Annotated in this window: 42 protein-coding genes, 1 tRNA gene, 6 rRNA genes, 1 other RNA gene, 1 pseudogene and 1 other annotated feature (1 of these 52 running past the window's edge); of the genes and pseudogenes, 47 read left to right on the forward strand and 4 right to left on the reverse strand. The window is 41.6% G+C overall.

Annotated elements, in window-relative coordinates; all coding sequences use genetic code 11:
• The 11 genes from dnaA (at position 1) to I858_RS00055 (ending at position 17,428) form a co-directional block, all read left to right on the forward strand.
• Positions 1-1,344: a chromosomal replication initiator protein DnaA gene (gene dnaA / locus I858_RS00005; protein WP_049693544.1), complete on the forward strand. Its 1,344-nt coding sequence runs from the start codon at positions 1-3 to the stop codon at positions 1,342-1,344.
• A 173-nt stretch (positions 1,345-1,517) separates the two neighbouring features.
• A complete protein-coding gene (dnaN, locus tag I858_RS00010) occupies positions 1,518-2,654 on the forward strand; it encodes a DNA polymerase III subunit beta (RefSeq protein ID WP_049693543.1) in 1,137 nt (378 codons plus the stop codon).
• 106 nt (positions 2,655-2,760) lie between these two features.
• Entirely contained in the window at positions 2,761-3,000 is a 240-nt protein-coding gene (gene yaaA, locus I858_RS00015; protein ID WP_049693542.1) for a S4 domain-containing protein YaaA, read from the forward strand.
• Positions 2,990-4,102, forward strand: a complete 1,113-nt coding sequence (recF, locus tag I858_RS00020; protein ID WP_049693541.1) for a DNA replication/repair protein RecF — start codon at positions 2,990-2,992, stop codon at positions 4,100-4,102. Before yaaA ends, recF begins: the two co-directional genes overlap by 11 nt.
• Positions 4,103-4,173: 71 nt before the next feature.
• A complete protein-coding gene (gyrB, locus tag I858_RS00025; protein WP_204249454.1) occupies positions 4,174-6,096 on the forward strand; it encodes a DNA topoisomerase (ATP-hydrolyzing) subunit B in 1,923 nt (640 codons plus the stop codon).
• A gap of 30 nt (positions 6,097-6,126) precedes the next feature.
• Positions 6,127-8,703 carry a DNA gyrase subunit A gene (gyrA, locus tag I858_RS00030; RefSeq protein ID WP_049693539.1) on the forward strand — a complete coding sequence of 859 codons (2,577 nt, stop codon included), beginning with the start codon at positions 6,127-6,129 and terminating at the stop codon, positions 8,701-8,703.
• Positions 8,704-9,353: 650 nt separating this feature from the next.
• Positions 9,354-10,902: ribosomal RNA gene (locus I858_RS00035) — 16S ribosomal RNA — on the forward strand.
• A gap of 209 nt (positions 10,903-11,111) precedes the next feature.
• Positions 11,112-14,043: ribosomal RNA gene (locus I858_RS00040) — 23S ribosomal RNA — on the forward strand.
• A gap of 81 nt (positions 14,044-14,124) precedes the next feature.
• Positions 14,125-14,240 (forward strand): 5S ribosomal RNA (gene rrf / locus I858_RS00045).
• Together the 16S, 23S and 5S rRNA genes form the textbook arrangement of a ribosomal RNA operon.
• Before the next feature lie 254 nt (positions 14,241-14,494).
• Positions 14,495-15,958, forward strand: coding sequence for an IMP dehydrogenase (gene guaB / locus I858_RS00050; RefSeq protein ID WP_049695138.1), 1,464 nt, complete (start codon positions 14,495-14,497; stop codon positions 15,956-15,958).
• Positions 15,959-16,090: 132 nt separating this feature from the next.
• Positions 16,091-17,428 (forward strand): serine hydrolase, encoded by a 1,338-nt coding sequence (locus I858_RS00055; RefSeq protein WP_420812636.1) that lies wholly within the window; start codon positions 16,091-16,093, stop codon positions 17,426-17,428.
• Here I858_RS00055 and pdxR read toward each other — a convergent pair.
• The gene (gene pdxR / locus I858_RS00060) at positions 17,425-18,819 is read right to left on the reverse strand and encodes a MocR-like pyridoxine biosynthesis transcription factor PdxR (protein ID WP_049695136.1); all 1,395 of its coding nucleotides are present in this window, start codon (positions 18,817-18,819) and stop codon (positions 17,425-17,427) included. The genes I858_RS00055 and pdxR overlap by 4 nt on opposite strands.
• 321 nt (positions 18,820-19,140) lie before the next feature.
• Positions 19,141-19,347: a binding site (T-box leader), on the forward strand.
• 61 nt (positions 19,348-19,408) lie between these two features.
• Between pdxR and serS the strand changes: the two genes are divergently transcribed.
• Together serS and I858_RS00070 are read left to right on the forward strand one after the other, a co-directional pair.
• Positions 19,409-20,683 carry a serine--tRNA ligase gene (gene serS, locus I858_RS00065; protein ID WP_049695135.1) on the forward strand — a complete coding sequence of 425 codons (1,275 nt, stop codon included), beginning with the start codon at positions 19,409-19,411 and terminating at the stop codon, positions 20,681-20,683.
• Between the two features lie 93 nt (positions 20,684-20,776).
• Positions 20,777-21,655: an alpha/beta fold hydrolase gene (locus I858_RS00070; protein WP_049695134.1), complete on the forward strand. Its 879-nt coding sequence runs from the start codon at positions 20,777-20,779 to the stop codon at positions 21,653-21,655.
• On the opposite strand, the gene tadA is transcribed toward I858_RS00070, so the two are convergent.
• On the reverse strand, positions 21,650-22,141 hold the full coding sequence (gene tadA, locus I858_RS00075) for a tRNA adenosine(34) deaminase TadA (RefSeq protein WP_157886459.1): 492 nt from the start codon (positions 22,139-22,141) through the stop codon (positions 21,650-21,652). The genes I858_RS00070 and tadA overlap by 6 nt on opposite strands.
• Positions 22,142-22,264: 123 nt before the next feature.
• On the opposite strand from tadA, the gene I858_RS00080 reads away from it, so the two are divergent.
• The 3 genes from I858_RS00080 to I858_RS00090 all read left to right on the forward strand — a co-directional run bounded on the left by I858_RS00080 (position 22,265) and on the right by I858_RS00090 (position 24,524).
• Complete coding sequence (locus tag I858_RS00080; protein WP_049695133.1) at positions 22,265-23,125, forward strand: YitT family protein; 861 nt, start codon at positions 22,265-22,267, stop codon at positions 23,123-23,125.
• A 95-nt stretch (positions 23,126-23,220) separates the two neighbouring features.
• Positions 23,221-23,859, forward strand: coding sequence for a deoxynucleoside kinase (locus tag I858_RS00085; protein WP_049695132.1), 639 nt, complete (start codon positions 23,221-23,223; stop codon positions 23,857-23,859).
• Complete coding sequence (locus I858_RS00090; RefSeq protein WP_049695131.1) at positions 23,856-24,524, forward strand: deoxynucleoside kinase; 669 nt, start codon at positions 23,856-23,858, stop codon at positions 24,522-24,524. Before I858_RS00085 ends, I858_RS00090 begins: the two co-directional genes overlap by 4 nt.
• Before the next feature lie 70 nt (positions 24,525-24,594).
• Here the strand turns inward: I858_RS00090 and I858_RS00095 are convergent.
• Positions 24,595-24,687: transfer RNA gene (locus I858_RS00095), tRNA-Ser, on the reverse strand.
• 239 nt (positions 24,688-24,926) lie between these two features.
• Between I858_RS00095 and ffs the strand changes: the two genes are divergently transcribed.
• The 16 genes from ffs to rsmI all read left to right on the forward strand — a co-directional run bounded on the left by ffs (position 24,927) and on the right by rsmI (position 40,762).
• Positions 24,927-25,192, forward strand: an RNA gene (ffs, locus tag I858_RS00100) — signal recognition particle sRNA large type.
• 163 nt (positions 25,193-25,355) lie between these two features.
• Complete coding sequence (dnaX, locus tag I858_RS00105) at positions 25,356-27,089, forward strand: DNA polymerase III subunit gamma/tau (RefSeq protein WP_049695130.1); 1,734 nt, start codon at positions 25,356-25,358, stop codon at positions 27,087-27,089.
• A 27-nt stretch (positions 27,090-27,116) separates the two neighbouring features.
• Positions 27,117-27,437 carry a YbaB/EbfC family nucleoid-associated protein gene (locus I858_RS00110; protein ID WP_049695129.1) on the forward strand — a complete coding sequence of 107 codons (321 nt, stop codon included), beginning with the start codon at positions 27,117-27,119 and terminating at the stop codon, positions 27,435-27,437.
• 12 nt (positions 27,438-27,449) lie between these two features.
• Positions 27,450-28,046 (forward strand): recombination mediator RecR, encoded by a 597-nt coding sequence (recR, locus tag I858_RS00115; protein WP_049695128.1) that lies wholly within the window; start codon positions 27,450-27,452, stop codon positions 28,044-28,046.
• Positions 28,047-28,568: 522 nt separating this feature from the next.
• Positions 28,569-30,118: ribosomal RNA gene (locus tag I858_RS00120) — 16S ribosomal RNA — on the forward strand.
• A gap of 209 nt (positions 30,119-30,327) precedes the next feature.
• Positions 30,328-33,258: ribosomal RNA gene (locus I858_RS00125) — 23S ribosomal RNA — on the forward strand.
• An 81-nt stretch (positions 33,259-33,339) separates the two neighbouring features.
• Positions 33,340-33,455: ribosomal RNA gene (rrf, locus tag I858_RS00130) — 5S ribosomal RNA — on the forward strand.
• 142 nt (positions 33,456-33,597) lie between these two features.
• Positions 33,598-35,040, forward strand: a complete 1,443-nt coding sequence (locus I858_RS00135; RefSeq protein WP_049695088.1) for an aminotransferase class I/II-fold pyridoxal phosphate-dependent enzyme — start codon at positions 33,598-33,600, stop codon at positions 35,038-35,040.
• 385 nt (positions 35,041-35,425) lie between these two features.
• On the forward strand, positions 35,426-36,076 hold the full coding sequence (tmk, locus tag I858_RS00140) for a dTMP kinase (RefSeq protein ID WP_049695089.1): 651 nt from the start codon (positions 35,426-35,428) through the stop codon (positions 36,074-36,076).
• 116 nt (positions 36,077-36,192) lie between these two features.
• Positions 36,193-36,522, forward strand: coding sequence for a cyclic-di-AMP receptor (locus tag I858_RS00145; protein WP_008498586.1), 330 nt, complete (start codon positions 36,193-36,195; stop codon positions 36,520-36,522).
• A gap of 116 nt (positions 36,523-36,638) precedes the next feature.
• Entirely contained in the window at positions 36,639-37,631 is a 993-nt protein-coding gene (holB, locus tag I858_RS00150) for a DNA polymerase III subunit delta' (protein ID WP_049695090.1), read from the forward strand.
• A gap of 3 nt (positions 37,632-37,634) precedes the next feature.
• On the forward strand, positions 37,635-38,447 hold the full coding sequence (locus I858_RS00155; RefSeq protein ID WP_049695091.1) for a PSP1 domain-containing protein: 813 nt from the start codon (positions 37,635-37,637) through the stop codon (positions 38,445-38,447).
• Positions 38,448-38,457: 10 nt separating this feature from the next.
• Positions 38,458-38,817, forward strand: coding sequence for a DNA replication initiation control protein YabA (gene yabA / locus I858_RS00160; RefSeq protein WP_006830743.1), 360 nt, complete (start codon positions 38,458-38,460; stop codon positions 38,815-38,817).
• 85 nt (positions 38,818-38,902) lie between these two features.
• Positions 38,903-39,640 (forward strand): tRNA1(Val) (adenine(37)-N6)-methyltransferase, encoded by a 738-nt coding sequence (locus I858_RS00165; protein WP_049695092.1) that lies wholly within the window; start codon positions 38,903-38,905, stop codon positions 39,638-39,640.
• Positions 39,627-39,896, forward strand: a complete 270-nt coding sequence (locus tag I858_RS00170; RefSeq protein WP_049695093.1) for a GIY-YIG nuclease family protein — start codon at positions 39,627-39,629, stop codon at positions 39,894-39,896. The genes I858_RS00165 and I858_RS00170 overlap by 14 nt, the downstream gene beginning before the upstream one ends.
• Positions 39,893-40,762 (forward strand): 16S rRNA (cytidine(1402)-2'-O)-methyltransferase, encoded by an 870-nt coding sequence (gene rsmI, locus I858_RS00175; protein ID WP_049695094.1) that lies wholly within the window; start codon positions 39,893-39,895, stop codon positions 40,760-40,762. Before I858_RS00170 ends, rsmI begins: the two co-directional genes overlap by 4 nt.
• Positions 40,763-40,987: 225 nt before the next feature.
• Here rsmI and I858_RS00180 read toward each other — a convergent pair whose 3' ends face one another.
• The gene (locus I858_RS00180) at positions 40,988-41,266 is read right to left on the reverse strand and encodes a transition state genes transcriptional regulator AbrB (protein WP_049695095.1); all 279 of its coding nucleotides are present in this window, start codon (positions 41,264-41,266) and stop codon (positions 40,988-40,990) included.
• A 328-nt stretch (positions 41,267-41,594) separates the two neighbouring features.
• On the opposite strand from I858_RS00180, the gene metG reads away from it, so the two are divergent.
• The 15 genes and pseudogenes from metG to mfd form a co-directional block, all read left to right on the forward strand.
• On the forward strand, positions 41,595-43,553 hold the full coding sequence (gene metG / locus I858_RS00185; RefSeq protein ID WP_049695096.1) for a methionine--tRNA ligase: 1,959 nt from the start codon (positions 41,595-41,597) through the stop codon (positions 43,551-43,553).
• A 201-nt stretch (positions 43,554-43,754) separates the two neighbouring features.
• A complete protein-coding gene (locus I858_RS00190; protein WP_049695097.1) occupies positions 43,755-44,531 on the forward strand; it encodes a TatD family hydrolase in 777 nt (258 codons plus the stop codon).
• Positions 44,532-44,607: 76 nt separating this feature from the next.
• Positions 44,608-45,984 carry a G5 and 3D domain-containing protein gene (locus I858_RS17450; RefSeq protein WP_049695098.1) on the forward strand — a complete coding sequence of 459 codons (1,377 nt, stop codon included), beginning with the start codon at positions 44,608-44,610 and terminating at the stop codon, positions 45,982-45,984.
• Positions 45,985-46,097: 113 nt separating this feature from the next.
• On the forward strand, positions 46,098-46,655 hold the full coding sequence (gene rnmV / locus I858_RS00200) for a ribonuclease M5 (RefSeq protein WP_049695099.1): 558 nt from the start codon (positions 46,098-46,100) through the stop codon (positions 46,653-46,655).
• A complete protein-coding gene (gene rsmA / locus I858_RS00205) occupies positions 46,655-47,533 on the forward strand; it encodes a 16S rRNA (adenine(1518)-N(6)/adenine(1519)-N(6))-dimethyltransferase RsmA (protein WP_049695100.1) in 879 nt (292 codons plus the stop codon). The genes rnmV and rsmA overlap by 1 nt, the downstream gene beginning before the upstream one ends.
• A 163-nt stretch (positions 47,534-47,696) precedes the next feature.
• A complete protein-coding gene (gene veg, locus I858_RS00210; RefSeq protein ID WP_006830753.1) occupies positions 47,697-47,960 on the forward strand; it encodes a biofilm formation stimulator Veg in 264 nt (87 codons plus the stop codon).
• Positions 47,961-48,108: 148 nt separating this feature from the next.
• Entirely contained in the window at positions 48,109-48,972 is an 864-nt protein-coding gene (gene ispE, locus I858_RS00215; RefSeq protein WP_049695101.1) for a 4-(cytidine 5'-diphospho)-2-C-methyl-D-erythritol kinase, read from the forward strand.
• A gap of 57 nt (positions 48,973-49,029) precedes the next feature.
• On the forward strand, positions 49,030-49,857 hold the full coding sequence (purR, locus tag I858_RS00220) for a pur operon repressor (protein WP_049695102.1): 828 nt from the start codon (positions 49,030-49,032) through the stop codon (positions 49,855-49,857).
• Positions 49,858-50,235 (forward strand): RidA family protein, encoded by a 378-nt coding sequence (locus I858_RS00225; RefSeq protein WP_049695103.1) that lies wholly within the window; start codon positions 49,858-49,860, stop codon positions 50,233-50,235.
• A 192-nt stretch (positions 50,236-50,427) separates the two neighbouring features.
• Entirely contained in the window at positions 50,428-50,712 is a 285-nt protein-coding gene (spoVG, locus tag I858_RS00230) for a septation regulator SpoVG (RefSeq protein WP_049695104.1), read from the forward strand.
• A 242-nt stretch (positions 50,713-50,954) separates the two neighbouring features.
• Entirely contained in the window at positions 50,955-52,328 is a 1,374-nt protein-coding gene (gene glmU, locus I858_RS00235; RefSeq protein WP_049695105.1) for a bifunctional UDP-N-acetylglucosamine diphosphorylase/glucosamine-1-phosphate N-acetyltransferase GlmU, read from the forward strand.
• A 15-nt stretch (positions 52,329-52,343) separates the two neighbouring features.
• The gene (locus tag I858_RS00240; RefSeq protein ID WP_049695106.1) at positions 52,344-53,306 is read left to right on the forward strand and encodes a ribose-phosphate diphosphokinase; all 963 of its coding nucleotides are present in this window, start codon (positions 52,344-52,346) and stop codon (positions 53,304-53,306) included.
• A 111-nt stretch (positions 53,307-53,417) separates the two neighbouring features.
• On the forward strand, positions 53,418-54,065 hold the full coding sequence (locus I858_RS00245; RefSeq protein ID WP_049695107.1) for a 50S ribosomal protein L25/general stress protein Ctc: 648 nt from the start codon (positions 53,418-53,420) through the stop codon (positions 54,063-54,065).
• A gap of 152 nt (positions 54,066-54,217) precedes the next feature.
• On the forward strand, positions 54,218-54,781 hold the full coding sequence (gene pth / locus I858_RS00250; protein ID WP_049695108.1) for an aminoacyl-tRNA hydrolase: 564 nt from the start codon (positions 54,218-54,220) through the stop codon (positions 54,779-54,781).
• Between the two features lie 68 nt (positions 54,782-54,849).
• A pseudogene (gene mfd, locus I858_RS00255) lies at positions 54,850-57,671 on the forward strand (transcription-repair coupling factor) (it continues 711 nt past the right edge of the window).

A 57,671-nucleotide genomic window follows, 5' to 3' on the forward strand; every position in this document is an offset into this window, starting at 1 on the left:
TTGGAACACTTAGACGAATTATGGTCAAGTGTCTTAGCCCAAGTTGAAACCAAAATCTCCAAACCGAGTTTTGAAACGTGGTTAAAATCGACAAAACTTTTATCCTATCAAGATGATACGGTCACCATTTCAGCACCTAATTCGTTTGCTCGTGATTGGTTGGAAAACCATTACGTGCACTTGATTACAGGAATTCTATCAGATTCTACTGGTGATGATATGATGATTAGATTTGTCGTGCCTAAAGATCAGGATATGGATGATTTTCAACTCCCTGCGCCGCGTATCAAACCGGGACAAGACCAGCAGCACGAGTTTTTGCCTGGCATGCTGAACCCAAAATACACTTTTGATACATTTGTAATTGGTTCAGGAAATCGCTTTGCACATGCTGCTTCTTTAGCAGTGGCTGAAGCACCAGCAAAAGCATACAATCCGCTGTTTATCTATGGGGGAGTAGGACTTGGCAAGACGCATTTAATGCATGCAATTGGACATTATGTCCTAGAACACAATCCAAACGCGAAAGTCGTTTATTTATCTTCGGAAAAATTTACGAACGAATTTATTAATTCAATTCGGGACAACAAAACAGGTGAATTCCGCGACAAATATAGAAGTGTCGACATTCTTTTGATTGATGATATTCAATTTTTGGCGGGTAAAGAACAAACACAAGAAGAATTTTTCCATACGTTCAATACGCTTCACGAAGAGTCTAAACAAATCATCATATCAAGTGATCGACCACCAAAAGAAATTCCAACATTAGAAGATCGTCTTCGCTCCCGCTTTGAATGGGGCTTAATCACAGATATTACACCACCTGATTTGGAGACACGGATCGCTATCTTGCGTAAAAAAGCAAAAGCAGACGGACTTGATATTCCAAATGACGTGATGACGTATATTGCGAATTCGATCGATTCGAATATTCGTGAGCTTGAGGGAGCTTTGATTCGTGTGGTCGCTTATTCTTCTTTGATCAACCGTGACATGAGTGCCGAATTAGCTGCTGAAGCGTTAAAAGACATTATGCCGAATTCAAAACCGAAAATCATTACAATTTTGGACATTCAAAATGCTGTTGGTGAACAATTCAACGTCAAATTAGAAGATTTCAAAACAAAGCGTCGTACAAAAGATATTGCCTATCCTCGACAAGTTGCAATGTATTTGTCACGTCAAATGACTGATTTTTCTTTGCCTAAAATTGGAGAAGAATTCGGAGGACGTGACCATACTACAGTCATTCACGCTCACGATAAAATTTCTAAACTGTTAAAAGACAATCAACAACTTCAGCAAGACGTCAAAGACATCAAAAGTGCACTTGGCAAGTAAGTGTACTTGTGGATAAACGCACAAATCATCAAGTAAGTTATGCACAACTTGTCTACATGTGGATAAACTGCTTTGATTGATTTTTTAAGGCTTATCCACATATTCACAGGCCCTACTACTACTATTACTTTAAAAGCCCTAAAGTAAAATATATATATAAGCGAGGTTCGAGAATGAAATTCGAGATAAAACGTGAAAGATTAGTTGAAGGATTAAACGATGTAATGAAAGCAGTAAGTTCAAAAACAACCATTCCAATCTTAACGGGAATTAAAATGGATGTGACTTTAGATGGAATGAGGTTAACAGGTAGTGATTCTGACATCACTATCCAAACATTTATTCCAACAGAAGAAAACGGTGAACAAATCATTCAAGTTACTAATGGAGGAAGTATTGTTCTTCAAGCAAAAGTGTTTGGTGAAATCATCCGTAAGTTACCAACAAATGATGTTGAAATTGAAATTACAGGAAATTTTCAAACGCATATTCGTTCTGGGAAATCCGAGTTCCATTTAATCGGCTTAGATGCAGTGGATTACCCTCAATTACCTGATATTCAAGATGATCGTTTGTTTACAATTCCTGCAGATTTACTAAAAACGATTAACCGTGAAACCGTTTTTGCTGTGTCTAGCTCAGAAACACGTCCTGTATTAACGGGAGTTCACTGGGAAGTAAAAGATGGAGAACTTGTTTGCGTGGCAACAGATAGCCACCGTCTTGCTCGTCGTAAAACGAAACTCGAAACATTGCCAGAAGGGGAATATAGCGTAGTAATTCCAGGGAAAAGTTTAACAGAGCTCAATAAAATTCTTGATGACACGTCTGAAGCTGTTGAAATTGTCATGACTAATCAGCAAGTATTGTTCAAATCAAAACACATTCTTTTCTTTTCTCGTCTATTAGAAGGCAATTATCCAGATACAAGTCGACTGATTCCTGCCGAATACAAAACGACGGTAACTGTTAACGGTCGTTCACTGTTACAAGCAATTGATCGTGCATCTTTGTTAGCTAGAGAAGAACGAAACAACGTTGTCCGCTTTTCTGCAAAAGAAGGCAGTGATGTAGAAGTTTCTTCGAATTCACCTGAAGTTGGAAAAGTAGAAGAGCAACTTCAAGCGCAAAGTATTGAAGGAGAAGAATTGAAAATTTCTTTTAGTGCTAAATTTATGATGGACGCATTAAAAGCTATTGATGGACAAGATGTCGTGATTCAATTCACCGGAGCTATGCGTCCATTTATCTTAAAATCAGCTTTAGACGATTCAATTTTGCAGCTGATTCTTCCTGTCCGAACATATTAAAAATAAAACATACCCTCAGGATAGCCTTATAGGCTATCCTTTTTACTTTTTAGCTAAAATAGGGTAAAATAGAGGGATAGACTATGAATCGAAGGATGAGTGCATTTTGAAAGAAATTGGGATTGAGACAGAATATATAACACTTGGTCAATTGTTAAAAATGACAGATACAATAAATTCAGGTGGAATGGCTAAATGGTTCCTAAGTGAACATGATGTTTTTGTAAACGGTGAAGCTGAAAATCGTAGAGGACGTAAATTGCGTCCAACAGATCTTGTAAATATTCCAGAGTTTGGAGAGTTTCGTATCGTGACGGCTGAAGGCATGAGCTTCGATGCGGATTGACCGCCTAGAGCTTGTCAATTATCGAAACTATGAATCACTAGAACTGGATTTTTCTCCAGAAATTAACGTTTTTATCGGAGAAAATGCACAAGGTAAGACAAATATCATGGAATCTCTTTATGTTTTGTCTATGGCAAAATCACACCGTACTTCCAATGATAAGGAAATGATACGCTGGAATGCCGAATATGGTAAAATTAAAGCTGACGTTTACCGTAAATACGGAAAACTTCCTCTTGAAATTACGCTGTCGAAAAAAGGTAAGAAAGCAAAAGTTAATCATTTGGAACAACGCAGATTGAGTGATTATGTTGGTCAATTAAATGTTGTAATGTTTGCACCTGAAGATCTGCATCTTGTCAAAGGAAGTCCACAAGTACGTAGACGTTTTATCGACATGGAAATCGGACAAATTTCTCCAGTTTATTTGCATGATTTAGTGAATTACCAAAAACTCCTTAAACAAAGAAATCATATATTGAAACAACATTATGGTAAACAATCAATTAATGACGTTATGTTTGATGTTTATACAGAACAATTTATCGATGCGGCTGTGAAAATTATCCGTAAGCGTTATCAGTTTATGGAGCTTTTGCAGAAATGGGCTGAACCCATCCACCATGGTATTTCCCGGGGGCTGGAACAACTTCAAATCCGCTATCAACCAATCAGTGGTTTAAAGCCTGAATGGACGCCTGTAGAAATGGCGTCTTTTTTAGAGCAAAAACTGATTGAAGTTCGCAAAAGAGAAATCGAGCGAGGTGTCACTCTTGTAGGGCCTCACCGCGATGAACTTCAATTTTTTGTAAACGGCTACGATGTTCAAACTTATGGTTCACAAGGACAACAACGAACTACTGCCTTGTCGTTAAAGTTAGCCGAAATTGAATTGATCAAGCAAGAAGTCGGTGAAGCTCCCGTGTTGTTGCTCGATGATGTGCTTTCAGAACTAGACGATTATAGACAATCACATTTATTAAATACGATTAAAGGCTCTGTTCAGACATTTGTTACGACGACGAGTGTTGAAGGGATCCAACACGAGACAATTCAAAATGCACGGCTTTTCGAAGTTTTCAATGGCACTGTAGTTAACTAAAAAAGGTAAAATGAGTTGCGACTAACTAGCGTTATGAAATGCGTAAGAAAGAGCGGGTGAATGGAATGGCTATGGAAGAAAAAGGTTTACAAGAAGCATATGAAGCGAGTCAAATTCAAGTGTTAGAAGGATTGGAAGCTGTTCGTAAAAGACCAGGAATGTATATCGGGTCTACAGGTGCAAGAGGTTTACACCATTTAGTTTGGGAAATTGTTGATAATAGTATAGATGAAGCATTAGCGGGTCATTGCACGGAAATTCAAGTAACTATTGAACAAGACAATTGGATTCGTGTAGAAGATAATGGGCGTGGGATTCCTGTTGGTATGCAAGAAAAAATGGGACGTCCAGCAGTTGAAGTTATTATGACGGTATTGCATGCAGGTGGCAAATTCGGCGGCGGCGGCTATAAAGTATCGGGTGGACTTCACGGAGTGGGAGCTTCTGTTGTTAACGCTTTATCTGAAACGACTGAAGTCTATGTTAATCGTGACGAAAAAAAGCATTACATCAAATTTGAGCGTGGTGCAGTGGTTGAAGAACTAAAAGTGATTGGAGATTCAAGTCATACGGGGACAACAATTCGTTTCAAAGCAGATACAGAGATTTTCACTGAAACAACGGTGTATGAATTTGATCTTTTAGATCACCGCTTACGTGAACTTGCTTATTTAAACCGTGGATTGAAAATCATTGCGAGAGACGAACGCGAAGGACAAGAAAAAGAAAAGATTTATCATTTCGAAGGTGGGATTAAATCCTACGTTGAACATTTAAATAAATCAAAAGATCCACTTCATGAAGAAGCTATTTTTGTAGAAGCTGAAAGAGAAGGTATTACCGTTGAAGTAGCAATGCAATACAATGCGGGCTATGCAGCAAATATTTTTTCTTTTGCGAATAATATTAATACACATGAAGGTGGAACGCATGAATCTGGGTTTAAAACAGCTTTAACGCGTGTAGTTAATGATTATGCTCGCAAGAAAAGTATGTTAAAAGATCAGGATCTTAATTTGACTGGAGACGATGTGCGAGAAGGGTTGACTGCGATTATCTCTATTAAACACCCCGATCCACAATTTGAAGGGCAAACCAAAACAAAACTCGGTAATACGGAAGTTAGTACTATCGTCAATAATTTGTTTTCGGGTGGATTTGAACGATTCTTATTAGAAAATCCTGTGGTGTCGAAAAAAATCGTTGAAAAAGGAATTATGGCTTCTCATGCACGAATGGCTGCTAAAAAAGCACGTGAATTTACACGTCGAAAATCAGTTTTAGAAGTATCAAGTCTGCCGGGTAAACTAGCAGATTGTTCTTCACGCGATCCAAAAGTTAGTGAAATCTATATCGTTGAAGGTGACTCAGCTGGTGGATCAGCAAAATCTGGTCGTGATCGTCACTTCCAAGCGATTTTACCGTTGCGTGGAAAAATCTTAAATGTTGAAAAAGCCAGACTGGATCGAATTCTTACAAATGAGGAGATTCGCAACATTATTACAGCACTGGGTACCGGTATCGGCGAGGAATTTAATCTTGAAAAAGCCCGTTACCATAAAGTCGTTATTATGACGGATGCAGATGTTGATGGCGCGCACATTCGTACACTTCTACTAACGTTCTTTTTCCGTTACATGCGTCCATTGCTTGAAGCTGGTTATATTTATATTGCCCAGCCACCATTGTTCCAAATCAAACAAAGCAAACATGTAGAATATGTCTATACAGATGAACAATTACAAACGGCGCTTGCAAGTCTATCTCCAACACCGAAACCAAATATTCAGCGGTATAAAGGACTTGGAGAAATGAACGCAACACAGTTATGGGATACAACAATGGATCCGGATGTTCGAACATTGTTGCAAGTCACATTAAATGACGCGATAGTAGCAGACGAAACCTTCCATATTTTAATGGGTGACGATGTGGAACCACGCCGTAACTTTATCGAAGAAAACGCGAAATACGTTAAAAACTTGGACGTTTAAAGGATATAGAGTTGAGAGGAGGCTGCGGATATGGCTGAACGGCCGAGCAGTGGTGTTGAAGAAATAAATATAAGTACGGAAATGCGAACTTCATTTTTAGATTATGCGATGAGCGTTATTGTGTCCCGTGCCTTACCTGATGTACGTGATGGATTAAAGCCTGTCCATCGCCGTATTCTTTACGCAATGCATGATTTAGGAATTACTGCAGACAAAGGATATAAAAAATCAGCGCGTATCGTTGGAGATGTGATTGGTAAATACCATCCTCACGGTGACTCAGCAGTTTATGAAACTATGGTTCGCATGGCGCAGGATTTCAGCTATCGTTATATGCTTGTAGATGGACACGGAAACTTTGGGTCAGTCGATGGCGATTCAGCTGCAGCTATGCGTTATACAGAATCCAAAATGTCTAAAATTTCTATGGAGTTATTGCGTGATTTAAATAAAAACACAGTGGATTACCGTGATAACTACGATGGCCAAGAAAAAGAACCGATTGTATTACCAAGTCGCTTTCCGAATCTTTTAGTTAACGGTACTTCAGGGATTGCTGTTGGTATGGCTACTAACATTCCACCTCATCATTTAGGTGAAACAATTGATGCGGTTTTGGCGTTAGCTGATAATCCTGCAATCACGACTGAAGAGTTAATGGAATATGTTGAAGGTCCTGATTTTCCAACCGGTGGTATTATTCTCGGCCGCAGTGGGATTCGGCGTGCTTATGAAACAGGTAAAGGTTCTGTGTTGATTCGTTCAGTTGTTGATATTGAAACAAAAGCGAATGGCAAAGAAGTTATCATTGTTAATGAAATTCCTTTCCAAGTTAACAAAGCGCGATTGATTGAAAAAATCGCAGAACTTGTACGCGATAAAAAAATTGACGGAATTACAGATTTACGAGATGAGTCTGATCGTAACGGCATGCGCATCGTGATCGAAGTTCGTCGAGATGCCAGTGCAAGTGTTCTTTTGAATAATTTATATAAACAGACAGCTATGCAAACAAGTTTTGGTATTAATATGTTGGCGCTTGTAGATGGTCATCCAAAAGTTTTGAGCTTAAAAGAAATTCTTTTTCATTACTTAGAACATCAAAAAGTAGTCATTCGTCGTCGTACGCAATTTGAATTGACGAAAGCAGAAGACCGCGCGCATATTCTAGAAGGACTGCGCATTGCACTAGACCATATTGATGCGATTATTGCGTTGATTCGTGGTTCTCAAACTGCAGAACAAGCACGCAATGGCTTAATGACTGATTTTAATTTAACGGAACGCCAATCTCAAGCGATTTTGGATATGCGTTTGCAACGTTTAACTGGATTAGAACGAGATAAAATCGAAGAAGAATACCAAGCATTGGTGAAACTAATCGATGAATTGAGGGACATTCTGGCAAACGAATACCGCATTATTGAAATTATTAAAGAAGAAATGCTAGAAATTAAAGAACGCTTTAACGATAAGCGTAGAACGGAAATCACAACCGGTGGAGCAGAAATGTTTGAAGATGAAGATTTGATTCCAGTGGAAGCTACTGTGTTAACACTGACTCATAACGGCTACATCAAACGTTTACCAGCGAACACATACCGCAGCCAAAAACGTGGTGGACGTGGCGTCCAAGGAATGGGCACAAACGAAGACGATTTTGTTGAACATTTATTGTACACGTCTACGCATGATACAATCTTGTTTTTTACAAACAAAGGAAAAGTGTACCGTAAAAAAGGCTATCAAATTCCTGAGTACGGCCGGACTGCTAAAGGCTTACCTTTGGTTAACCTTTTAGAAATCAGCAAAGAAGAGAAAGTCACAGCTGTTATTCGTGTCGAAGAATTTAAAGAAGATTCGTTCTTCTTTTTCACGACACGTGAAGGTGTCAGCAAACGAACACCTGTTACCAATTATGCCAATATCCGTCAAAACGGCTTGATTGCGATCAGTCTTCGCGAAGAAGATGAATTGATTTCTGTGAAATTAACAGATGGCACAAAAGAGATGGTTATTGGTACACGAAATGGTGCGTTAATTCGATTCCCTGAAACGGATATTCGTAGCATGGGTCGAACAGCTACTGGCGTTCGAGGCATTCGTTTACGTGAAGGCGATGCGGTAGTCGGTATGGAGATTTTAGATCCGAACGACAATGTCTTGGTCATCACTGAGAAAGGATACGGCAAACAGACAAAAGAATCTGAGTACCGTGTTCAATCTCGTGGGGGTATGGGCATCAAAACTTGCCAAATTACAGATAAAAATGGACCACTTGTTGCAGTACGAACTGTTAATGGGACAGAAGATATTATGCTAATCACTGTGAATGGCGTCTTGATCCGGATGGATGTTGAAGATATCTCAACTACAGGCAGAAGCACACAAGGCGTTCGCTTGATCCGACTGGGCGACGATGAAATTGTAGCAACCGTAGCTAAAGTTAAAAAAGATGTTGATCTACCTGAAGATCTTGAAGAAATCGCAGGGGAAGATGCATTAATTGATGAAAGTGCTCAAGCAGATGTCTACGAAGCTGATGAGATTGTGGCAGATGAAAAAATTGATTCTGTAGAAGAAACTCCAGAAGACGACGAAGAATAACACATAAGTGTAGTGCCCACTGATTTAAATCAGTGGGCTTTTTTTTATGAAAAAGAAACGAAAGCTTCTATAAGAAAGTTATTTGATAAACGACTTTGACCTTAGACAGCGTGAAAAATAACTTCAAGCTAAAAGCTAAATCAGGTATGTTGAACCAACCACAATTGAACTGATGGAGAAGAGCGAGGAAGCAAGTGGGTGTTACGCAGCAAGATGAGCGACCACAAGTCTGCCTGATTAATATTCACAAAGATGGTTTGTATGCTTTATTCGTATAGAAGAATCTCTTCGTAAGTAAGTCATTGTGAAATAGAAATTAAGGGAGTAAAACAGTGTATTTAAGAAAATAAAAGTTTTTTCGCAATAACTGTTGACTCTTATATAACCACATGGTATATTAATTGAGTCGCCAATGAGCGCGTCAAAAAATGAAAACAACTTGAACCTTGAAAACTGAACAGCAAAACGTCAACGAAAGACGTCACGAGCACCTCGGTGCGAGCACGGCTTTTGCGCAGGTTGCCTTTGGCAATCAGAGCAAAGTTGTTTTTCATCTCGGTGGGCGTGACGGAAATTTACTGATCAGCATTTTGTAGATCAAGCCATCTTCGGATGGTGCCAGCAACAACTAGAGCAGTCAAATGTTCTCTATAATGGAGAGTTTGATCCTGGCTCAGGACGAACGCTGGCGGCGTGCCTAATACATGCAAGTCGAGCGGAACCATTGGAGCTTGCTCCTTTGGTTTAGCGGCGGACGGGTGAGTAACACGTGGGCAACCTGCCCTGCAGATCGGGATAACTCCGGGAAACCGGTGCTAATACCGAATAGTTTGCGGCCTCTCCTGAGGCTGCACGGAAAGACGGTCTCGGCTGTCACTGCAGGATGGGCCCGCGGCGCATTAGCTAGTTGGTGGGGTAATGGCCTACCAAGGCAACGATGCGTAGCCGACCTGAGAGGGTGATCGGCCACACTGGGACTGAGACACGGCCCAGACTCCTACGGGAGGCAGCAGTAGGGAATCTTCCGCAATGGACGAAAGTCTGACGGAGCAACGCCGCGTGAGTGACGAAGGTTTTCGGATCGTAAAACTCTGTTGTGAGGGAAGAACAAGTGCCAAGTAACTACTGGCACCTTGACGGTACCTCACCAGAAAGCCACGGCTAACTACGTGCCAGCAGCCGCGGTAATACGTAGGTGGCAAGCGTTGTCCGGAATTATTGGGCGTAAAGCGCGCGCAGGCGGTTCTTTAAGTCTGATGTGAAAGCCCACGGCTCAACCGTGGAGGGTCATTGGAAACTGGAGAACTTGAGTACAGAAGAGGAAAGTGGAATTCCATGTGTAGCGGTGAAATGCGTAGAGATGTGGAGGAACACCAGTGGCGAAGGCGACTTTCTGGTCTGTAACTGACGCTGAGGCGCGAAAGCGTGGGGAGCAAACAGGATTAGATACCCTGGTAGTCCACGCCGTAAACGATGAGTGCTAAGTGTTAGGGGGTTTCCGCCCTTAGTGCTGCAGCTAACGCATTAAGCACTCCGCCTGGGGAGTACGGCCGCAAGGCTGAAACTCAAAGGAATTGACGGGGGCCCGCACAAGCGGTGGAGCATGTGGTTTAATTCGAAGCAACGCGAAGAACCTTACCAGGTCTTGACATCCCACTGCTCGGTGTAGAGATACACTTTTCCCTTCGGGGACAGTGGTGACAGGTGGTGCATGGTTGTCGTCAGCTCGTGTCGTGAGATGTTGGGTTAAGTCCCGCAACGAGCGCAACCCTTGATCTTAGTTGCCAGCATTCAGTTGGGCACTCTAAGGTGACTGCCGGTGACAAACCGGAGGAAGGTGGGGATGACGTCAAATCATCATGCCCCTTATGACCTGGGCTACACACGTGCTACAATGGACGGTACAAAGGGTTGCCAACCCGCGAGGGGGAGCTAATCCCAGAAAACCGTTCTCAGTTCGGATTGTAGGCTGCAACTCGCCTGCATGAAGCCGGAATCGCTAGTAATCGTGGATCAGCATGCCACGGTGAATACGTTCCCGGGCCTTGTACACACCGCCCGTCACACCACGAGAGTTTGTAACACCCGAAGTCGGTGAGGTAACCCTTGTGGAGCCAGCCGCCGAAGGTGGGACGGATGATTGGGGTGAAGTCGTAACAAGGTAGCCGTATCGGAAGGTGCGGCTGGATCACCTCCTTTCTAAGGATAAATTCGGAACCGGGCGCCTTAGGCGCTCCGGGGTTGACGTTTTGCGTTCAGTTTTGAAGGTTCATCTTCAGGCGGCAACGCCTTTTTTTGTGACTTTCAGACTTGTTCTTTGAAAACTGGATAAAACGACATTGAAACAAATGAAACATGGATTCAAAGTACGCGTGGCACATGTTGCCACAACTTTTTAATTAACCAGTGGTTAAGTTAGAAAGGGCGCACGGTGGATGCCTTGGCACTAGGAGCCGAAGAAGGACGGCACTAACACCGATATGCTTCGGGGAGCTGTAAGTGAGCGATGATCCGGAGATTTCCGAATGGGGGAACCCCCTGTCTTTAATGGGACAGGATCCATGTGTGAATCTATAGCACATGAGAAGGCAGACCCAGGGAACTGAAACATCTAAGTACCTGGAGGAAGAGAAAGCAAATGCGATTCCCTGAGTAGCGGCGAGCGAAACGGGATCAGCCCAAACCAAGAGGCTTGCCTCTTGGGGTTGTAGGACACTCTATACGGAGTTACAAAAGGAAGGATTAGGCGAAGCGACCTGGAACGGTCCGCCACAGCGGGTAACAGCCCCGTAGCCGAAAACCCTTCCCCTCCAGAGTGGATCCTGAGTACGGCGGAACACGTGAAATTCCGTCGGAATCTGGGAGGACCATCTCCCAAGGCTAAATACTTCCTAGTGACCGATAGTGAACCAGTACCGTGAGGGAAAGGTGAAAAGCACCCCGGAAGGGGAGTGAAATAGATCCTGAAACCGTGTGCCTACAAGTAGTCAAAGCCCGTTAATGGGTGATGGCGTGCCTTTTGTAGAATGAACCGGCGAGTTACGATTACATGCAAGGTTAAGCTGAGAAGGCGGAGCCGCAGCGAAAGCGAGTCTGAATAGGGCGATAGAGTATGTAGTTGTAGACCCGAAACCAGGTGATCTACCCATGTCCAGGGTGAAGGTAAGGTAACACTTACTGGAGGCCCGAACCCACGCACGTTGAAAAGTGCGGGGATGAGGTGTGGGTAGCGGAGAAATTCCAATCGAACCTGGAGATAGCTGGTTCTCTCCGAAATAGCTTTAGGGCTAGCCTCAAGATAGAGAATCCTGGAGGTAGAGCACTGTTTGGACTAGGGGCCCATCCCGGGTTACCGAATTCAGACAAACTCCGAATGCCAGTGATTTATGCTTGGGAGTCAGACTGCGAGTGATAAGATCCGTAGTCAAGAGGGAAACAGCCCAGACCACCAGCTAAGGTCCCCAAATATCCGTTAAGTGGAAAAGGATGTGGCGTTGCTTAGACAACCAGGATGTTGGCTTAGAAGCAGCCATCATTTAAAGAGTGCGTAATAGCTCACTGGTCGAGTGACACTGCGCCGAAAATGTACCGGGGCTAAACGGATTACCGAAGCTGTGGATGGATCTCTTCGGAGATCCGTGGTAGGAGAGCGTTCTAAGGGCGTTGAAGTCAGACCGGAAGGACTGGTGGAGCGCTTAGAAGTGAGAATGCCGGTATGAGTAACGAAAGACGGGTGAGAATCCCGTCCACCGAATGCCTAAGGTTTCCTGAGGAAGGCTCGTCCGCTCAGGGTTAGTCGGGACCTAAGTCGAGGCCGATAGGCGTAGACGATGGACAACAGGTTGATATTCCTGTACCACCTCCCCGCCGTTTGAGCAATGGGGGGACGCAGAAGGATAAGGAGAGCGTGCCGTTGGTTGTGCACGTCCAAGCAGTGAGGCGTGGAATGAGGCAAATCCCATTCCTGATACGTTGAGCTGTGATGGCAAGAGGTTTACCTCAGAGTCCCTGATTTCACACTGCCAAGAAAAGCCTCTAGCGAGGCGGGAGGTGCCCGTACCGCAAACCGACACAGGTAGGCGAGAAGAGAATTCTAAGGTGAGCGAGTGAACTCTCGTTAAGGAACTCGGCAAAATGACCCCGTAACTTCGGGAGAAGGGGTGCTCTGGTAGGGTGAATAGCCCGAGAGAGCCGCAGTGAATAGGCCCAGGCGACTGTTTAGCAAAAACACAGGTCTCTGCAAAACCGTAAGGTGACGTATAGGGGCTGACGCCTGCCCGGTGCTGGAAGGTTAAGAGGAGTGCTTAGCGCAAGCGAAGGTGCGAATTGAAGCCCCAGTAAACGGCGGCCGTAACTATAACGGTCCTAAGGTAGCGAAATTCCTTGTCGGGTAAGTTCCGACCCGCACGAAAGGCGTAACGATCTGGGCACTGTCTCAACGAGAGACTCGGTGAAATTATAGTACCTGTGAAGATGCAGGTTACCCGCGACAGGACGGAAAGACCCCGTGGAGCTTTACTGTAGCCTGATATTGAATTTTGGTGCAACTTGTACAGAATAGGTAGGAGCCTTAGATTCCGGAGCGCCAGCTTCGGCGGAGGCGTCAGTGGGATACTACCCTGGTTGTATTGAAATTCTAACCCACAAGCCTGATCGGCTTGGGAGACAGTGTCAGGCGGGCAGTTTGACTGGGGCGGTCGCCTCCTAAAGAGTAACGGAGGCGCCCAAAGGTTCCCTCAGAATGGTTGGAAATCATTCGCAGAGTGTAAAGGCAGAAGGGAGCTTGACTGCGAGACGTACATGTCGAGCAGGGTCGAAAGACGGGCTTAGTGATCCGGTGGTTCCGCATGGAAGGGCCATCGCTCAACGGATAAAAGCTACCCCGGGGATAACAGGCTTATCTCCCCCAAGAGTCCACATCGACGGGGAGGTTTGGCACCTCGATGTCGGCTCATCGCATCCTGGGGCTGTAGTCGGTCCCAAGGGTTGGGCTGTTCGCCCATTAAAGCGGTACGCGAGCTGGGTTCAGAACGTCGTGAGACAGTTCGGTCCCTATCCGTCGCGGGCGCAGGAAATTTGAGAGGAGCTGTCCTTAGTACGAGAGGACCGGGATGGACACACCGCTGGTGTACCAGTTGTTCTGCCAAGGGCATCGCTGGGTAGCTATGTGTGGCCGGGATAAGTGCTGAAAGCATCTAAGCACGAAGCCCCCCTCAAGATGAGATTTCCCATTGCGCAAGCAAGTAAGATCCCTCAAAGACGATGAGGTAGATAGGTTCGAGGTGGAAGCGTGGCGACACGTGCAGCTGACGAATACTAATCGATCGAGGACTTAACCAACAAACTGTACGCGAATCATGCACGATTTGTTTCATCTGTCGTTTATCCAGTTTTGAGTGAACAAGCACTCAATTAAAATAGTCCAGTGATGATGGCAAAGAGGCCACACCCGTTCCCATCTCGAACACGGCAGTTAAGCTCTTTTGCGCCGATGGTAGTTGGGGGTTTCCCCCTGTGAGAGTAGGACGTCGCTGGGCAACAATGACCACACACAAAAAGTCGTTACCGATTCCGGTAACGGCTTTTTTGTGTTTAGAGTAACTTAAATAATTTTTAGTTATCTTTGGAATTTTAATGAAATTTTTAAAGGGTACTAGCTAATTTCAATAGATAGTTCTTAAATGAATGATTATTCTAAATACTTTTACTTTTAGTAGTTTCTTGACACACTATATCGTCGCTGATAACCTTAACAATAATATTTAAAAGGAAGCAGGAGGCGCGTTCACTTATGTGGGAATCGAAATTTGTAAAAGAAGGCTTAACGTTTGATGATGTATTACTCGTACCAGCTCATTCAGAGGTTTTACCGAAAGACATCGATCTGTCAGTTGAATTAACTCCAACACTTAAGTTGAAAATCCCAATCATCAGTGCAGGCATGGATACAGTGACAGAAGGTAAGATGGCTATTGCTATGGCTCGTCAAGGCGGACTTGGAGTCATTCATAAAAATATGAGCATTGAAGAACAAGCGGAACAAGTCGTTACGGTAAAGCGTTCAGAAAATGGTGTTATCACAGATCCTTTCTTTTTAACTCCTGAACACCAAGTATATGACGCTGAGCATTTAATGGGGAAATACCGAATTTCTGGCGTTCCAATTGTAAACAATGAAAGTGACCTTAAACTCGTTGGAATTATTACAAACCGCGATTTGCGCTTTATTCAAGATTATTCTTTAATGATTAATGATGTCATGACAAAAGATAAATTAGTCACTGCTCCTATTGGAACAACTTTAGAAGATGCTGAAAAGATTTTGCAGCAATACAAAATTGAGAAATTACCAATTGTTGATAGTAACGGTTGCTTGAAAGGATTAATCACTATTAAAGATATTGAAAAAGTGATCGAATTCCCGAATGCTGCAAAAGATAACCATGGTCGTTTACTAGTAGGTGCTGCTGTAGGCGTTACTTCCGATACAATGAAGCGCGTTGAACAATTAGTTAAAGCTTCTGTAGACGTCATTGTATTAGATACAGCTCACGGTCATTCGCAAGGCGTCTTAGGAATGGTAAAGCAAATTCGTATGACTTATCCTGAGTTAGCAATTATTGCTGGAAATGTAGCTACTGCTGGAGGCACAAAGGCATTAATTGAAGCGGGTGCTGACGTAGTAAAAGTGGGAATTGGGCCCGGTTCTATTTGTACAACTCGTGTAGTAGCGGGCGTTGGTGTTCCTCAAATTACAGCTGTTTACGACTGTGCAACAGAAGCGCGCAAACATGGCAAAGTAGTAATTGCTGATGGTGGAATTAAGTATTCTGGCGACATCATTAAAGCATTGGCAGCTGGTGGTCATGTCGTTATGCTAGGTAGTTTGTTGGCCGGTACGACGGAAAGCCCGGGAGACACAGAAATTTTCCAAGGTCGCCGTTTTAAAACATACCGTGGAATGGGATCTATTGCTTCGATGGAAAAAGGTTCGAAAGACCGTTATTTCCAAGACGATGCGAAAAAACTAGTCCCCGAAGGTATTGAAGGACGCATGCCATACAAAGGACCTCTTTCCGATACGATTCATCAATTACTTGGTGGTATTCGTGCAGGAATGGGCTATTGTGGAACAAAAGACTTACAAGTTTTGCGTGAAGAAGCACAATTTATTCGTATGACGGGTGCTGGTTTGCGTGAAAGTCATCCACACGATGTACAAATCACGAAAGAATCTCCAAACTATTCACTTTAATCTATTTCAAAGCACCGTCTCCCTCATTTCAATTGATGGAAACGGTGCTTTTTTTACGTTTTTGTTATCGAGTCTATAAAATATGCTAAACTAGCAAGTGAAATCTTATTGACGGAGGTATTTAAATACGTGATAAATTTAATAAGTAAAAGATTATTGGTAGCAGTACTAGTTATCTTTACAATCATCTCGATTGTTCCAAAGCAAGTAAAAGCAGAAGAGTCATTAAACGTAATGGCAGAAGCTGCGATTTTAGTAGATGCTACAAGTGGTAAAATTCTCTATGAAAAAAATGCAGGAAAACCTCTCGGAGTTGCCAGTATGACTAAAATGATGACAGAGTATTTATTGCTTGAAGCTATTGCAAAAGAACAAGTAACATGGGATCAACAGTATAAAGTGACAGATTATGCATACCAAATTTCTCAAGATATGCGATTAAGCAACGTTCCATTTCGTGAAGAGGAATCTTATACTATTAAAGAAATGTATGAGGCTATGGCAATATTCTCCGCAAATGCAGCAACCATTGGTATTGCAGAGACCTTAGCGGACACAGAAGCCGAATTTGTCGAGTTAATGAACGAAAAAGCAAAAGAAATGGGCTTAGAAGACACAATATTTGTCAATTCAACGGGTCTTAGCAATTCTAGCTTAATGGGCATGCATCCAAAAGGAACAAAAGAGTCAGATGAAAATATCATGCCAGCACGTTCAGTTGCAAAATTAACAAAGATTTTATTGGATGATTATCCAGAAGTACTAGACACAACAAAAATTCCAGTTAAACTGTTTCGTGAAGGAACGGTAGATGAGACTCGGATGGAAAATTGGAATTCGATGCTTCCTGGGCTGATTTACGAATATGAAGGTATGGATGGATTAAAAACAGGAAGCACAGATTTTGCGGGTTATTCGTTCGCAGGAACTGCAAAACGTCAAGAAACGCGTTTAATCGCTGTAGTGATGGGTGCAGTGGATGATCGTGGAAAAGGCTCTTATAAAGCACGTTTTGATGCGACACGTGATTTATTTGACTATGGTTTTGGCAAGTTTACTGTGGAAGAAGTCGTTCCTGCAGGTCATCAAATTAAAGGACAAGAAACGTTGAACGTTGAAAAAGGCGTCGAAAAAGAAGTAGCAATTGCTACGAAAGAACCACTAACGATGATGATTCGAACAGCCGATAAAGATCAATATCAACTCGAGATAATACTAGACAATAAACTCGTTAAAAACGACAGTTTAGAAGCAACAGTTGATAAAGATTTAGTAGTTGGAGCAGTAGAGTTAACAAAAGCAGATGGCACAGACTATGGGTATTTAAGTGGCTATAAAAAACAAATAAAAGTAGTCACAACCGAATCGATAGAACGTGCAAGTTGGTTTTCTTTAACGTTGCATAGCGCTGAAGAATTTATGTCTGCTCTTTGGAACGATACAAGTACTTTTGTAAAAGAGTTATTTTAATAAATGTCCCAACAAGCCATCAACTCGGTAATTCCTGAATGAATGTCTTCTTCTGACAAGCCCCCGAATCCAAGAACGATTTTTGGTGGTGTATCAGCTCTTTTATGAACATCATAAGATTGCAGTCCAGTTACACGAATCCCAACTTGTTTAGCTCGTTCTACAAGCTCTTGTTCACTCAATAGAGTTTGAATGGTTAAGACAATGTGCATCCCTGCTTGTTCGCCAGAAACTACAACTGCCGGGGCATATAATGTGAGAGAAGCACTGAGTTGTTTAATTTTCTTTTGATAAAGCTTACGCATACGATTTAAGTGACGTGCAAAATGACCCTCTTTCATAAATTTAGCGACCATGTGTTGATCGTGTCTGGGTACGGATGAAGAGTAATGACGAAACGTTTGCTGATATGCGCGTAAGAGTCGTTTAGGTAATACCATATAAGCAAGACGTAAAGAAGGCATAAGTGATTTAGAAAAAGTACTAATATAAATAACACGATCGCTTAAATCCATACTTTGTAAAGCCGGAATCGGACGGCTCGAATAACGAAATTCACTGTCGTAATCATCTTCAATGATGTAACGCTCAGGTCTTGCTGCAGCCCAGTTAAGTAATTGTGCTCGTTTTGTGGCGCTCAACACAGAACCAGACGGAAATTGATGAGAAGGTGTTACATACGCCACATCTACGATAGATGCTTCTAACTGACTAACATTTAATCCATCTGAATCTAACTCGATGGGAATGGCTTGGCGATCATGATGACTGAAGATACTATGAGTTAACGCATAGCCAGGATTTTCATAGCCGTAAACAAGCTCCTTATGAAGCAACCGGATTAATAAAGGCAATAATTGCTCTGTACCAGATCCAATCACAATTTGATCAGCCTCGCAAACTACACCGCGCGATTGATACAAATAACGAGCAATCTCTTGGCGTAACACGTCATCGCCTTGAGGATGACCGGACAATAATAACTCATGGTTGGAATCATCTAAAATATCCCGTGTTAGTTTGCGCCATGTTAGAAATGGAAAAGAATGCGTATCAATGCTGCTAGAGTTAAAATCAATTTTGTACGATATCGGTTCTTCCACTAGAGGCTCGTCATGCGGAATGTCCAAATACGCGAGTTCTTCAACGGGTTGAGCATAAAATCCTTTACGTGGTCGTGATTCAATAAACCCTTCAGCCACTAGTTGCGCGTAAGCTAACTCGACAGTTGTTTGGCTAATTTGCAGATAATCTGCTAATTTTCGCTTACTTGGCAATTTTGTATCAACAAGTATTTTGCCTTCAATTATGGCTCTTTTTATTTCCTGATAAAGTTGTTTGTATAGTGGAATGACTGACTTTTTTTGAAGTTGAAACATAAGCATGTCCATTTTTTTCCTCCAGTTAACTTTGTTAAAGTAGATAAATGTAATTCTTTTTATATGGTCAATGTTATTATACTGAACTTATCAATGAATAGGACACTTATTAAAATGAACCAACACGGGTCAGACTCTTCCTTTCAAAGAAACTAAAGGCTCTAGCCATCCAACAAACGATCGTTTAATAGATGGCTACGACTAGGAAGAATTAGCAAGAGCATTGACTGAAGATCTTCGAATTACGGCATATGTTTTGAGTATAATCAGTGATAAGTCAGACCTACTCTTGCCAAAAACATCAACTTATAGTAAAGTATGATTAATTTAACAGACGAAACGTTGATGGGAAGTAGTAAAACGAGTGTTTTTCTAAAGAGAGCCGGTGGTTGGTGTGAATCGGTGAAAAACACGTTTGAATCCACCCCGGAGTTGCATGGCGAAAAAAGCCATTGCCGGTTTTAATGCCGTTATGTGATGAAGAGGATTGGCTTTTGCCGATCAATCAGGGTGGCAACGCGGGTAGCTCTCGTCCCTTTACCAAGGGATGGGGGCTATTTTTGTTGTCTTTTTTTAACTAAAATTTTGAGGAGGAAACAGGATGTTGGATATTCGTTTTGTACGTGCCAATTTTGAAGAAGTAAAAATAAAGCTCGGAAAGCGTGGAGAAGATATTTCCGTGCTTGATGATTTTGAAGGATTGGATTTAAAGCGCCGCGAACTAATTACGCAAACTGAAAAGTTAAAAGCAGAACGCAACGAAGCATCTCAACATATCGCAACGATGAAACGTGCGAAAGAAAATGCAGACAGAGCCATTGCCAAAATGCGTGAAGTTGGTGATCAAATCAAAGTGATGGATGATGAGTTAAAAAAGGTAGAAGAAGACTTGAACTACATCATGATGCGTTTGCCAAACATTCCGCATGATAGCGTTCCTTACGGTGATTCTGAAGATGACAACGAAGAAATTCGCACATGGGGTGACAAGCCAGTGTTTGAGTTCGAAGTAAAGCCACATTGGGATTTAGGAACTGATTTGAACATCATTGATTTTGAGCGTGCTGCTAAAGTAACAGGAAGTCGTTTTGTCTTTTACCGAGGACTGGGTGCACGTCTAGAACGCGCCTTGATCAACTTTATGATGGACCTGCACCAAGAAGAGCATGGCTATGAAGAAATGTTGCCACCTTACTTGGTCAACCGTGAAAGCTTAACAGGTACAGGTCAATTGCCGAAATTTGAAGAAGATGCATTTTTAATCGAAAAAGAGGATTATTTTCTCATTCCAACTTCTGAAGTGCCGGTAACTAACTTTTACCGAGATGAGATTTTAACTGCCGAAATGTTGCCGCAGGCCTTTGCTTCTTATAGCGCGAATTTCCGCTCTGAAGCTGGTTCTGCAGGTCGTGACACACGGGGATTAATTAGACAGCATCAATTCAATAAAGTCGAACTCGTGCGCTTTGTAAAGCCCGAGAATTCTTATGATGAATTAGAAAAATTAACAGGACATGCGGAAAAAGTGCTTCAACTTTTAAGACTGCCATATCGCGTATTGAAAATGTGTACAGCAGATCTTGGCTTTACGGCAGCTAAGAAATACGATATTGAAGTATGGATTCCAAGCCAACAGACATACCGAGAAATTTCTTCTTGCAGTAATTTTGAAGATTTCCAAGCAAGACGTGCAAATATTAAATTCCGTCGGGAAACAACAGGTAAGCCTGAATTTGTTCACACATTGAATGGTAGCGGATTAGCGATTGGTCGTACTGTTGCAGCTTTACTAGAAAACTATCAGCAAACAGACGGATCTATTCACATTCCGGAAGTGTTGCAGCCTTATATGGGTGGTAAAAAAGTAATTAAATAATTGAGAAGCTCAAAAGTAAGTTGCTTTTGAGCTTTTTGTTTGGCAAAAAGGGTAAAGGAGAAATAGCGAGTCAGCGTGAAAGGAGTCAGCGACATGGAAAATGTGAGCTTTCAGTTTGTCGAAACGAATGGCATCAGGCTTCATCTAGCTGCAGCTGGTCCAGAAGATGGACCTTTAGTAATTTTATTGCATGGCTTTCCAGAGTTTTGGTTTGGTTGGAAAAATCAACTGCAATTTTTATCAGAAAAGGGGTACCGAGTAGTTGCTCCTGACCAGCGTGGGTATAATTTGAGTGATAAGCCAATAGGAATCGATAACTACATGATGGATTCTTTGCGCGATGACGTCATTGGCATCATTGAGCATTTTCAAAAAAAGTCAGCTATCATCATTGGACATGATTGGGGTGGTGCAGTAGCTTGGCATTTAGCGGCCACGCGTCCCGAATATGTAGAAAAATTGATTGTTTTGAACATCCCACATCCACAAGCTATGCTAAAGGTACTCAAAAAAAATCCATTACAATGGATGAAGAGTGCTTATATTGCTTTTTTCCAGTTACCTCATCTACCTGAAAAAGCTCTAAGCATGGGTGGATTTAAAGCTATGCAAAAAGGGCTTGAGCAGTCTAGCAAGCCGAATACTTTTTCGGAAAACGAAATCAAACAATACAAAGTGGCATGGTCACAATCAGACGCATTAACAGCAATGCTGAATTGGTACCGCGCAATTCGAAGAGGTAGCTCTAAGCAAGTACCTAGTACGAAGATTAGCGTGCCTGTCCGAATGATTTGGGGACTGAGCGATCAATTTCTGTCACCTATGCTAGCAAAAGAAAGCATGGCTTTTTGTGAAGAAGTGAATTTAGTATTTGTTGAAGAAGCGACACATTGGATTCAACATGAGCAACCTGATATTGTCCATCACTTGATCGATCAATTTATTAACGAACAAAAACGGAAAACCCTATAACTGGGCTTTCCGCTTTTGTTTTTTCACTTCTCGAAGATGTTTAAAAAACTGCTTGAGCAACTGTCCACATTCTTCAGCTAGCACATTTTCCGTTACTTGGCATTGGTGATTAAATCGTTCATCGTTTAACAAGCGATAAAGTGAATCCACACTGCCTGCCTTGGCATCACGTGCACCATAAACCACATGAGGAATACGTGATTGCAAAATAGCGCCTGCGCACATTGGACACGGCTCTAACGTAACATACATTTTCGTGTCTTCTAATCGCCAATTGCCAAGATAAAGACAAGCTTGTTGGATGGCTAGTAGTTCAGCATGTGTAACGGCATTTTGCGTTGTTTCACGTAAATTATGTGCTCGCGCAATCACTTTATCTTTGTGAACGATAACAGCACCGATGGGTACTTCTCCTTTTGCTCCTGCTTTATGGGCTTCGTCAATCGCCATATTCATATAATAATGATCTTTTTCCATTCCGTTCATGATGCATCGCTCCTTAAATCTAGTGTAGCATTTTCAATCCATTAAAAGAGTCATGCAGACAAAAATTACAGAACAGCGTAAACTAAAGAAACAGGCTATTAAATAGTGAGGAGTGATCAAAAAATGAAACAACATAAAAAAGAAAAACCTCTTCATTTTACTCTGCGATTTGTCTTTATTTTTATAGGAGCTACGTTGGCCGCAGCGGCCATTGAATTGTTTTTAGTTCCAAACTCGATTATTGATGGTGGCATTATTGGAGTCTCTTTAATACTGAACTATTTAACAGTTATTCCTTTTGGTGTCTTGATGGTTGTCATCAATTTACCGTTTCTTTATTTTGGGTACAAGCATATCGGCCGCAATTTTTTTGTTTCTTCTATTTTTGCGATTGTCACATTAGCGGTCATGGCCATTCCAATGCACAAATTTGAACCGTTTGTGAGAGATCCACTTCTTGCTACAATATTCGGTGGATTGCTTCTCGGTATGGGTGTTGGACTTGTTATTCGTAATGGGGGAGCACTTGATGGAACCGAGATTCTTGGGATTTTATTAACAAAAAAATTACCGTTCTCCATTGGTGAGTTTGTCATGTTCTTTAATGTGTTCATCTTTGGATGGGCTGCGTTCGTTCTTGGGATGGAGCAGGCGATGTATTCGGTTTTGACGTATTATATTGCTTCTAAGACGATCGATGTAGTGATACAAGGTCTTGAAGATACGAAAGCTGTATTAATCATTTCAGAAGACTACGAAGAAATTGGCTCGGCTATTAATGACCGTCTGGGTCGAAGCTTTACTAAGTTACATGGTCAAGGAGGTTATTTGAATACATCAAAAGATGTTATTTATGTAGTAGTCACCCGCCTGGAACTAACAAAGCTTAAACAAATTGTTACAGATGTTGATCCAAAAGCCTTCCTAACAATAATGGATACCCAGGAAGTTCATGGCGCGACTTTTAAAAAACCAATTCATTGATAAATCAGCTGTTTTTTCACTCTACTTTTAGCCCGAGTGGTGTGTTAAAATAAATGGCATTGTATTTTACTTGAATCGAAAAAGGAGGACTTCGCATGCCGGTGCCATTTATCACGGTAGAAGGTCCGATTGGCGTAGGTAAGACTTCGCTCACCAAAGCGCTCGCTGATCAAAATCAATTTCAGTTGTTAAAAGAAATTGTTGACGAAAACCCATTTTTAAATAAGTTCTACGAAGATATAGAAGAGTGGAGCTTCCAGACAGAGATGTTCTTTTTATGCAATCGCTATAAACAATTATCGGATATCCAGAAGAAGTTTATCTCGAAAAAAGAACCGGTTGTAGCAGATTATCATATTTTCAAAAACCTCATTTTTGCGAAGCGAACATTGCCAGAAGCTGAGTATACCAAATACGAAGCTATCTATAACATTCTGACGGTAGATATGCCAAAACCAAACATGGTAATTTACCTACATGCCAGTTTAGACACATTGATGAAACGAATTAAATTGCGTGGGCGAGAGTTTGAGCAACTGATTACGCCAGAATACATGGAACAACTCTCAGCCGATTATCATGAGTTTATCGAACGTTTTGAACGCCAACATCCAGAAATTCCGGTATTACGTTTTAATGGAGATGAAATCGATTTTGTTCAAAATGATGGCGATTTGCAATTGATTTTAGACAAAGTAGAAGGCACTTTACAGAAAAGGAGCTTGACTTTATGAATTTACGCGAAAAATACGGCATTCCACCGAATGCGGTAATTACAATAGCCGGTACGGTTGGTGTGGGGAAATCAACGATGACAAAAGCATTAGCAGATGCTTTGCAATTCCGGACGTCGTTTGAAAATGTCGATACCAATCCCTATCTAGATTTATTTTATGAGGATTTTGAGAAATGGAGCTTTCATTTGCAAATCTATTTTCTTGCGGAACGCTTTAAAGAACAAAAGCGAATGTTTGAATACGGTGGCGGTTTTATTCAAGATCGTTCGATTTATGAAGATACCGGTATTTTCGCGAAAATGCATTGGGATAAAGGCACAATGAACAACGTAGATTACGAAACATACACGAATTTGTTTGAAGCCATGGTCATGACGCCTTATTTCCCACATCCAGATTTATTGATTTACTTGGAAGGATCGATTGAGGATATCCTTTCGCGCATTCAAGAACGTGGACGGGCAATGGAGCAACAAACACCAGTAGATTACTGGTTGGAGATGCATCAGCGTTATGAAAGTTGGATCAATTCTTTTAATGGATGTCCCGTATTACGTTTAAACATTAATGATTATGACCTTATGACAAATCCAGAGTGCTCTGAACAAATTGTCGAACGTATCGGTGGTTTTATGCAACAAACTTCTATTCTCCGTAAATAAGAAAATCCAGAAAGCGTAAGCTTTCTGGATTGGATTGCTATATCAAAGTTATAAATTAGTTGGATTAAAATGGAGGAGGAAGAGGGATTCGAACCCCCGCGGGATTTGACTCCCCTGTCGGTTTTCAAGACCGATCCCTTCAGCCAAACTTGGGTATTCCTCCGTATCGGACAAGAATTAATTTATCATGGATGAACAATAGCTGTCAACAGTTTTTCATCTTTTTTAAAATTTACTACTAAAAAAGTTCAACACAAAACGTATTAGTCAGTCTAGTCAATAAAAATCTGTTTTCTTACGTGTTACAACAAGCCTCTAAAAAAGAAGAGATTAAAAAGAAATTATCATTAAATAAAGGTTACGGATTGATTTTTCCTCGATTAATTCGTATACTAGTAAATGCCGTGCTAGGTGGGAAGATAGCGGTGTCCTGTAACCTGCAATCCGCTTTAGCGGGACTGAATTCCTTTCTGAGGCTGTCTGTCTGTAAGGTCTGCCTCATGCACGTAGTGTTGACATCTGGGTCCTGCGCAATGGAATCCCATGAACCATGTCAGGTCCGGAAGGAAGCAGCATTAAGTGGAATATTCCATGTGCCGCGGGATCGCCTAGATCGAGCCAGCGACATGGGTAACGCTTATGTACAGCAGTCGAAGAAAGGTGCACGGCAATAATATGTAAGTTCAAACCTGTCCGCTCTTGTAGCTGGCAGGTTTTTTATTATTGAGTTCCAGAGTCATCTTTTGGACAACAGGGAATCGTTCAGAAAAACCGAACTTTTATGATATAATGATAGGATGAAAAACAGATTCTTCAAAAGGAGAGAATAAGTTGGCGTATCAAGCTTTTTACCGTGTTTACAGACCACAGTCGTTTTCAGAAATGACAGGTCAAACGCATGTCAAACAAACCCTTCAAAATGCTCTCCTTTACAATAAGACGACACACGCTTATTTGTTCTCAGGACCAAGAGGGACAGGGAAAACCAGTGCCGCTAAAATATTTGCAAAAGCGCTAAACTGTGAGCAAGCACCAACCGCAGAACCGTGTAATAAATGTGCATCTTGTCTCAGCATTAATGAAGGGTCAAATACCGATGTTATTGAATTTGACGCAGCATCCAATTCGCGTGTTGAGGAAATGCGTGAAATTATTGAAAAAGTCCGTTTTTCGCCAGCGAATTCACGTTTTAAAATTTATATCATCGATGAAGTGCATATGTTATCAAACAGTGCTTTTAACGCGTTGTTGAAAACATTAGAAGAGCCACCGGAACATGTGGTTTTCATTTTAGCAACGACAGAACCTCATAAATTGCCGTTAACGATTATTTCTCGTTGTCAGCGTTTTGATTTTAAGTCACATACACAAGTCGATATTGTTTCACGAATGGTAGAAGTACTAACAGATGCGGAAATTCCATACAACGAACAAGTGCTTAAAATTATCGCGCAAGCTGCTGCAGGTGGAATGCGTGATGCATTGAGTTTGTTAGACCAAGTTGTATCGTTCAGTGGAGACGAGATGACTGTTGAAGATGCGCTGCTCGTAACAGGTTCTGTTAGCCAAGATGTATTCTATGGAATAGCAGAAGCCTTGCTTGCAAAAGATGTTGGACAATCATTAACGCTTTTAGAACAACTAGTGCGTGATGGCAAAGATCCTGTGCGTTTGGTTGAAGACTTTATTACCTTCTACCGGGACTTGCTATTGATTCAAACAGCTCCCGACCTTCACGATATGTTGGAGTTGGTAACGCACGAACCCCGATTCGAAGAGCTAGCTAATCGATTCGAACCAACAACGCTTTATAATTGGATTGATATTTTATCAAAAACTCAGCAAGAAATGCGTTTTTCAAACCACACAAAAATTTATATGGAAACGGCTTTGCTAAAAATGGCGCAAGCAGACGTGCCAGTTCAAAGTACAGCCTCGGCTGTATCACCCGAACTAGAAGCAAAAGTGATTCAGTTGGAAAACTTAGTGCATGAATTGCAACAACAAGTTAAAAATGGAGCAGGCGGTAGCGTACAGGTAACGCCTGCTGAGCAAAAAAAACGTCAGCGCGTACAAAGCAATTTTAAAATACCAACAGGACGCATTCAAGATGTCTTAAAGCATGCAACGAAAGTTGATATTCAAGCAATTAAAACCAATTGGGCAACTGTAATGGATCAATTGCAGCGGTCGCATTCGGCTTTATTGAATGATGCAGAGCCAGTAGCGGCATCAGCAGATGCATTTGTGTTAAAATTCAAGTATGATATTCATTGCCAGATGGCTTCTGAAAATCAGACCTTTGCTGCGACGTTTAGCCAATTGCTGGAGCAATACGCAGGCAAAGCATATACACCGGTTTTTGTACCAGATGCTAGTTGGCTGAAAATCCGTGAAGAATTTATTAAAAAGAGCGGATTGAAGTCGGGTACTGAAGAAAAACAGTCAGAGGCTGAAGAAGAAAATCCGTTTTCGGGTGAAGGAGCAGTAGCGGAAGAAGATCCGTTCGTTTCAGAAGCTGAGCGTCTTTTCGGAAAAGACTTTGTCGAAGTTCATGACGATTAAAATGAAAATTCTAAGGAGGAACTAATTATGCGCGGTGGAGGAAATATGCAAGGCATGATGAAGCAAATGCAAAAAATGCAAAAAGAGATGGCAGTGGCTCAAGAAGAGTTAGGGACATTGAAATTCGAAGGAGCAGCAGGCGGTGGCATGGTTAAAGTTACTGTATCCGGACATAAAGAAGTATTGGATATCGTTCTTGATCCAACAGTTGTAGATCCTGAAGATGTTGAAATGTTACAAGATCTTTTAGTTGTAGCGACAAACGATGCGTTTAAAAAAGCGGACGATCACGCGAATTCCACAATGGGGAAATTCACGAAGGGCTTGAACATGCCAGGAATGTTCTAGGAGGCAATAACTATGCATTATCCAGAACCTATTTCGAAATTAATGGAGAGTTTTATGAAACTGCCAGGGATCGGGCCGAAAACAGCAGCCCGTCTGGCGTTTTTTGTACTTGGAATGAAAGAAGATACAGTGCTTGATTTTGCTAAAGCGCTAGTGGATGCAAAACGAAATTTGAGCTTTTGTTCAGTATGTGGTCATATTACCGATGTGGATCCTTGTCATATTTGTCAGGACCAGCAACGTGATCGTACAACAATTTGTGTTGTACAAGACCCCAAAGATGTCATTGCGATGGAGAAGATGCGCGATTACAAAGGCTTGTATCATGTCTTGCAAGGAGCTATTTCTCCTATGGATGGAGTTGGCCCTGAAGATATCAACGTTCCGTCTCTCTTAAAACGTCTTCAAGATGAAGAAGTAGAAGAATTGATTTTAGCTACCAATCCGACAATCGAAGGAGAAGCTACGGCAATGTATATTTCGCGTCTTGTCAGACCCTCGGGCATCAAAACTACTCGAATTGCTCATGGGTTACCAGTAGGTGGAGATTTGGAATATGCGGATGAAGTGACGTTGTCTAAAGCATTAGAAGGTCGACGAGAACTTTAATAAAAAAAATCACGTAATAGGATTTTTTACTTCTAAAAATGGAAACTATTCTAATTTGTTATGTTTTGCATATAATGAATGATAAAAAAGAATAGCTGTTATATAGATAGAGTCAAAAAAGAAGTTGATAAAAATGGCTCTCTTAAGGTTATTAATTGACTTCTTTTTTAAACTCTTATATAGAAGGAAGAGTAAGTTTGCTGAAAAATGTTTTACAAATATAATTTTATTTACCAAAAGTGTTGACAGTCTGAAGTTTATGCTTTAGTATCATAGGAGTCGTAAAGAACGACGCGATAATTTAAAACAACTTGAACCTTGAAAACTGAACAGCAAAACGTCAACGAAAGACGTCACGAGAACCTCGGTGTGAGCACGGCTTTTGCAAAGGTTGCCTTTGGCAAACAGAGCAAAGTTGTTTTTCATCTCGGTGTGCGTGACGAAAATTTACTGATCAGCATTTTGTAGATCAAGCCATCTTCGGATGGTGCCAGCAACAACTAGAGCAGTCAAATGTTCTCTATAATGGAGAGTTTGATCCTGGCTCAGGACGAACGCTGGCGGCGTGCCTAATACATGCAAGTCGAGCGGAACCATTGGAGCTTGCTCCTTTGGTTTAGCGGCGGACGGGTGAGTAACACGTGGGCAACCTGCCCTGCAGATCGGGATAACTCCGGGAAACCGGTGCTAATACCGAATAGTTTGCGGCCTCTCCTGAGGCTGCACGGAAAGACGGTCTCGGCTGTCACTGCAGGATGGGCCCGCGGCGCATTAGCTAGTTGGTGGGGTAATGGCCTACCAAGGCAACGATGCGTAGCCGACCTGAGAGGGTGATCGGCCACACTGGGACTGAGACACGGCCCAGACTCCTACGGGAGGCAGCAGTAGGGAATCTTCCGCAATGGACGAAAGTCTGACGGAGCAACGCCGCGTGAGTGACGAAGGTTTTCGGATCGTAAAACTCTGTTGTGAGGGAAGAACAAGTGCCAAGTAACTACTGGCACCTTGACGGTACCTCACCAGAAAGCCACGGCTAACTACGTGCCAGCAGCCGCGGTAATACGTAGGTGGCAAGCGTTGTCCGGAATTATTGGGCGTAAAGCGCGCGCAGGCGGTTCTTTAAGTCTGATGTGAAAGCCCACGGCTCAACCGTGGAGGGTCATTGGAAACTGGAGAACTTGAGTACAGAAGAGGAAAGTGGAATTCCATGTGTAGCGGTGAAATGCGTAGAGATGTGGAGGAACACCAGTGGCGAAGGCGACTTTCTGGTCTGTAACTGACGCTGAGGCGCGAAAGCGTGGGGAGCAAACAGGATTAGATACCCTGGTAGTCCACGCCGTAAACGATGAGTGCTAAGTGTTAGGGGGTTTCCGCCCCTTAGTGCTGCAGCTAACGCATTAAGCACTCCGCCTGGGGAGTACGGCCGCAAGGCTGAAACTCAAAGGAATTGACGGGGGCCCGCACAAGCGGTGGAGCATGTGGTTTAATTCGAAGCAACGCGAAGAACCTTACCAGGTCTTGACATCCCACTGCCCGGTGTAGAGATACACTTTTCCCTTCGGGGACAGTGGTGACAGGTGGTGCATGGTTGTCGTCAGCTCGTGTCGTGAGATGTTGGGTTAAGTCCCGCAACGAGCGCAACCCTTGATCTTAGTTGCCAGCATTTAGTTGGGCACTCTAAGGTGACTGCCGGTGACAAACCGGAGGAAGGTGGGGATGACGTCAAATCATCATGCCCCTTATGACCTGGGCTACACACGTGCTACAATGGACGGTACAAAGGGTTGCCAACCCGCGAGGGGGAGCTAATCCCAGAAAACCGTTCTCAGTTCGGATTGTAGGCTGCAACTCGCCTGCATGAAGCCGGAATCGCTAGTAATCGTGGATCAGCATGCCACGGTGAATACGTTCCCGGGCCTTGTACACACCGCCCGTCACACCACGAGAGTTTGTAACACCCGAAGTCGGTGAGGTAACCCTTGTGGAGCCAGCCGCCGAAGGTGGGACGGATGATTGGGGTGAAGTCGTAACAAGGTAGCCGTATCGGAAGGTGCGGCTGGATCACCTCCTTTCTAAGGATAAATTCGGAACCGGGCGCCTTAGGCGCTCCGGGGTTGACGTTTTGCGTTCAGTTTTGAAGGTTCATCTTCAGGCGGCAACGCCTTTTTTTGTGACTTTCAGACTTGTTCTTTGAAAACTGGATAAAACGACATTGAAACAAATGAAACATGGATTCAAAGTACGCGTGGCACATGTTGCCACAACTTTTTAATTAACCAGTGGTTAAGTTAGAAAGGGCGCACGGTGGATGCCTTGGCACTAGGAGCCGAAGAAGGACGGCACTAACACCGATATGCTTCGGGGAGCTGTAAGTGAGCGATGATCCGGAGATTTCCGAATGGGGGAACCCCTGTCTTTAATGGGACAGGATCCATGTGTGAATCTATAGCACATGAGAAGGCAGACCCAGGGAACTGAAACATCTAAGTACCTGGAGGAAGAGAAAGCAAATGCGATTCCCTGAGTAGCGGCGAGCGAAACGGGATCAGCCCAAACCAAGAGGCTTGCCTCTTGGGGTTGTAGGACACTCTATACGGAGTTACAAAAGGAAGGATTAGGCGAAGCGACCTGGAACGGTCCGCCACAGCGGGTAACAGCCCCGTAGCCGAAAACCCTTCCCCTCCAGAGTGGATCCTGAGTACGGCGGAACACGTGAAATTCCGTCGGAATCTGGGAGGACCATCTCCCAAGGCTAAATACTTCCTAGTGACCGATAGTGAACCAGTACCGTGAGGGAAAGGTGAAAAGCACCCCGGAAGGGGAGTGAAATAGATCCTGAAACCGTGTGCCTACAAGTAGTCAAAGCCCGTTAATGGGTGATGGCGTGCCTTTTGTAGAATGAACCGGCGAGTTACGATTACATGCAAGGTTAAGCTGAGAAGGCGGAGCCGCAGCGAAAGCGAGTCTGAATAGGGCGATAGAGTATGTAGTTGTAGACCCGAAACCAGGTGATCTACCCATGTCCAGGGTGAAGGTAAGGTAACACTTACTGGAGGCCCGAACCCACGCACGTTGAAAAGTGCGGGGATGAGGTGTGGGTAGCGGAGAAATTCCAATCGAACCTGGAGATAGCTGGTTCTCTCCGAAATAGCTTTAGGGCTAGCCTCAAGATAGAGAATCCTGGAGGTAGAGCACTGTTTGGACTAGGGGCCCATCCCGGGTTACCGAATTCAGACAAACTCCGAATGCCAGTGATTTATGCTTGGGAGTCAGACTGCGAGTGATAAGATCCGTAGTCAAGAGGGAAACAGCCCAGACCACCAGCTAAGGTCCCCAAATATCCGTTAAGTGGAAAAGGATGTGGCGTTGCTTAGACAACCAGGATGTTGGCTTAGAAGCAGCCATCATTTAAAGAGTGCGTAATAGCTCACTGGTCGAGTGACACTGCGCCGAAAATGTACCGGGGCTAAACGGATTACCGAAGCTGTGGATGGATCTCTTCGGAGATCCGTGGTAGGAGAGCGTTCTAAGGGCGTTGAAGTCAGACCGGAAGGACTGGTGGAGCGCTTAGAAGTGAGAATGCCGGTATGAGTAACGAAAGACGGGTGAGAATCCCGTCCACCGAATGCCTAAGGTTTCCTGAGGAAGGCTCGTCCGCTCAGGGTTAGTCGGGACCTAAGTCGAGGCCGATAGGCGTAGACGATGGACAACAGGTTGATATTCCTGTACCACCTCCCCGCCGTTTGAGCAATGGGGGGACGCAGAAGGATAAGGAGAGCGTGCCGTTGGTTGTGCACGTCCAAGCAGTGAGGCGTGGAATGAGGCAAATCCCATTCCTGATACGTTGAGCTGTGATGGCAAGAGGTTTACCTCAGAGTCCCTGATTTCACACTGCCAAGAAAAGCCTCTAGCGAGGCGGGAGGTGCCCGTACCGCAAACCGACACAGGTAGGCGAGAAGAGAATTCTAAGGTGAGCGAGTGAACTCTCGTTAAGGAACTCGGCAAAATGACCCCGTAACTTCGGGAGAAGGGGTGCTCTGGTAGGGTGAATAGCCCGAGAGAGCCGCAGTGAATAGGCCCAGGCGACTGTTTAGCAAAAACACAGGTCTCTGCAAAACCGTAAGGTGACGTATAGGGGCTGACGCCTGCCCGGTGCTGGAAGGTTAAGAGGAGTGCTTAGCGCAAGCGAAGGTGCGAATTGAAGCCCCAGTAAACGGCGGCCGTAACTATAACGGTCCTAAGGTAGCGAAATTCCTTGTCGGGTAAGTTCCGACCCGCACGAAAGGCGTAACGATCTGGGCACTGTCTCAACGAGAGACTCGGTGAAATTATAGTACCTGTGAAGATGCAGGTTACCCGCGACAGGACGGAAAGACCCCGTGGAGCTTTACTGTAGCCTGATATTGAATTTTGGTGCAACTTGTACAGAATAGGTAGGAGCCTTAGATTCCGGAGCGCCAGCTTCGGCGGAGGCGTCAGTGGGATACTACCCTGGTTGTATTGAAATTCTAACCCACAAGCCTGATCGGCTTGGGAGACAGTGTCAGGCGGGCAGTTTGACTGGGGCGGTCGCCTCCTAAAGAGTAACGGAGGCGCCCAAAGGTTCCCTCAGAATGGTTGGAAATCATTCGCAGAGTGTAAAGGCAGAAGGGAGCTTGACTGCGAGACGTACATGTCGAGCAGGGTCGAAAGACGGGCTTAGTGATCCGGTGGTTCCGCATGGAAGGGCCATCGCTCAACGGATAAAAGCTACCCCGGGGATAACAGGCTTATCTCCCCCAAGAGTCCACATCGACGGGGAGGTTTGGCACCTCGATGTCGGCTCATCGCATCCTGGGGCTGTAGTCGGTCCCAAGGGTTGGGCTGTTCGCCCATTAAAGCGGTACGCGAGCTGGGTTCAGAACGTCGTGAGACAGTTCGGTCCCTATCCGTCGCGGGCGCAGGAAATTTGAGAGGAGCTGTCCTTAGTACGAGAGGACCGGGATGGACACACCGCTGGTGTACCAGTTGTTCTGCCAAGGGCATCGCTGGGTAGCTATGTGTGGCCGGGATAAGTGCTGAAAGCATCTAAGCACGAAGCCCCCCTCAAGATGAGATTTCCCATTGCGCAAGCAAGTAAGATCCCTCAAAGACGATGAGGTAGATAGGTTCGAGGTGGAAGCGTGGCGACACGTGCAGCTGACGAATACTAATCGATCGAGGACTTAACCAACAAACTGTACGCGAATCATGCACGATTTGTTTCATCTGTCGTTTATCCAGTTTTGAGTGAACAAGCACTCAATTAAAATAGTCCAGTGATGATGGCAAAGAGGCCACACCCGTTCCCATCTCGAACACGGCAGTTAAGCTCTTTTGCGCCGATGGTAGTTGGGGGTTTCCCCCTGTGAGAGTAGGACGTCGCTGGGCAACAATGACCACACACAAAAAGTCGTTACCGATTCCGGTAACGGCTTTTTTACGTTTAGTAGAAGACTTGTTCCTTAAAACCACGATTTTAATTTGGGATTGGTATAATAGACTCAATTAATAAATGTGAGGATGAAAATTCATGACACAACGACGTCCGATTGTAGATGCATTAATCCGATTCCAAAAAAGACAGCCCTTTTCTTTTCATGTGCCAGGACATAAACACGGTGTTTTATCGGGACTACCAGAAGAAATTCAATCTGCATTGTCCTATGATTTAACAGAACTAACAGGTTTGGACGATCTTCATTATCCAGAAGAAATCATACAAGATGCACAGTACTTGTTAGCACAAGCTTATAATACCAAGCAGAGTTTTTTTTTAGTCAACGGTTCAACGGTAGGAAATTTAGCGATGATTTACGCTGCTTGTCGAGAAGGTGACAAAGTAGTCGTTCAGCGTAACTCGCACAAATCCATTTTTCATGCGTTAGAACTTGCACGTGTCCAGCCTGTGTATGTTTCTCCTCAATGGCATGAAGAGTCCATGACTGCTGCTTTGGCTTCTCTTAAGACAATAGAAGCTGCAATAACGGCCTATCCAGAAGTAAGAGCAGTAATTCTGACATACCCTAATTATTATGGAATCGCTTCAGAAGAACTTGCTGCAATTATTGCTCTATGTCACAAACAAGACATTCCAGTATTAATAGATGAAGCACACGGTGCTCATTTTCAAATAGGTGAGCCGTTTCCGGTTTCTGCTTTATCTTTAGGAGCAGATGTTGTTGTGCAATCAGCGCATAAAACATTGCCTGCGATGACAATGGGATCATTTTTGCACGTTGGTAGTGATCGTGTGAGTGTTAAAAGAATTCAAAAGTATTTACGGATGTTTCAATCAAGCAGTCCGTCTTATTTAATATTAGCTTCTCTAGATGATGCACGGGCTCATCTTCAAAACTTTTCCTTACCAGATATTCGTTCGTTTAACGAAAAACGCGAACGTTTTCTAAATAGCTTGCGTATGATTCCACAGTTACTAGTTATAGAATCAGATGATCCGTTAAAAGTTATATTAAGGGTCACTCACCATAGTGGCTATCAATTTAAGCAAAAGTTAGAGCAAGTGGGTATTGAAGTGGAATTAGCAGATCTATTCCAAGTATTGTTGATATTGCCGTTATTAAAGCAATGGCATGCCTATCCATTTGCAGAAATCCGCAGCCGTTTAAAAGAAGCAGTTGCCATGTTACAAGCAGAAAGTAGACAAAAAACACAAATAGAAATACCCATCTTACAAGACGTCACCATTCCAGCGTTGTCTTTTGAAGAAATCGAATTAGCTGATCAAGAATGGGTTTCGTATACCCAAATTATTGGACGAATTGCAGCAGGTATGGTGATTCCCTATCCCCCTGGTATTCCTTTAATTGTGCCAGGCGAAAAATGGACGCTATCGAAAGTGGAAGAGTTAATGAATCACCTTGCTGCAAACGCACAAATCCAAGGTGACCATCGCTTAGCATCCAAGCAATTATCAGTTCTTCAAGAAACGCAACAATCACCAAACAAATCATAAATAACACTGCGAGTGATCGAATAATTGGGAAAATGGATTCATTGTGACCAAAAAAACTTCTTTTTGTCTTCTGAAGATATGATGACATATAATTTGGATAAGCACATTAAACCGCAAATAAAAGATAGCTTGAAATTAGAATTAAAACAACACAATAAGAAGCAGAGAAGTATATGATTATGTAGTGTAAAAAACTAACCATCTAGCGAAAGCTAAATAGAGTTGTTTTATTAAACCTAGCTTACAAAAGCGTGAATAGAACGAAAAGCGTTTTTTAGGCTCTATTTTTAACGGTGACTATAAAAAGAGCAGCATTTCGTGTATAGTGAAAAGAGTTTGAAACAGTAGAGTATGATTAATTTCATGGAATAAGGTGATCAGCAAAATGAGTTATTTAATCAATCTTGAAGGCGGAGAAGGATCAGGAAAATCGACGGTTCTAAACATGTTGGCAGAAGCATTAGCTAAAAAGGGATTTTCTGTTGTCTGTACAAGAGAGCCCGGTGGCATCGATATCGCCGAACAAATTCGTGAAGTAATTTTAAATCGAAAAAACACAGCAATGGATGCACGAACAGAAGCTTTACTTTACGCTGCTGCAAGAAGACAGCATTTAGTGGAGAAAATCATTCCTGCACTTGAAGCTGGAAGCATCGTTTTATGTGATCGTTATATCGATTCAAGCTTAGCTTATCAAGGGTATGCGCGAGGACTTGGGATAGAAGAGATACTTGCTATTAACAAGTTCGCTATCGATGAACACATGCCAGACTTAACACTTTATTTTGATGTGAATCCGAAAGTTGGACTGGCACGTATTGAACGAGATATGGAACGAGAAGTAAATCGTTTAGATGTAGAGTCGATGAAGTTCCATTACAAAGTAAGAGAAGGCTATCTCTTATTGTTGAGTCAAAATCCTGAACGTATTCGTTTAATTAATGCAGAAAACGAGCTCCCTGTTGTTTTTGCAGATGCCTGGGAGATAGCTGAACGCTTTATAGAAGAACGTCAAACGACGGTTGATCCGACATAGGATTAGCTGTTGTTTTTTAGTTTCTCTTTTTTAAAAGTAAGCTGGAAAGATATGCAGCGTACACCGTCGTTCATGTTATACTTATATAGAAGAAAGATAAAAAGGAGTGGGTACTGATGAAACTCGTAGTAGCAGTTGTACAGGACCAAGACAGTAACCGATTATCCAATGCATTAACAAAAAATGATTTCCGGGCTACAAAACTTGCCAGTACGGGAGGGTTTTTGCGTTCAGGAAACACCACCTTTTTAATCGGTGTGGAAGATGATTTAATTCCAAAATTGATGGACTTAATTCGTGAAAATTGCCGATCGCGTGAACAAATGGTCGCGCCAGTTTCTCCAATGGGTGGTAACGCGGATTCGTATATTCCTTATCCAGTGGAAGTCGAAGTAGGCGGCGCAACTATTTTCGTTTTACCAATTGAACAATTCCATCACTTTTAATCAATAAGAATAAAAGCGTTTTCGTTAGAATCAAATGATTTTTCACAAGTACTATAACCAATACCCGTGCTCCAGTCGGAACACGGGATTTTTTACAAAGTCTGAAGGTGAAGTCGATGCAAAAAACAACAGATGAGTTTTTAGACATGCAACCAGTAGTTATGAAACGACTACAAGGAGCTTACGGGAAAGACCGTTTAGCGCATGCTTATTTATTTGAGGGTTCTGCAGGGTCAGGAAAAAAAGAAATTACACATTTTTTTGTGAAACTTTTACTATGCGAAAAGCCTATAGAAAATGTTCCATGTGAAACATGTCGCAGTTGTCAACTTTATAATTCGGGCAACCACACGAATATAATCTTCATTGAACCGGATGGTCAAAACATTAAAATTGATCAAATTCGCGAGTTGATTTTCAAATTGAATAAAACCGGTCTTAGCAGAGGGCGTAAAATATACGTAATTGAGCAAGCAGATCGCATGAACAACTCTTCTGCAAATGCTTTACTGAAGTTTTTGGAAGAACCAGAGTTTAATGTGACAGCAATTTTATTGACAGAACGGCTAAATGCGATAATGAGTACCATTCGTTCACGCTGCCAATTGGTGTCGTTTCGCCCGTTGTCACGACCTAAGTTAATGGAAAAATTAATAGCAGACGGCATGACAGGTTCAATGGCTGCCACGGTGAGTATGCTGACGCAAAGCGAAGAAGAGGCTCTAGCAATGAGTCGAGATGAACAATTTGCAGAATCTCGAAAAACGGTCTTAAAGATGGTAGAAGTGGTTAGTAGCAATGTTCACGAAGCACTTTTGATGCTTCAAGCTGAATGGCTTCCGTTATTTAAAGAAAAAGAAGATGCCGAAAGAGGTCTAGACATGTTATTATTTGCATATCGAGACATTGCTTCGGTAAAAGCAGGTCTTGAGACTGCACGCACATATCCAGATATGGAAGAAACTTGGAAGCAGATGGCACTCCAACGCTCCTTTACGTTATTGTCTAAGCAGCTGCAGGCTATTTTACAAGCCAAACAGCAATTGCCACGTAATATGAATAGGACGCTGTTGATGGAGCAGTTAATGCTGAATCTGCAGGAGGGGTAGCAATTGTATAATGTCATAGGTGTCCGTTTTAAGAAAGCGGGTAAAATATATTATTTCGATCCAGCTGAATTAGGGATTGAAAAAGACGACTACGTTATTGTTGAAACAGCAAGAGGCGTAGAGTATGGAAAAGTGGTCGTTCCAACAAAAACTGTTGGAGAAAATGACGTAGTCTTGCCTTTAAAGCAAGTGTTAAGAATAGCTACAGATAAAGACCGCCAGCAAGTAGAAGAAAATCGGTTAGAAGCAAGTCGTGCATTTGAACAAGGAACAGAAAAAATTGAAGCGCATCAGTTAGACATGAAATTAGTCGATGTTGAGTATACGTTTGATCGCAACAAAGTTATTTTTTACTTTACAGCGGAAGGACGTGTGGATTTCCGGAACTTGGTCAAAGACTTGGCGTCCATTTTCCGAACACGTATCGAACTACGTCAAATTGGTGTGCGTGATGAAGCGAAAATGCTGGGTGGCATAGGACCTTGTGGTCGCATGTTGTGCTGTTCAACATTTTTGGGTGATTTTGAACCCGTATCGATTAAAATGGCAAAAGATCAAAATTTGTCATTGAATCCTTCTAAAATCTCAGGTTTATGTGGCCGTTTGATGTGCTGCTTAAAATATGAGAACGATGAATACGAAACAGCTAAAAAAGAAATGCCAGATGTTGGAACACACGTAACAACTCCTGATGGCGAAGGCCGTGTTGTTGGCATGAATATTTTAGAACGAGTGTTGAAAGTTCGCTTAACTGAGCAAGAACAAACACTTGAATATACATTAGATGAGATAATGGGCCAAGGAACGAGAGCGTGAGGTGGTTTAAGTGAAGGAAAAGAATTTTTTAGATACTGTCATGGAGTTTGAACAACAACTTCAATCGATGCAAGAGCAATTCAGCGAATTAAAAGCAGTTGTCGCTCGGACGATGGAAGAACATCATGCACTGCAATTGGAAAATCACCATTTGCGTGCACGATTAGACGAATTTCATAAAGCGGTTCCAGAAGTAGCAGCAGTGGATCCTGTAAAATTAAAAAAAGCTGTTATGGACATCGGTGAAGGGTACGATAACTTAGCGCGTTTGTATCATGAAGGCTACCACGTCTGTAATGTACATTTCGGCAGTTCTCGAAAAGGTGACGATTGCCTGTTTTGTTTATCATTTTTAAATAAGCAAAACTAAAAAAACGGTATTTACGATAGTTAATCAGAAAGGCTTCTGTCACCCTGTGTGATGGCAGCCTTTTGTCATGCTAGGAGTTGAATAGATGTTAGTGGATGACGAACGACTGGATTATTTATTAGCGGAAGATTTACGAATTATTCAAAGCCCTTCGGTGTTTTCCTTTTCACTGGATGCGGTGTTATTGGCGCGCTTTGCATATGTTCCATTAAAACGAGGAACCATTATCGATTTGTGCACCGGCAACGGAGCCATCCCGCTATTTTTAAGCGCGCGCACAGAGTCGCGCATCATTGGAGTGGAGTTACAACCTCGACTTGCTCATATGGCACGCCGCAGTGTGGCCTACAATGAGTTAACAAGTCAGATTGACATCATTGAAGGCGATGTCAAAAATATGCCAAAACACTTAGGGGTTGAGAAATACGATGTGGTAACATGTAATCCGCCGTATTTTCCAGCGCATGAGATGAGCGATAAAAACATCAGTGAGCACATGGCAATTGCCCGTCACGAACTGCATTTAACATTAGATGAAGCTGTTAAAACAGCTAGTCAATTACTCAAACAAGGAGGCAAAGCGGCCTTTGTCCATCGTTCAGGTCGCTTGATTGATTTGATTGCAGCGATGCGCGCGAACCGGCTGGAACCCAAACGAATTCGCCTTGTTTACCCGAAATCTGGAAAAGAAGCGAATACGTTGTTAATTGAAGGCATCAAAGACGGCAAACCCGATTTGAAGTTACTTCCGCCGTTAATTGTCTACGGAGAAGACGGAGAATATACAGAAGAAGTGCGTGAATTATTATATGGCGACAAGTAATCATTATTTTTACGTCTTGGAATGTGCCGATCGTTCTTATTATGCAGGATATACCAATGACTTGGACAAACGGTTAGCCGCGCATAACGCTGGAAAAGGTGCTAAGTACACGCGTGCTAAAGGACCATCCAAGCTGATTTACCATGAAAGCTTTGAAACCAAACAGGAAGCAATGAAAGCAGAATACGCTTTTAAGCAATTAACCAAGGCTCAAAAAATGCGTTATATTACTAAAGAAGAGGAGAGCAGCATATGAAATCTCAAAAAAGTTTTCACCACAAAGAAGCAACCTTGTATTTAGTGGCAACACCGATTGGCAATCTTGAAGACATAACCATGCGCGCATTGCGTATTTTAAAAGAAGTAGACATCATTGCAGCGGAAGATACACGCAATACGAAACAGCTTTGCAATTATTTTGATATACAAACCAAATTGGTTAGCTACCATGAACACAATCAAGAAAGCGGCGGCTTTAAAATTTTGTCGTATTTGGAGCAAGGCAAATCGGTTGCGTTAGTCAGTGATGCAGGTATGCCATGTATTTCAGATCCAGGCGAAGATATCGTCAGACGAGCCGTTGCAGAAGACTTTCCAGTTGTGCCCATACCGGGTGCAAACGCTGCGCTTAGTGCATTAATTGCATCAGGCATCACGCCCCAACCTTTTTTGTTTTACGGTTTTTTGTCCCGTAATAAAAAGGATCGCTTTGCTGAGTTGGCGTTATTAAGTCAAAAAGAAGAAACCTTGATTTTTTACGAGGCGCCTCATCGCTTAAAAGAAAGCTTGAAAAGTATGCAAAAAGCAATAGGGGACGACCGGAAAATTGTATTAGCACGCGAAGTAACGAAGAAATTTGAAGAGTTTATTAGAGGAACAGTGGGGGAAGCCGTTGCGTGGGCAGAAGTAAATGAAATACGTGGGGAATTTTGTTTAGTTCTTGAAGGAAACGCACATCCAGAACCCATCGAAAACGTAAAGTGGTGGGAAGCATTATCTATTGAAGAACATGTCGATCAATTGATCGAAACCAAAAATGTAACTTCCAAAGAAGCTATTAAAGAAGTCGCTATTGAACGTCAACTATCCAAAAGAGAAATCTACCAAGCGTATCATACTTAGAAAAGTGTAAGCACCCGTGTAGCTCTGCCGGGCATAAGATGATCTGGCGAAGTGGCGTATTTTCAGCCACATAGCCGGAGTGGCTTATGACCCAAAGAGCTGGGTGCTGGAGTCTAGCCAAAGAAAAGTGTAAGCACCCGTGTAGCTCTGCCGGGCATAAGACGATCTGGCGAAGTGGCGTAGCAATAAAAAAACCGGATGCACGAGGCATCCGGTTTTTTGAGCTTATTTCTTTAAGTTGTTTTGAATTTCTTTCACTAACATTTCTGCGCCTTCAGAACTTAAGATCAGTTTACCGCCAACTAATTTCATGTTTTCGTCTGATACTTCGCCTGTCACTGCACACGTCATGTTAGGTAAATATTTTTTCAAGATAATTTTATCATCATCTACATAGATTTCCAGAGCATCTTTTTCAGCGATTCCTAGAGTGCGGCGCAATTCGATTGGAATAACCACACGTCCTAATTCATCTACTTTACGAACAATACCTGTTGATTTCATAATAAAATCCTCCTTTTGGTTTATCGGACGTTTTTCGTCAAAATTCGACATTTTCCACTTCCTGTAATAAATCATACCAACTACTGTCAAATAGGTCAATATAAAACTATCAAAAAGATAATAAATATTCTTATTTAGTGCTAACATGAGGTGGATTCCAGTATTTATTGACAAAAATTCGACAAGTAGTTGAATGGCAACAAACTTTTATCGACATAGCTGACAAGTTTACTACAGGTTTAGCTAATTTGATTAACTTGAAAGATTGTACAAAATTAAGGACTTCGTTAAAATAAGAATTATACAAAACAAACTGGAGGAATTTTTCGTGACTGCTAACAACAAAACATTTTATTTGACTACCCCTATATATTATCCAAGCGGAAAATTCCATATTGGCACGGCTTATACAACGGTCGCTTCTGATGCAATGGCTCGGTACAAACGATTACGTGGATTTGATGTTCGGTTTTTGACTGGAATGGACGAGCATGGTCAAAAAATCGAAGAAAAAGCGATAGAAGCAGGCAAAGCACCACAAGAGTTTGTGGATGAAATGGCAGCCGCAGCAAAACATGTTTGGTCGATTATGGATATTACTTATGATGACTTTATCCAGACTACAGAAGAACGTCACAAAGAAGGTGTCGAACGAATTTTTAAAACTTTCCTCGACAATGGTGATATATATAAAGGTGATTACGAAGGTTGGTATTGTACGCCGTGTGAATCATTCTTTACGGAAAATCAATTAGAAAATGGCAATTGTCCAGACTGTGGCCGTCCAGTTCATAAAGTAAAAGAAGAATCGTATTTCTTCAATATGAAAAAATACGCTGCTCGTTTGCTCCAGTACTATGAAAATAACGTAGAATTTATTGAACCGGAATCGCGCAAAAATGAAATGATCAATAACTTTATCAAACCAGGATTAGAAGATTTATCAGTTTCTAGAACTTCTTTTGATTGGGGAATTCCTGTTCCTGGAGATCCAAAACACGTTATTTATGTGTGGGTTGATGCTTTATCAAATTACATCACATCGCTTGGGTATGGCTCAGAAGACGATAGCTTGTTCAAGAAGTACTGGCCAGCAGATGTTCATGTAGTGGGCAAAGATATTGTGCGTTTCCATACAATCTACTGGCCAATTTTCTTAATGGCTTTAGATTTACCATTGCCGAAAAAAGTATTCGCTCATGGTTTTATCATGATGAAAGACGGCAAAATGTCGAAATCTAAAGGTAATGTAGTTTATCCAGAAATGCTTGTTGAGCGCTATGGTCTAGATGCAACACGTTATTTCCTATTGCGTGAACTACCATTTGGTTCTGATGGTGTCTTTTCACCAGAAGCATTTATTGAACGAACAAATTTTGATTTAGCGAACGACCTTGGTAATTTATTGAACCGAACTGTATCCATGATCAATAAATACTGTGGCGGTACTGTGCCACAAATTAACGGATTGCAAACGGAATTTGATGCACAACTACAACAAGTAGCTATGCAGACTGTAAAAGTTTACGAACAGCACATGGAAAAAATGCAGTTTAGTATTGTGTTAAGTGAAGTGTGGACATTGATTTCACGAACAAATAAATATATTGATGAAACGCAGCCGTGGGTATTGGCAAAAGATGAAAATAAGAAACAGCAATTAGATTCTGTTATGGCTCATTTAGCAGAAAGTCTTCGAATGACGGCGGTTATGTTACAGCCGTTCTTGCCAAATGCACCTAAACAAATTATTGAACAGCTCGGTTTAACAGAGGATTTTTTAACATGGGATACATTGCAAGATTTTGCTAAAATTCCTGCAGGAACACAAGTGGTATCAAAAGGAACGCCAATTTTTCCGCGTCTTGAAGTAGAACCTGAAGTAGCCTATATTCGTGAACAAATGCGCGGTTCTGTAACACCAATTGAGGAAGAACCAGAAGTTGTGGAAGTTCCAGATGTACCAGAAATTGCAATTGAGGATTTTGCAAAAGTAGATTTACGCGTAGCGACAGTAATAGATTGTGAAGCGGTGCCAAAAACTTCAAAGTTATTAAAACTCCAGCTAGATATGGGTTATGAGAAGCGACAAGTGGTTTCAGGAATTGCTGAACATTATAAACCAACTGACTTGATCGGCAAAAAAGTGGTTGTTGTAGCGAACTTAAAACCGGTGAAATTGCGTGGTGAGTTATCTCAAGGAATGATTTTAGCTGGTGAAAAAGACGGCTACTTAACATTAGCTTCTGTTGCTGAAAAGCTTTCAAATGGCTCGAAGATAAAATAAAAACACGATAAAAGAACTGTTTTGACCCACTTTGATTAGTGGGTCTTTTTTTGGTTTTGTAGGAATTATTACCCAATATTACAAAGAAATAAATAGAAATGACACGGAACTAACATGTTTTGTTACCGTATTGTAATGTTGCTGTGAAGAAAGATACAGGCATAACCATTACAATTAGCCTTAATGTGAGGAGAATGATTGATGTTTATCGATACCCATGTACATTTAAATGCAGACCAATATGATGAGGACCTTGTAGAAGTCATTGAGCGTGCACGAGAAAACCATGTGGAGAAAATGGTAGTCATCGGCTTCGACCAAAAAACGATCGAACGAGCCATACAGTTGGCCGAAACCTATGAATTTATCTTCGCAGTAGTTGGTTGGCATCCTGTTGATGCCATCGATTGTACTGAAGAAGATTTGGAATGGATTGAAGAGCTGGCAGCTCACCCTAAAGTAGTGGGAATCGGAGAAACCGGTTTAGACTACCACTGGGACAAATCGCCAAAAGAAATACAGAAAGAGATTTTCCGCAAGCAAATTCGGTTGGCTAAAAAAGTGAAGTTGCCAATTATCATTCATAACCGCGAAGCGACTGAAGATGTTTTGGAAATTCTTAAAGAAGAAAATGCGGAAGAAGTAGGCGGCGTCATGCACTGCTTTGGTGGAAGTGTAGAAACGGCACATGAATGTATAAAACTGAATTTCATGATTTCACTTGGTGGACCAGTAACATTCAAAAACGCAAAAAAACCAAAAGAAATCGCGGAACTGATTTCCCTCGATTACTTAATGATCGAAACAGACGCTCCGTATTTAGCGCCACATCCATATCGTGGAAAACGAAACGAACCATCTTACGTTCCTTTAGTCGCTGAAGAAATAGCACGGTTAAAAAATATTTCAGTAGAAGCTGTCGCAAAAGCGACTACAGAAAATGCTGAGAAGTTTTATAAGTTTTCTCAAATAAAGTGAAATTGAGAATTCAATTTCATTGACAGGCTAAAAATGAGCCCATATAATCACTCAAGTGAAGAAGGAGGAATTAATTTTGACAAATCAAACAAATAATACGAATACAAAAAAATCATTTAAAGGTAAATCGTTAGCGGTAACAATCGCGACAGTCTTATTGTTCGCTGCGGTTTTAACTTTTGCTATATACGAAGGAACAAAAAACACTGTATCCGTAACAGCTAATGGTGAAAAAGAAGAAGTAAGAACGCATGCAGAAACAGTAGGTGCCTTTTTAAAAGAACAAGACATCAAACCTGGTCAACATGATTTCGTGAGTCATTCAACGGAAACACCAATTAATGAAGATATGGCTCTTGAGTGGGATGCAGCAGAAGAATATGCAGTAACAGTTGATGGAGAAGCAACGTCAGCTTGGACTACGAAAAATACGGTGTCAGAAATTTTAGCATCAGCAAATGTTGAACTTACAAAACACGATAAAGTATCTCCAGCACTAGACGAGCAAGTAGATGAAGATACAGCTATCTCAGTAGAAAAAGCGTATGAAGTTACCATTCAAGACGGTCTTAAAGAAAAGAAAGTATGGTCTACTTCAACGAAAGTCGCTGATTTCTTAAAAGAAAACAAAGTGACTTTAGGCAAACTAGATCGTGTTGAAAGCAAAATGGATGAATTGGTATTGCCAAATTCAAAAGTTCAAATTGTTCGCGTTGAAAAACTTACGGATGTAGTTGAGGATTCAGTAAAATACGCAGTAGAAACAAAAAAAGACAACTCACTTCTTAAAGGCAGTGAAAAAATTGTTCAAAAAGGTCAAAATGGTCTAGTTAAAAAAACGTACGAAATTGTTAAAGAAAACGGTAAAGAAGTAAAACGTGATCTTAAAGATGAAAAAATTGTTAAAGAACCGACGAAGCAAGTAACAGCGGTTGGAACAAAAACAGTTGTAGCAAGCGTTTCACGTGGAGCAAAACAAAAAGCAACACCGGTAGCATCAGCAAAAATTGTGAAAGAAAAAGCAACACCGAAGAAAGAAGTAGCAGTTGTTAAAGCAGCATCTACTGAAAAAACAGTTGCAAAGGTAACACCTGTAGCAAAAGAAAAGCCAGTAGCTAAAGCAGAACCTGCAAAAGAAAAGCCGGCGGCAGAACCAACTGGTGGTAAAGAATTTTACGTGTCAGCAACAGCTTACACAGCAAGCTGCACAGGATGTTCAGGGATTACAGCTACAGGGATCAACTTGAAAACCAATCCTGGTCTTAAAGTAATTGCAGTAGATCCTAGCGTTATTCCACTTGGCTCTAAAGTATGGGTTGAAGGATACGGAAATGCGATTGCTGGCGATACAGGTGGAGCAATCAAAGGAAACAAAATTGATTTGTTCATGGCTAACAAGTCTGATGCGTTATCATTCGGACGCAAACAAGTGAAAGTTAGAATTTTAAACTAATCTAACGTAAGTTTGACTGAAAGCTTTCTCGGGATATTTTCCGGGAAAGCTTTTTACATGTCTGCTCCTAAACATGTAAAATAAACAAGAAGTCTGAAAAGAGGAATCTATCAATGAAAATCAATGAAATTATAATAGTAGAAGGAAAAGATGACACTGTAGCGATTAAACGTGCAGTTGATGCAGATACGATTGAAACAAATGGTTCAGCAATTAATGCTGAAACACTGCAGCGAATTGTTCATGCACAGCAAAAAAGAGGCGTCATTGTTTTTACTGATCCTGATTATCCCGGACGACGTATCCGTGCTATTATTGAAGAACATGTGCCACAAGCGAAACATGCATTTTTAGCGAAAGAAAAAACAATTGCCAAAAATGGCAAAGGCTTAGGAATAGAACATGCTCGAGATGAAGACATTCGTGAAGCTTTACAAGCAGTCTATACGCCAGTAATGCACGATCGTCCTATAGAGATTACAATGGACGATTTAATCGATGCTGGGCTTGTTGCGCATCCACAAGCAAAGCAGCGAAGAACTACGATCGGCAACGAATTGCAAATCGGTTATACAAACGGCAAGCAACTTCAAAAGCGTCTTTATATGTTTGGCATATCAAAAGAACAATTTATTAAAGCGGTACAAGCGTTAACTCAGGAGGAAAACTAATGATGAAAGATATTGCTACACCTATTCGAACACAACAAATTATGACGAAATACAATTTGAAAGTAAAAAAAAGTTTAGGACAAAACTTTTTAATCGATCCAAATATATTACGCAAAATTGTTGGACAAGCAGATTTAACAAAAAAATCTGCAGCGATTGAAATTGGTCCCGGAATTGGTGCTTTAACAGAACATTTAGCAAGAGAAGCAGGGAAAGTCCTGGCATTTGAAATCGATCAGCGCTTATTGCCAGTCCTTGCTGATACGTTGTCGCCGTATGATAACATTTCCATTATCCATTCGGATATTTTAAAAGCAGATGTCCAAGCAGCGATTGATAGTGAACTGGCGGGTTACGATGACATCGTAGTCGTGGCTAACTTGCCCTATTACGTAACGACGCCTATTATTTTAAAATTATTACTGGAAAAATTACCAGTTCGTGGTATGGTCGTTATGTTGCAAAAAGAGGTGGCTGAGCGCATCACAGCTAAACCAGGCACTAAAGCTTACGGTTCACTATCTATTGCCATTCAGTACTATACACAGGCTGAAATGGCCCTAACTGTTCCAAAGTCTGTATTCTTGCCACAGCCGAACGTTGATTCGGCTGTTATTCGCATGACAAAACGTGATGTGCCAGAAGTAGAAGTAATTGATGAAGACTTCTTCTTTACCGTAACGAGAGGGTCGTTTGTTCAGCGAAGAAAAACAATCTTGAATAATCTTCAAGTAGCGATGCCTTTAGGTAAAGAGAAAAAAGAATGGATTTTAAAAGCGCTAGAAGAAGCTGAAATTGATCCAACTAGACGGGGTGAGACCTTAACGATTAAAGAGTTTGGTTTACTTGCTGATAAATTATATGCGTATTTCAAATAAATTGGACATTCTGTTACAAAATTGGCACAACTTCTTTCGAGTTAAGGAAATTTCGAATAAATAAATATTGACAACAACTAAGATTCGTTGATAGAATTATAAAATTGCTTGACAATTTCATCAAATTATGGTAGTATTATATCCATAGTGAGGTGTAGACAAAATGCCCAAAACTTTGGCGGATATTAAAAAATCGTTAGACTTACATTTAGGAAAACGATTGCTTTTGAAGGCAAACGGAGGTCGCAAGAAAACGGTTGAACGTGCCGGAATTCTGCGTGAGACCTATCACTCCGTGTTCGTGATTGAGCTAGATCAAGAAGAGCATGCATTTGAACGCGTGTCTTACAGCTACGCAGACATCTTAACTGAAGCAGTAGAAATTACTGTGTACGAAGGAACCGAAGACGCACTTGTTGTGAAATAATTGAATTATATTCTATAAGTTACTCCAAAACTTGCTCCTGCTCATCCAAGCAGAAGGCGAGTTTTTTTGTTTCTGTCGACACATTGCTTTTCATTGTCTCGCATTATGTTAAAATAGTCTTCATCAGAATATAAAAGGAGGCAGTGGAATGCTCTACGTGAAAGCACCTGCCAAGATCAACTTAACATTGGATGTGTTACACAAACGTCCAGACAATTATCATGAAATTGAAATGATTATGACGACTGTGGATTTGTCAGATCGCATTGGACTAATGGGAACAGCTAGTGGCATACATATCCAGTCGGCAGATCGCTTTGTACCAGATGATTCCCGCAACCTCGCTTATCAAGCGGCGCAATTAATTAAAGATACTTTTAACATTAAAACAGGTGTTATTATTTCACTGGATAAAAAAATTCCGGTTGCTGCAGGTTTAGCTGGGGGTAGCAGCGATGCAGCGGCAACGTTAAAAGGTCTAAATAAACTTTGGCAATTAAATTTATCGCTAGATGAACTCGCCGAACTAGGTGCTAAAATTGGATCGGATGTTTCATTTTGTGTTTACGGTGGCACAGCACTCGCAAAAGGACGTGGAGAAATTATTCAACAATTGCCAACGCCGCCAAATTGTTGGGTGATTCTAGCAAAACCAACTATCGGTGTTTCGACAGCTGACGTCTACGGGGCATTTGATGTTCAAAAAGCAGAGCATCCAAATACACAAGCGATGATTCAAGCACTTGAAGAAAGTGATTATGAAGCCATGTGTGCAAACCTTGGCAATGCCCTTGAAAGTGTGACATTGAACATGTACCCAGAAGTTCAACAAATTAAAGAGCAAATGAAAAAGTTTGGAGCCGATGCCGTATTAATGAGTGGAAGCGGGCCAACTGTTTTTGGACTGGTGCATCAAGAAATCCGTGTTCCACGTATTTACAATGGTTTGCGTGGATTTTGTTCAGAAGTTTATGCTGTACGCTTGATTGGCGAACGAGAGCCGCTTGCTTAAATACGGACATTTATGGTAAGTTTTCTATAGATTATTCGTGTTTAGGAGAGGGTAGTTTTGAAGTGGAAGCGCAGTGAACGACTTGTTGATATGACGCATTTTTTATTGGAACATCCACATAAATTGATTTCGTTAACTTATTTCTCAGATTTATACCAATCCGCTAAGTCTTCTATTAGTGAAGACTTAGGGATTGTTAAAGAGACATTCGAAGAAAAAGGAATCGGTTTGTTGATGACAGTTCCAGGGGCAGCGGGTGGCGTCAAATATATTCCAAAGCTCCAAGCTCATGAAATTAAAGCAGTGATGGCAGACTTAATGGAAGAGTTGAGCCACTCTGACCGGCTATTACCAGGTGGCTATTTGTATATGACAGATGTGCTCGGTAATCCCGAAATGATGAATCGTGTCGGAAAAGTATTTGCGACTGCATTTGCGAAAGAGAAAATTGATGTCATTATGACAGTGGCAACAAAAGGCATCCCAATTGCTCATGCTATCGCTCGTCACTTGAATGTGCCCGTTGTTATTGTCCGCAGAGACAGCAAAGTTACGGAAGGCTCTACAGTTAGTATTAATTATGTGTCTGGTTCGTCTAGACGCATCCAGACAATGGTATTGTCGAAACGTAGCATGAAGAGTGGACAGCGCGTGTTGATTACAGATGACTTTATGAAAGTTGGCGGCACAATGAATGGCATGAAAAATTTGCTTGAAGAATTTGAATGTACATTAGCAGGTGTTGCGGTACTTGTTGAAGCAGAGCATAAAGATGAGCGATTGGTAGAAAAGTATTTATCTCTTGTGAAACTTCATGAAGTGAGTGAAAAAGAGCGCACCATTGCATTGGAAGAAGGAAATTACTTTGAAAATGGGGGAATTTAAATGAAATACGTAGCAACGGACAAAGCAGCAGCGGCAATTGGACCATACTCACAAGGCGTGGTTTCAGGAGGAATTCTTTATAGTTCAGGTCAAATTCCTTTAACAGCTACCGGTCAATTGGTTGAAGGGACGATTTCTGATCAAACCCATCAAGTGTTTTCGAATTTAAAAGCAGTTCTTGCAGAAGCAGGCTCATCACTTAACGAAGTAATTAAAACAACTGTTTTCATTAAAGATATGAACGATTTTGCAGTCTTTAATGATATTTATGCAAGTTATTTTGGTGATCATAAACCAGCGCGTTCGACCGTAGAAGTAGCTCGCTTGCCAAAAGACGTGAAAGTAGAAATCGAAGTAATTGCAAAAGTGAACGTGTAAAATTAAGTGAAAAAGTTTAGAACACAGATTTACTCATCAAGTGTGAGTAGGTCTGTGTTTTTTGTTTCTTATTATTTTTCTTATTAAGTAAATTTTCTAATAAATATTACAATTTATGAAGGAGAATAGTCCTTTATAGCGAATACCCATAATTAGGGTTTAAAACAGCAGCATAGAGGGGGAAACAAAAGAATGGAAGTAACAGATGTGAGACTACGACGCGTACAAACGGATGGTCGGATGAAGGCCATTGCCTCTATCACGTTGGATGAAGAGTTCGTCATCCACGATATTCGTGTAATTGATGGAAATGATGGCTTATTTGTAGCGATGCCAAGCAAAAGAACACCTGATGGTGAATTTCGGGATATTGCACATCCGATTAATTCGAGTGCACGTACAAAGTTACAGCAAGCTGTCTTAACTGCATATGAGCAAAGTGAAAACGAATCGGTTTTGGAAAATGCCGGCGTTTAATGGAGCAAAATCGAGGGGCCTTCTATTTGTTAATAGGCTCTTTTTTTATTTGTTCTTTTTGTCATGTTATTGTCATGCCAAGAAACCTTGAAAAATCAAGGTTTTTCCGCTATAGTCAATAAGGAAAAGCAAATTTTTAGTTGACATAGTCATGTGAATTCTGGAATTACTCAGTTATAGTTAAATGAATGATGAGAACGATGAAAAAAGTTCTTATTAAAATAGGAGTGGAGGGATAGAGAATGGCGAATACATATGCAGTAATTTTAGCGGCAGGACAAGGTACCCGCATGAAGTCGAAATTATATAAAGTACTTCATCCGGTTTGTGGCATGCCGATGGTTGAGCATGTAGCAGGCAATGTAGAGCAACTTGGTGTTAAAAAAATCGTTACTGTTGTTGGACATGGTGCTGAAAAAGTTCAACAACAACTCGGTGATAAAAGTGAATATGCGTTACAAGCAGAACAGCTTGGAACAGCTCATGCGGTTCAACAGACAGCTTCATTAATTGAAGGATTGTCAGGAACGACATTAGTTGTTTGTGGGGATACACCATTAATCCGTCCTGAAACAATGCAGGCTTTACTTGATCAACATGCTGAAACAAAGGCAAAAGCAACTATTTTAACAGCAATTGCAGATAACCCAGCTGGATACGGACGTATTCTACGCAATAGCGATGGTATCGTTAAAAAAATTGTTGAACAAAAAGATGCTTCTGAAGAAGAGCAACGCGTCAAAGAAATTAATACAGGTACTTATTGCTTTGACAATGAGGCATTATTTGAGGCGTTAAAATGTGTGTCTAATGATAACGTTCAAGGCGAATATTATTTGCCAGACGTAATTGAAATTCTTCAAAAACAAGGTGAAATTGTGGCGGCTTACGCAACAGATAACTTTGACGAAACATTAGGTGTTAATGATCGTGTTGCATTAAGTCAGGCTGAGAACACGATGCGCAAGCGAATTGCTGAAAAGCATATGAGAGCGGGCGTTTCGATTATTGATCCATCGACTGCCTATATTAGTGCACAAGCTCAAATTGGAGCAGATACCATTATTTATCCCAATGTTCAGATTGATGGCTATACAAAAATTGGAGAAGATTGCATCATTTCTTCAAATACACACATTGTTAATAGTGAAATCGGTGACCGCACAACAGTTCGCAGTTCAGAAATACACGATAGTAGCATCGGAGCAGATACAGCAGTAGGGCCATTTGCACATATTCGACCTCAAACTGTTTTAGGCAATCATGTGAAAATTGGGAATTTCGTTGAAGTGAAAAAAGCAGAAGTCGGAAACGATAGCAAAGTTTCTCACTTAAGTTATATTGGCGATGCTACAGTTGGGACAGGTGTCAATATTGGATGCGGAACAATTACCGTAAACTATGATGGCAAAAACAAATTCCAAACAATTATTGAAGATGATACGTTCGTTGGCTGTAATTCAAACTTGATCGCACCGGTCACTGTAGGCAAAGGATCTTATATTGCTGCAGGATCTACGATTTCTAAAGACGTACCTCAGGATTCATTGGCAATTGCACGCGCGCGCCAGGAAAACAAAGAGGGCTATGCAAGTAAATTAAACAGCAAAAAATAGGAGGGTTCACACCTAATGGGCTATCAAAATGCAAACTCAAAATTAAAAATATTTTCATTGAATTCGAATCAGGAGTTAGCTGAAGAAATTTCTGAACACGCAGGGATTCCACTTGGAAAAAGTTCAGTGACACATTTTAGCGATGGCGAAATCCAAATTAATATTGAAGAAAGTATTCGTGGCTACGATGTATTTATCGTCCAATCTACTTCTCAGCCAGTTAACGAAAACTTGATGGAGCTATTGATCATGATTGATGCTGTTAAACGTGCTTCTGCTCGCACAGTTAATGTTGTAATGCCTTATTATGGTTATGCAAGACAAGATCGTAAAGCCCGTTCGCGTGAACCGATTACAGCAAAGTTAGTAGCGAATTTATTAGAAACGGCTGGCGCGACTCGTGTAATCGTTTTAGATTTGCATGCTCCTCAGATTCAAGGGTTCTTTGATATTTTGATTGATCACTTGGTAGCTGTTCCATTGCTGTCTGATTATTTCTTGAATGAAAGTGGTATCGACCTTGAAAATGTTATCGTCGTATCACCTGATCACGGCGGCGTTACACGTGCACGTAAAATGGCGGATCGCCTGAAAGCTCCAATCGCGATTATCGATAAACGTCGTCCAAAGCCAAACGTTGCTGAAGTGATGAACATTGTTGGTAATGTAGAAGGCAAGACGGCCATTATCATTGATGACATCATTGATACAGCTGGGACAATTTCAATTGCGGCGAGTGCATTGATTGAAAGTGGTGCGAAAGAAGTCTTTGCCTGTTGTACGCATCCTGTTCTGTCAGGTCCTGCCGTACAACGAATCAATGACTCGGTTATTAAAGAGCTAATCATCACGAATTCCATTGCATTGCCTGAAGAAAAAAAATCTCCTAAAATTAAGCAACTTTCTGTTGCACGCTTATTAGCTGAGACAATCGTTCGTGTTCATGAACAAAAATCAGTCAGTACTCTTTTTGATTGATCAAAAACAACTTTTTTAATGCCCTATGTTTCATTAAAATGACAATAGGGTATATACTATCTATGTACTTAACGTAAAAATGTACTTTAATATAACTGGAGGCTGAAATTAATGACTGTAAAAATGACTGCAAAAACAAGAGAAACAAGCAATAAAGGTTCTGCTTTAACGGAACTTCGTTCAAAAGGCGAAGTGCCAGGCGTAGTATACGGCTATAAAACAGAAACAACATCTGTAACAGTAGCTGAAATTGAATTGATTAAAACTTTACGTGAATCTGGACGTAATGGTGTAATCAACCTTGATATCGACGGAAAAACTACAAATGTTGTATTAAGTGATTACCAAATGGACGCTTTAAAAGGTAGCTTTAAGCATGTAGATTTTCTAGCAATTAACATGTCTGACGAGCTAGAAGTAGCTACAACAGTTCACTTAACAGGCGAATCAGTAGGTGAAAAAGAAGGCGGATTTGTTACTCAACCAAACCGTGAAGTTACTATTCGCGTAAAACCTTCCGATATTCCAGATGCTCTAGAAATAGATATCTCGAAATTAGAAATAGGCGATACAATCACTGTTGGTGATGTCCGTGGAACAGTCTCTTACGAAATTTTAGACGAAGATGACTTTATCCTTGTTTCTGCAACAGCTCCTCGCACACAAGAAGAGTTGGATGAGCTTGAAACAGTGTCTGAGGAAGGCGCAGAACCAGAAGTGGTTGGTAGCGAAGATTCTGAAGAAAACAAAGAAGCATAAGTACAAATGGAAAGAGGGCTGTCGATTGACAGCCCTTTTTTTGTCGTATAGTTTGATGCACTATCTTCTCTAAAACTGCCGAGAGGCTTATGCTTTTTTTATAAATTGATTATGTTAAAATAAACACAGTGATAAAGCGGAGGAAGATGGATATGAAACTGATCGTTGGTCTGGGAAACCCAGGCAAAGCTTATGAAGATACGCGTCACAATATCGGCTTTAAAGTTATTGATTATTTGTCGCGTCAATGGAATGCGCCGTTAACGCAATCTAAATTTAAAGGGATGTATGCGGTTAGCCATCGTCCCGAAGGCAAAGTAATGTTATTAAAGCCATTAACTTACATGAATTTGTCTGGCGAAAGTGTTAGCGCATTAATGGATTATTACGATATAAATCTAGAAGATATTATTGTCATTTATGATGATCTTGATTTGCCGACAGGACAACTAAGGTTGCGTCAAAAAGGCAGTGCTGGTGGTCACAATGGCATCAAGTCATTGATTCAGCATTTAGGCAATCAAGAATTTAATCGACTGCGTATTGGAATTAGTCGACCGCCAACGGGCATGAAAGTACCAGATTATGTGTTGCAGCGATTTTCAGAAGAAGAAATTCCTGAAATTACTGCGGCCATTAAAAAAAGTGCAGCTGCTTGTGAAACTGGGTTGTCTAAGCCCTATGTAGAAGTAATGAATGAATTTAATGGAGTGTAACCGCTTTGACGCATTTAGCGTTCAGAGCTTTTTCTGTTTCTCATACTATATTGAAGGGAGGAAGTTAGATGAACCACATTTTACAGATTTTTTCGGAGGATACCTCTACACAAAAATTTATAACTGACTTGAAAAAAGAGCAAGATCATCAATTGATTTCTGGTTTGTCTGGCAGTGCACGAACGATTTTTTATCAAACCATCTGGTCTGAAATGGAGACACCTTTATTAGTTGTGACACCCAATTTATTGCATGCACAACGCGTATATGATGATTTAGTTCGTTTAATCGGAGAGCAACAAGTTCACCTTTATCCAGCAGAAGAGTTGATTGCGGCAGAAGTATCTTTTTCAGGTCCTGAACTTAGAGCGCATCGAATTGATACTTTAAATCATATGAAAAGTGTCGGCAAAGGAATATACGTCACGCCGGTTGCCGGCATGCGAAAGCTATTACCGACAAAAGAACAATGGGATTACGCCACTTTACGAATTGCAGATGGTGAAGAACTCGATACAGAAGAGTGGTTGTTGAAACTAGTAGCGATGGGTTATTCTCGTACACCAATGGTAACCACTCCGGGAGAATTTGCCCTTCGTGGAGGTATCTTAGATATTTATCCACTTAATTTTGAACACCCGGTCCGTATTGAATTGTTTGATACGGAAGTGGATTCATTGCGACTATTTTCAGCTGAAGATCAACGCTCACTTGAAAAAATTCAATCATTATGCATTTTACCAGCAAGCGAATTAGTACTATCCAAAGAGCAACGAGTTAAATTGGCAGGAAAGTTAGAAACTCGACTTGCGTCTAGTCTCAAAAAAATAAAAGCTGACGATACGAAAGCCTTAATGCACCAACAAATACAACATGACATCGATTTATTAAAACAAGGAGAAACACCAGAACAAATAGCGAAATATGCTTCATTAATCGAGACGCAGTCGTCGTCATTAAGTGATTATTTCCCGGGAAATGGTCTTGTGTTTTTTGATGAATTAGGCAGAATTCAAGAAATGACCGATACATTAGAACGTGAAGAAGGCGATTGGATTGTTTCTTTGCTTGAAGAAGGTAAGTTTCTTCATGATGTTCCATTGACGTATACGTTTCGTGAAATAATGTCGAGGCTCAAGCAACGCGTGACGTTTCTATCTTTGTTTGTCCGAACATTTCCTATGGTGTCAGTCAAAAAATCACTCGCTTTTTCATGCAAGCCGATGCAATCATATCATGGTCAAATGAATTTGTTGAAAGCTGAAATGGAGCGTTGGACTTTAGGAAAGTCGCAAATTTTTATTGTAGCAGAAGGAAATGAGCGACTTGAAAAAGTACGCTCAGTTCTGGCTGATTATGACATGGAAGCCGAAATTGCGACTTCTTCAACAGAAGTTCAAGGAGGTAAAATTTATTTGATTGATGGCGAGTTGTCGGCAGGTTTTGAAATGCCATTGCAACGCTTGACCGTCATTACAGATTCTGAACTGTTCAAGCAACAACCGAAAAAGAAAACACGTGCTCAAAAGCTGACAAATGCAGAGCGTATTAAAAGTTATTCTGAAATCAAACCAGGAGATTATATTGTTCATATTCATCATGGGATTGGTCGTTTTGTGGGCATTGAAACTTTAGAAACTGGGGGTGTTCATAAAGACTACCTCCACATTGTTTATAAAGCTGACGATAAGTTATTTGTGCCGGTAGATAAAATTGATTTGATTCAAAAATATGTTGCTTCTGAAGAAAAAGCACCAAAGCTTCATAAAATGGGTGGCGCGGAGTGGAAAAAGACACGGACGAAAGTGTCTGCTGCAGTTCAAGACATTGCAGATGATTTGATAAAACTTTATGCAGAACGAGAAGCATTAAAAGGCTTTGCGTTCACAGAAGAGCAAGATATGCAACGTCAGTTTGAAGCAGAGTTTCCATATGAAGAAACAGTAGATCAATTACGGTCGATTAATGAAGTAAAACGCGATATGGAAAACGAGCGACCGATGGATCGGTTAATTTGTGGAGATGTAGGCTATGGCAAAACAGAAGTTGCTATCCGCGCAGCGTTTAAAGCAGTACTCGATGGCAAACAAGTAGCGTTCCTAGTACCAACAACCATTTTGGCACAGCAACATTTTGAGACAATGAGTGAACGATTTAAAGATTACCCAATTACGGTGGGATTGATGAGCCGCTTTCGTTCGAAAAAACAGCAAACTGAAACGGTTAAAGGCTTGAAGAATGGCTCTGTTGATGTGGTTATAGGTACACATCGTATTTTATCGAAAGATATGCAGTATAAAGATCTTGGACTTTTGATTATTGATGAAGAACAACGATTTGGTGTTACCCATAAAGAAAAGATCAAGCAAATGAAAACAAATGTGGATGTATTAACGTTGACGGCTACGCCGATTCCACGTACTTTGCACATGTCGATGATGGGCGTGCGCGATTTGTCTGTTATTGAAACGCCACCAGCAAACCGCTTTCCTGTGCAAAGCTATGTGATGGAGCATAATGGTGCACTTGTTCGTGAAGCAATCGAACGCGAAATGGCACGGGGGGACAAGTGTTTTACTTGTACAACCGTGTAGATGACATGACACGGAAAGTAGAAGAGATTCAGCAACTGGTACCGGAGGCGCGTGTGGGTTACGCTCATGGGCAAATGAATGAAACTGAATTAGAATCTGTTATATTGAGTTTTCTTGATGGAGATTACGATGTGTTAGTAACGACAACTATCATCGAAACTGGTATTGACATTCCAAACGTTAACACATTGATTGTTTATAATGCCGATCGCATGGGTCTATCTCAGTTGTATCAATTGCGCGGACGCGTCGGACGTTCGAGTCGTGTGGCGTATGCGTATTTCATGTATCAGCGC

It is taken from the genome of Planococcus versutus (assembly GCF_001186155.3).
Lineage (GTDB): Bacteria > Bacillota > Bacilli > Bacillales_A > Planococcaceae > Planococcus > Planococcus versutus.

Bases quoted from the DNA above. Each gene is read 5' to 3' on its own strand.
- I858_RS00090 (WP_049695131.1), top strand. From the start codon at position 23,856: ATGAATTTACGCGAAAAATACGGCATTCCACCGAATGCGGTAATTACA.
- spoVG (WP_049695104.1), top strand. From the start codon at position 50,428: ATGGAAGTAACAGATGTGAGACTACGACGCGTACAAACGGATGGTCGG.
- I858_RS00145 (WP_008498586.1), top strand. From the start codon at position 36,193: ATGAAACTCGTAGTAGCAGTTGTACAGGACCAAGACAGTAACCGATTA.
- I858_RS00190 (WP_049695097.1), top strand. From the start codon at position 43,755: ATGTTTATCGATACCCATGTACATTTAAATGCAGACCAATATGATGAG.
- I858_RS00110 (WP_049695129.1), top strand. From the start codon at position 27,117: ATGCGCGGTGGAGGAAATATGCAAGGCATGATGAAGCAAATGCAAAAA.
- I858_RS00240 (WP_049695106.1), top strand. From the start codon at position 52,344: ATGGGCTATCAAAATGCAAACTCAAAATTAAAAATATTTTCATTGAAT.
- rsmA (WP_049695100.1), top strand. From the start codon at position 46,655: ATGATGAAAGATATTGCTACACCTATTCGAACACAACAAATTATGACG.
- I858_RS00085 (WP_049695132.1), top strand. From the start codon at position 23,221: ATGCCGGTGCCATTTATCACGGTAGAAGGTCCGATTGGCGTAGGTAAG.
- guaB (WP_049695138.1), top strand. From the start codon at position 14,495: ATGTGGGAATCGAAATTTGTAAAAGAAGGCTTAACGTTTGATGATGTA.
- gyrB (WP_204249454.1), top strand. From the start codon at position 4,174: ATGGAAGAAAAAGGTTTACAAGAAGCATATGAAGCGAGTCAAATTCAA.
- veg (WP_006830753.1), top strand. From the start codon at position 47,697: ATGCCCAAAACTTTGGCGGATATTAAAAAATCGTTAGACTTACATTTA.
- holB (WP_049695090.1), top strand. From the start codon at position 36,639: ATGCAAAAAACAACAGATGAGTTTTTAGACATGCAACCAGTAGTTATG.
- recF (WP_049693541.1), top strand. From the start codon at position 2,990: ATGCGGATTGACCGCCTAGAGCTTGTCAATTATCGAAACTATGAATCA.
- pth (WP_049695108.1), top strand. From the start codon at position 54,218: ATGAAACTGATCGTTGGTCTGGGAAACCCAGGCAAAGCTTATGAAGAT.
- dnaN (WP_049693543.1), top strand. From the start codon at position 1,518: ATGAAATTCGAGATAAAACGTGAAAGATTAGTTGAAGGATTAAACGAT.
- I858_RS00070 (WP_049695134.1), top strand. From the start codon at position 20,777: ATGGAAAATGTGAGCTTTCAGTTTGTCGAAACGAATGGCATCAGGCTT.
- I858_RS00180 (WP_049695095.1), bottom strand. From the start codon at position 41,266: ATGAAATCAACAGGTATTGTTCGTAAAGTAGATGAATTAGGACGTGTG.
- rnmV (WP_049695099.1), top strand. From the start codon at position 46,098: ATGAAAATCAATGAAATTATAATAGTAGAAGGAAAAGATGACACTGTA.
- I858_RS00170 (WP_049695093.1), top strand. From the start codon at position 39,627: ATGGCGACAAGTAATCATTATTTTTACGTCTTGGAATGTGCCGATCGT.
- tadA (WP_157886459.1), bottom strand. From the start codon at position 22,141: ATGAACGGAATGGAAAAAGATCATTATTATATGAATATGGCGATTGAC.
- serS (WP_049695135.1), top strand. From the start codon at position 19,409: ATGTTGGATATTCGTTTTGTACGTGCCAATTTTGAAGAAGTAAAAATA.
- I858_RS00245 (WP_049695107.1), top strand. From the start codon at position 53,418: ATGACTGTAAAAATGACTGCAAAAACAAGAGAAACAAGCAATAAAGGT.
- I858_RS00165 (WP_049695092.1), top strand. From the start codon at position 38,903: ATGTTAGTGGATGACGAACGACTGGATTATTTATTAGCGGAAGATTTA.
- gyrA (WP_049693539.1), top strand. From the start codon at position 6,127: ATGGCTGAACGGCCGAGCAGTGGTGTTGAAGAAATAAATATAAGTACG.
- tmk (WP_049695089.1), top strand. From the start codon at position 35,426: ATGAGTTATTTAATCAATCTTGAAGGCGGAGAAGGATCAGGAAAATCG.
- I858_RS00080 (WP_049695133.1), top strand. From the start codon at position 22,265: ATGAAACAACATAAAAAAGAAAAACCTCTTCATTTTACTCTGCGATTT.
- pdxR (WP_049695136.1), bottom strand. From the start codon at position 18,819: ATGGACATGCTTATGTTTCAACTTCAAAAAAAGTCAGTCATTCCACTA.
- I858_RS00225 (WP_049695103.1), top strand. From the start codon at position 49,858: ATGAAATACGTAGCAACGGACAAAGCAGCAGCGGCAATTGGACCATAC.
- recR (WP_049695128.1), top strand. From the start codon at position 27,450: ATGCATTATCCAGAACCTATTTCGAAATTAATGGAGAGTTTTATGAAA.
- rsmI (WP_049695094.1), top strand. From the start codon at position 39,893: ATGAAATCTCAAAAAAGTTTTCACCACAAAGAAGCAACCTTGTATTTA.
- I858_RS00135 (WP_049695088.1), top strand. From the start codon at position 33,598: ATGACACAACGACGTCCGATTGTAGATGCATTAATCCGATTCCAAAAA.
- glmU (WP_049695105.1), top strand. From the start codon at position 50,955: ATGGCGAATACATATGCAGTAATTTTAGCGGCAGGACAAGGTACCCGC.
- ispE (WP_049695101.1), top strand. From the start codon at position 48,109: ATGCTCTACGTGAAAGCACCTGCCAAGATCAACTTAACATTGGATGTG.